The organism is Paenibacillus sp. CR_12, assembly GCF_041953985.1.
Classification (GTDB): domain Bacteria; phylum Bacillota; class Bacilli; order Paenibacillales; family Paenibacillaceae; genus Paenibacillus_AQ; species Paenibacillus_AQ lautus_A.
Window position 1 is genome coordinate 115,343 of record NZ_JAVFHO010000008.1, and the last position, 57,671, is coordinate 173,013.

Genomic DNA, 57,671 nt, shown 5'->3' on the forward strand with positions numbered 1-57,671 from the left:
TGAAAACCTTCAGGATCTGCTGTTTCTTCCATAAACGAAATATAACGTAATGGACGACATGATCATCAGTATCACCGAATAAACCAAGGTCAACGCTTTGGTATCCGCTAGCGCCTGCGCATCCGTGCTGTTCTTGATGACGATTCCTAACGGCTGGTACAAAGGATGATAGAGGAACACGGTAACGTCATAATCGGCCAAAATTCCGTTGAAATTCAAGGCAAGAACAGCTAGCGTCGACGGTAGAATGATCGGCAGCAAAACTTTTCTGAACGTATAGAACGGTTTGGCACCCAAATTCCTTGCAGCATCTTCCAGATTGCTGTCCAAGCTGAAGAAGGAGGCCTTGACCATTCGCAGGGTGAAAGGAATATGGATGATGACGTAGGCAATCAGAAGCATCCAGATCGTGCCAACCAATACCGTATTCCCGATCATCAGCTTCGGCGTGTTAAAGGTTACGATCAGTCCGATCGCAATCAGCGTCGACGGCAGAATCCACGGAATCAGCAATGCGTATTCCAGGGCAAGCGCCCACTTATTCTTATATTTATGCAATATCCTTGACGCGGCCAGCGCCAATGCGACGACAATGACCGAGGCTGCCGCGGCATATAGAATACTCACAAGATAAGGCTTGAATGCCGACATGGATGAAAACACTTGAATGTAATTATCCAACGTGAAGCTGTTTAAATTCAACGTGGCGGTAGAGATACTTGCCGCATCGGTGAACGAAAAGATGATGATCAGCACAACCGGAACGATGTAGAGGACAAACAGGCCGTAAGCCAGAATATGGGCGGCTATGTTACCGGATTTGCTGCGGATTTTTTGTTTGACCAGCTCCGATTTGACTTTGGAGACCGACATGAAGTTGCCTTTACGTTCGAACCGGATCATCACGGTCAACAACACCAGTGTGGCTACTCCGAGAATAAGCGCCAGCAGCGCAGCCAAATCTCTTGACGTCATGCTTTTCGAGAACGTCAGAATCATCGGCGTAATCGTCTGGAATTCCTTCCCCCCGAGAATAAGCGGCGCGGACGTCGCAGCCAGGCCGGTTAGAAAAGTCAGGATCGTCAACGCATAGATCGTAGGCTTCAGGACCGGAAGTACGACCCGCCTTAGGATATACCAAGTAGACGCCCCCATATTCCTCGCGGCTTCCACCGTTTGATAGTCGATTTTGCGAATCGCATTGCTCAGGAACAGGAAGTGGTTGGACGTGCAGGCGAACGTCATGACGAATAAAACCGCCCAGTAGCCATGAAACCATGTCGCATTAAAAGAAGGGAACCATTGAACCAGGAGCTTGGTCATAAACCCTTCTTCGCCATAAACGAATTTATAGCCCGACACCAGCACGACTCCGCTGTAAATCAAGGTCGTAAAATAACCCAACCGCAAAAATTTCGCGCCTTTGATATGGAAATATTCCGAAATCAAAACCAGCGTTATACCCACCACATTTACCGTAATGACAAGGGAAAAGGCGAGAATGAAGCTGTTATATAAACTTCTCATCGCGCGCTCGGAAGAAAACAGCTTCTCTGCCGCTTGGAGCGTAAATTTGCCGTCCTTAAAGAAAATTTCGCCGTAAATATTCAAGTTCGGATAAATCAGAAAGGCAATGACAAACCAGGCAATCAACCCGTATAAAAGGATCGAAAGAGGATTTACGGAAGCCAGCCGGGCGCTCAGGTTCCGGGCATTCATGCTTCCCCCTCCTTCATCGGGTATTGCAAAATATCGCGGACCGGGAGGTAGATGTCCACATCGTCGCCGACCTCATGATGGACGAGCCGGCTTTCGATTTCGATGGTCTTTAGCCGTCCGCCGCCGGCAATCTCCAATACGTACTTGCTGTATAAACCGTAAAATTCCCGGTCCGCGATCTTGCCTTTCAGTTCGACCGTATCGATTCCCTGCAGGGGCAGCAGGCTTACCTTCTCATTGCGGATATAGGCGATATTCCCTGGCTGAACAACATCGTTCAACCGGCTGTTCTCCACCATCCGCGGATCGATCCGATTAATATCTCCTATGAAATTACACACAAACTCCGTTTGCGATTGATTGTAAACTTCCAAGGGCGTTCCCACTTGCTCCAGAACCCCATGATTGAATACTCCAATCCGGTCGGACAGCGTTAACGCTTCTTCCTGGTCGTGCGTGACATAAATCGTTGTGATCCCGAATTTCTTCTGCAGTTGTTTCAGCTCATTGCGCAGCTGCACCCGCAGCTTGGCGTCCAAGTTGGATAAAGGTTCGTCCAGTACCAAGATGCTCGGCTTCAAAACCAGCGCCCTGGCAATCGCGACGCGCTGCTGCTGGCCTCCGGATAGTTCCGATACCTTCTTGAACAGCTGATCATCTTTCAAATCAACCTTCCGGGCAATGTCCTTTACCTTCTGGTCCACTTCCGCCTTGGAAAACTTCTTGACTCGCAAGCCGAAAGCAATATTCTCATACACATTCATCGTTGGAAACAGCGCATAGCTTTGAAATACCATTCCGATCTCTCTTTTTTCGATCGGCAAACGGGTAATGTCGGCGTCTTTCAGCAGGATCTGTCCGCTCGTAGGCATAATAAACCCGACCAGACTGCGGAGGGTCGTCGTCTTCCCACAACCCGAGGGACCGAGGAACGTGAAGAATTCCCCTTCCCGAATATGCAAATTAAGGTTTTTGACCGCATGAAATTCTCCGAATTTAATGTCAACGTTCTGGAATGTAATCATATTATTCTCTTCCTTTTTGTTGTACTTGAATGAACGGCTGCATATTGGCGTTCCCAATATGCAGCCGGCTTGACTCCATTCCGTTATTTATTGCATAATCTCCAACTCGATTTTCTCCGCCCACAGATCCATGTTTTCGGCAATAAAGGCCCAATCGAAATCTTGTGGTTTTAACGAAGTAAACAGCTCCTTGACGGACTCATTGGCTTGCTCAACCGCCTTCGTATTTGCCGGCATGGCATTGAACTCAGCCGCAAATTCCCCTTGGACTTCGCTGGATCCGAGCCATTCCACGAACCGCTCCGCCGTTGCCTGCTTCTTCGTTCCGTTCACGATCGCCGCATGCTCCACGACCATCGGTACGCCGATTTCCGGACTGACAATGCCTGCTTTCACGTTATATTGCTCTTCCTTCTGCTGCAGGGTTCCGGAGACGAGCGCTCCCAGCGGCGTTTTACCGCTGGCCAAATTGGCATAGAAGTCTTCGCCCTCGACTGCGCTGACACCGTTGTCATACAATTGCTGAATTTCATTCCAGCCCTCCTCGGATACGCCGAGATCGCCGTTCGGATCTTGGAAACGGGTCAGAATGCCCGCTACAACAAGGCGAGGCGTATTTTGTCCAAGGAGCGTAGGAGCTTCGTATTTCCCTTTATACGCATCGTTCTTATAAAGGTCCGTCCAGTCCTTTGGCGCAGTATCGGCCGTGAATTCGTTCGGGTTATAACCAAGCAGAATCGCTTGCTTCACAAGCCCATGATAGTAGCCTTCCGGATCGTTCAAGCCCTGCTCAACATCTCCGGCCCAGCTTGGTACAAACTTAGCCAGAGCGTCTTCTTTTTTCAAATTCTCATAGAGCATATTGTTCAAACCGTATACAACGTCCGCGATCGGGTTGTTCTTCTCGGCAATCAACCGGTTCGTCAGATCGGCGCCCCCCGCTCCGACAATTTCGATGTCAAAGCCGGCACCTTTCGCTTTCTCCACCAGCCATTCGCCGCGGCCATCCGAGTTCGCATTGGTGTACACGATCAGCTTTTCATTCTGGGCTGGTTCATTTGATGACGATTCCGACGGAGCCGGTGTCCCCTCCGAAGTGCCCGTGTTAGCATTGCCGGCATTGTTGCCGCCTCCGCAAGCCGAAACAATCACACACATAATGAGAAGTAGCGCCATTGAAAGTTTTCTCATGATTTCCTTAACTCTCCTTTGATCGTGTCATTTTGTTTGGTTTAAATGTTGATGATCAACCCGTCATATGCCGGCAAAATACCGACGGGGCTGAAGATGCGGACAAAATCCTCATGTAGCAGCTTGGAATTATGGCTAAAATGTGTGACGACGATTTGGCCTTCAGGCTTCAGGATATTTTCTTTTTGGAACTCGCGCTGGGCTTCCAGCACCGTTTCCACGCACATATGATTGCGGTCGCGGGAGTTCCCCGTATATCCATGCGTGCAGTCGAGGATGGCGCAATCCAGGCTTTTGCCCTTTAACCATGCCCATGTCGCATCCGGGAACCAGCCCGAATCATGCCCGTACAGCAGTTTTTTTCCTTCCTTTTCAATCACGTATAATAGACAGGTTTCCATCCGGTCATGATCGGCCAACAATGGCGTTACCTTTGCATCGCCCATAGCGAAGGTCTCATACGGGCGCAACAGATGAAATTGATACCTTTGTCCTTCAAAGCGACCGATGGCGGCACGCGTGTGGTGCATCACGGTACCATTCCCATAAATGTGCATCGGATGCTGGAGGCCGTGTGCAATCCCTTCCCTGCGGCATTCCAGATCAGCGGCATTGAAATGGTCCATATGCGAATGCGTGACCAACAGGTGCTCGATTGCTCCCAGATCGATATTGTCCCGCAGCGCCTGCATATAGGAATCCGGGGAATAGTCAAACTTAATGACATCGTCCAGGATGGCGGAAGTTCGTGTGCGGATATTTTTTCCCCCAAGCTCCCGCGCTTTGTTGCAATGCTCGCAGCGGCAAAATGCATTGGGGAAGCCCTCTGCGGCTGCGGTTCCTAGAAAGTGAATTTTCAAAGTCATGTCTCCTTGCCATGCAAACGATAGTGATCCATTTTACGTACAGGACTGAACGGATTGCCGTTCTACTATCGATGTTTGAATTTTAATGGTGATGGGATTCTCGTTGGAGTTGCCAACGCGCTTCATCAGCAAATCAACGGCCGATCGGGCAAGCTTCTCGGTATCTTGTCGAACCGTCGTAAGCGGTGTCGGAATATATGCCGCTAACTGGATATCGGAGAACCCGACGATGGACAGCTTTTCAGGAACCGGAATCCCCATTTGCAATGCGGTATGAATTGTCGAGATGGCGACATGGTCATCCCCGCACATGATGGCCGTCATCCGGGGGTTGTCCTGAATAAACCGCTCCTGTTCCGGATCAAGCTCATTAATGCGGCTGGTATCGCAAGTGACGCTTCGAAAATGAATGTTCTGGATCTTCACCGGAATTTTATGATCGAGCAGCGCTTGGATATAGCCTTGATACCGTTCCTTCCGGCTGGTGATATTGTCGATCGGGTTCGAAGTGTATCCGACCTCCCGGTGCCCCTTCTCGATCAAATACTTGGTCATTTGATAAGAGCCCATATAGTGGTCGTGATACACGCAATCGATCTCCACTTCATGGAAAATACGATCGATGATCACCAGCGGCAGTTTGCACAGCTTTAGTCGCAGCACCTGATCGCTGCAGGTCTTCCGCCCCTGAGGAAACAGAATGATGCCGGTGATCCCTCCTTCGGCCAGCCTTTCCAGACAAAGATCCTCATCGTCGCGGTCCTTCGTCATTTTTAAAATGAGGTCGCACCCGTGCTTTCGCACTTCAGCCTCGGCGGCGGCGATGATTCTGGAAGTGTAATCGGATAGATGAGGCATAATGAGCGCGATCTGTCCGAACGGCCTCTCCACGTTCGGTGCCGCCTCGGTGACCTGGGGTGAAGTTCCTCCATGGAGCATCAATCCATCTTGCGGCTGGGCAAGGAAGGTCCCTCTGCGGGGGAGGCGGTACACCAGTCCCTGCTCTGCCAGCTTTTGAAGCGCCAGCTTGCTCGTCATTCGACTCACGCCAAATAACTTGGCAAGCTCTCCTTCGGATGGAACAGGATCATGCGGCCGCAGCCGACGACTCTGAATAATCTCGATTACCTGATCAGCCACCCGGTGATATAATTGATTCTGTTTCATCAAACGTGCATCTTTCATCAAATTATCCCTCTAATCGTTGAGTCGACTCGTATCCGCAAGGGATCTAATTTGAAGTTAATTTATGTCACTGACATATTCAATGATATATATGTAAAAGTCTCGTAAATTCTATGTTAAATCGTAAATCCGATCTCCTGAACCCCATATTACATATCAGTGATTTATTCTGGCACAGGTTAAAAAAAGCGTCCCGCAAGCCTTGAAAAAAGACTTGTGGGACGCTTTTGCTTTACATTGCCGGATAAATCCTGCCCGGTCCAAATTTCCGATAAAAAACTAAAAGCCTTGATTTCTCTAGGTTTTTTCTTCGTATGAAGCCTAAGGGGATCGAACCCCTGATTATGACCCATCCTCTCCCGTTAGTTCAATGATGGTTCCTTGATTTGATTTATTACGGTCTTTGTATCAAATCCATTTCTAAGTATCAAAATGTATCCTACCCCACAAAAATGTTCCGTTCACACAAAAAAGTGCGTACTGTTCACCAATTAGCAAGGGTGATAACCTTACATATAGAACGATCGATCCATAATTGATTGAGCGACACACGGTCGTTAAAAAACATAGGTGAGGTGCTAAGAAATGAAGGAATATCAACTTATTTTGAAAGAGAAGAAAATCGTTTGGGGAGAAACCATAGATATCGAGCGGCTTATTGACAACAAACCAGTCAACTCCATCAGGCAGGGCGAAAACTCGAACATGGATTGGAATTTGCCTGCAGGCATATATCGAGCCAAAGAGATTGTTATCGAACTCGATAAAATGCTTGAGGCCATGCTGGTTCAGCTGGGCGAACCAGTGAATAGCGATCCGACAGTACTCTTAGATAGCCTATTAGCCAATTTGGCGATTTCCGGACGCTTGTCTTCTTTGCCCTTAAAATCATTGGAACTTGAAGATCATGCCGGTATAGAGATTAGATCTCAAGCGGTACGTATCGGAGAACAATTGGTAAGCTGGGCCAGAGAGATCAATGCTGAGAAAAGGACATTGGCTGAGCATGGGTCAGAAACGCTTAGTGAACTGGAATTTCGAAGCCACTGTTATGGTCATCCGCTGACCCCGGAAGCCACTGCTCAGGTTTGGGGACCATTCGGCGGACCAAGGATTATGCAGATTTATAATGAATACTTACACCAATTCGTTTTACTTCGGGATGCCTTATTGCCATTTGCCAATTGGGAAGAGGTTCCGTTTGAAGTCAAGGAATATAGGGAATTCAAAGGATTGCGTTTTCTGGAGCCATCCCGAGAAGTATTCTTAACGCAACTGTTCAAGAAAAAATTGACACACAAATCGATCATCCACTATGCACAAAGTGTGGTTAGCTCTGGGCTCAAAAAGGGCGGTTACGGTTTCCAATATCGTCTAGGCACCGTTTTGCCGGCTGGTTTGGGTGAGTCTCCCAGCACGGCATCCCGCTATCTCCTGAGATGGCATCCCGTACAAACGATACAGGTAGAAGATGCAGAAGGTTTGGCTGCAGTCTCCTTCGATTATGAATATGAAGATTATTATTCCGCGCCCCGTAAAGAGGCAGGGAAAGGAACACCAGCAAACGACGAATTACTTCCTGCATATGGGAAGGATCACAATGAACCATCGATTGCCCGGTTGCTGCCAAATACCAGTACAGATCGAACGACCCTACAGTTCAGTTTCGAGATGAAAGGCAACAAGTTTACAGTAGATCTTGGTCAGCTTTTTAGGGGGCAGCGCTTTTTGTATCGGCCACAAAGAAGCAGCGATGCCGGGAGCGAATTTATAAAACGAGAATACATCCACTGGCACCCTGCCGAAGACATTCTCTCGCACTCCGGATTGGTTACCAATTCAGATGGCATCCATTTCATTCCGACTGGCAAAAACGAACTTGTCCTATGGGCTTTACTAGGCAAACTCTATCCCGAAAATGTAGTTTTATTGGATAAAGGAGATCAGGAGGAACTGGAAGCGGCTTATGTTTCCGGCAAAGGCTTCGGTACGCAATTTCTAGTGCTATAAGTCATGAAATGACATCCACCGTCCATTTTGGATAGAAAGGAAGAATCCATATTGACCAGACAACAAAAGTTTTTGACAATGAATTTATTCTTATTGACCTTTATTCTGGGGACCAGTGAGTTTTTGATGGTCGGATTATTATCTGAAGTTGCCGCAGATATGAATATCGCCATATCGACTGCTGGCTTTCTGGTGACGGCTTTTGCGCTTACCTTTGCTATAGGTACCCCGGTCTTCACAGCATTATTCAGCCGATTTTCCAAATTCCCGCTCATCCTTGTCTTGCTCAGCATATTTGTTGTTGGGAATATCGTTACGGCTTTATCAGGATCATATGGCCTGCTTCTGGTGTCCAGAATAATCACGGCCGTAGTTACCGGCGTCTTGATTGCACTCGCGATGTCAGTGGCAAGTGAAGTCATGCCTCCGGAAAAAAGAGGGCCGGTGATCTCCATCATCTTTACTGGTTTCACTGTGGCTAGCGTCCTTGGCGTCCCCCTTGGCACTTTTATCGGACAATGGGGGGGATGGCATTTGGCCTACTGGTTTACCACATTGTTGGGAATCATTTCTTTGATAGCAAGCATCGCAACCATTCCTAGAGGACTAAAAGGAAAACACAGTTCACTCACAAAACAACTCAGATTGCTCGCTTATCCCAGAATTGTGCTTGCTTTCGCCATTATGATGTTAAGCATAGCAGCTACTTATAGCATCTATACGTATTTAGCTCCTTTGCTTCAGGATGTGCTTTTTGTTCCGGCCCGTTATATTAGTCTCATCTTTTTACTGTATGGCGTTGTGTCTATTTTCAGCACGCTAATCGGAGGAAAGCTGGCTGTCGGTGACGGGATGAAAAAAATTCGCTATGTGCTTCTGGCTCAAGCCGTCATCTTAGCGTCACTTTATTTCACTTCCGATTCTCTTGTTGGGGGACTCGTCAGCATCTCATTCATGGCTCTCGTTGTTTATCTTATGAACTCGACGATGCAGTTGTACTTCATTGATTATGCCGATGAGCATGTTCCGGAGGCAAGGGACTTAGCCTCGTCCTTAACCTCCGTTGCCAACAATGTTGGCATTGCGATCGGATCCGCTTTAGGTGGCTTTGTCACTACAAACATGAAGCTTATTGATCTTTCCTGGTCTGGTGGGATTGTGGCCGTACTCGCAGCAGTGTTGGCATGGGTCAACTATCGTTTGAAGCAAGGAACTGTCAGTACGACTAAAGAGAATAATGCACTGCATGAGCAATACGAAGGAAATATATAATTAAGACATATAAAAGCAGGAGGTAATCGGGAAAAGCACCTCCTGCTTTTCGAGTGTCAAGAGCAGCCCGATCAAGGCAAGATGAATGGTAAATGGATAGATTGTAGCTTTTTTATGCATTCTTGTGATTTGTGTACAATACTTCATCGGGAAAGCTTTCGATATAGTCGGTTCCAAAATCGCATAACATCGTGAGCATAGGGGCCAGTTGTTCGCCTAGCCGAGACAAGCAATATTCCACTTTTGGCGGTGAAGCTGGATAAACCTTGCGAATAATAAGTCCGTCGCTTTCTAGCATTCTTAGCTGCATCGTAACCATGCGTTGGGTTGCTTCAGGAAGTTCCCGTCGCAGCTCATTGTACCGTACTGGACCTTTTGCTAAGCGGTTTAAAATGGATATCTTCCATTTCCCACTGATTAAGCCGAGTACAATTTCCGAGGTACAGCGATATTCTTTGTCTCTAAAGTTTATCATCTGTCGACACATCCTTTTTAGAAAAGATTGTGTAAAAGCAAGTTGTCTCTCTTCAGCCAATTCGAATTACAGACTATTCATTCCATATATTATCATCAAACAGCTCAATTCTTGTCAAGGATTTCTGGATCGATTAGTATAAAATTAATAAAGGAGGTCATCTTATGCCGCGAACAGGACGTCCACGTACATTTAATCGTGACGAGGCGGTTGCCGCCGCCATGATTCTTTTCTGGGAATATGGTTTTGAATCCACTTCACTGGCTCAGTTAAAGGCAGCAATGGGAGATATATCATCTGCAAGTTTTTACGCAGCGTTTAAGTCAAAAGAAGAACTGTTCCGTGAAGTGATTGATCGCTACATATCGATGTATGGACATGCTTCGGAAACTTTCAAAAATACAAACATAACGTCGAGAGCAGCCATGGAAATGGGATTGCTAGAAGCAGCTCGGTTCCAGACAGAGAACACTCACCCTTTAGGTTGTCTGTTGGTTTTGTCCACAGTTAACTGTTCTCCTGAGCAACAACATATCCAAGACCTTCTGTCAAAGGAAAGAAAGAGAGTCCGGGGGTGGATCAAAGATTGTATAGAACGAGCCATAGCCAACGGGGAGTTGCCAGGATCCACGGATATCTCCATGGTGACTACGTTATTTGAAACCTTCTTACGAGGGATTTCTACACAAGCCCGAGACGGTGTTCCATACGAGGAAATTGCAGCTGCCATAACTCATTTGATGAGCGTATGGGATTCGTTATCTGTTGAACACGATATTCTGGAGGATTGATTGAGCATACAAATCACTCAATATGTGGCATCGATGCCCGTATTCAATTTATTGTTTTTTGGATTGGCCGTCGTTATTACTTGTTGAAGGAACAGCATAATCCTTTTTTATCACGGAACAAAGTGAAAGCGCTACAAGCGGAGAATCGATACAAATTTCTGTTGAGCAATAATGAGAATGCAAAAAACCAGACTCCTGGTTTTGGGAATCCGGTTTTTTGCATCACGAAATCAGAAAAGCTTTGTTACGCTAACGAGTCTATGGAGAACCCGATGAAACGGACAAATTATCATAGACAACCTGAATGCTGTCTCCGTCAGCCCGGGCTTCCGCGGACAAAACGACTTTCATGTTGGAACTCCAAGCGACGGGAACGCTCTTGTATTGAATGTCATCTATATATATATGCACATATGAACCGTCATGCACGAGTTTCATTTCATGATTGCCTAGGTTATTGTCAGCAAGGACAAGGGTGTCACTGCCTCCGTTCAAATTGTAAGCCCATACGCCTGTATCCTTGTTTTGACTGAACCGCAGGTATTCACTGCCGCTGACGTATAACCACAATCCGCTTCTTTGCCCTGTGCCGGTGCCCGAAAGCGAAATTCTGTCGACCTGAACAGTCAACGGCTCTGTAGCGGAGGCATGGAACGGAAGCACGCTTTCGACCGCCTTGCCTGACCAGTAGTTGATTCCTGTCGATCCGTTAAAGGTAAGGACACCGTTCGCTTCGGATGCCACAATCTGGGTTGGCAGGCTGGAGCGAAGTCCACGGTTGATGACCGACCATTTGGCGGAATCGATTTGGTTATCATTGAAATCGTCTTCCATGGCATTAGAGGTCGGCATGGCCGAAACTTCCTTGGAATCGGCTCCCTCGCCAGTGCTGCTGACGGCCGATACGACGTAATAATATGTCTGGCCGTTGGCTAAACCCGCATCAATATATTCGGTCGCGCTAACTTGACCGGCAATCGTCGAGTAAGGGCCTCCACGCGTCTGGCTTCTCTTCACATTATAGCCAGACGCCCCCATGGATGGCGACCAGTTCAGCTTTATGGAACCGTCGTCTCCCAAAGCGGATGCTCCGGTGACCTGGAATCTGATCACAGCAAAATCTTGCTCCCCATTGATCTTGGCTTTGACAAGCGCTTCGGGCATCGACGGGACGATAGCAGGCGCGGTATATACGCCCTGGTTGTCGATCACTCCATAAGTTGGACCTCCGGCAACGGACCACTCTATTCCAGTTGCAGCTCCATACGCGTTTCCTTCAAAAGTTATGGAAGCACCCGGAGCTGCTGAAACCTCATCAGGCGCGATTTCGATTTGAACCGGCTCCGGGACGCTCGTATATACTGCGACGCTGTTTGCCGGAATACTCGCATCGTTGAAACTGGTAGCAACCGAATTCCACAAAGTATCACTCGGGATGATCGTGGCGCTTGCCGTAGGCGTGATCGCGTCTGAAAAAAGATGTCTTCTGAACGTTTTTCCCACATGGTTTGAAAAATCGATGGACACGCTTTTACTTGAATGTAAGCTCTTGTTAACGACAAATACGGAGTATTCTCCATCCAGCCGTTTGAGTGAGGTCACGTGCAGATCCGGATCGTCCGTTTCGGTCAACAACACTTGAGAGTGAGCGCCGCCGAAACGTGTAAACAAGCTGAATGTATAGTACGTGTAACGGGGTACCGCGCTGTCCGGCAGCCATGGCCAGGTCCCATAGGCGGAGCTGTCCAGGAAGTTCAGAGGGTCGACCAGGAATTGATCCGCCAGGCGCCACATCAGCATGCCGGAATTTCCGCTGCGCATGCCGGAGACCATAAGATCCGCAAGCTCCACCGCATTCTGGTAAGTGGTCTTATCTCCGGGAGCTGCAAATTCCGTTGTCATCAGCGGTTTTCCCGTCGGCTCCACCAAGGCCAGCCGTTCCGTTGTCCATGAATCCATCGTATCGTATTCTTTGCCGTATGCATGACCTTCATAGATATCGAGGATATCGTTCATGTTCTGAACGGCATGCTGCATCCAATCCAGTCCCGAGGACTCATCGGGACCAAGGAGTTTGACTTCGGAACGGATGCCATCGGTAACGAGTCGATTATGAATCGCGCGATACATATCCTCATAATATTCCTTTTGATTGATTGAAGCCGGGGTTTCAAAATCCCCCAGGTTTGGCTCGTTATAACTCATCACATATTTAATGTTGTCATAGCCTTTATTTACGATAAGCTGCTGCAGCGTGGCCGAAACCCACTCCGCCCATTCATTCAAGTCCGTGGGTGCACTTGTTTCGGGCTTCTGAAGCCCGCTGAATCCCAGCCAATTCCTCACGTCCGCATTCATTTTCCATCCGGCCACCAAAATGACATCGATATCCTGCGCTTTCAAATAGTCCAGCACTCTGTAAACAGCCTGCATCTTGACGCTTTCCGTCTGCATTCCGGACCAATCGATTATGTTCGGATCATTGTTATCGTTAGCTGGCTCCATCCAGTCGATCTGATACCAAACACGCACGAGGTTCGGTTTTACTTTGGCAAGGCGTCGCTTCTCCATTTCCCACCAATGCTCATTAAAACCGGCTTCTACGCTTTCGGGCATAAAATGAAACGGATCGTATTCCGCACCGATGCCCAAAAAGTCCGAATTGACGACGGATGTGGTATCAATGTTAATAGTGGAGACGTTATCTTCGGCCTGTATCGAGGTCGGGGTCGTTAGAATTCCGGCAAAAATAAAGAAACTCAAAATTCCCCCCAACCATCTTCTCTCTTTGCTCATTCAGCCTTTCACCTCTTCCTCCAAATAATATGTCGTTCTGATTGCAGCAACGCCCGGTCGTTATTATTCCCTCCTCTCTAACTCAGTTGGACACAACTACAGTGTAAGGCTCCGGGCATAGGAAAGAACATTTCACATTATTGCGATCGTTGACCAATCTTATCTACTTTCGAAAAAGAAGCTCTAAATTAAACGAGATGCGCTAATATAAAGGGGGCTGAAGGCTTTGAGCTAAATAAGGTCATGCCAATGTTTAAACATTCTGGACTTAAACCGCAGTTATGGACCGAAAAATATCCTTACCGGTTTAGTTACATCGAATGCTTCAACATAATAAAACGAAACTAATCATCAGATAACCTGATGCCTTACAAGGAGGTTTTAGAATATGTTGGACCCGGATCTCACCGCACAGCTTCGTGCCATTGTCGGGGCTTCCCACTATCGGGATGATAAAGAAGCACTGATTGCCCACTCCTATGACGGTACCCCTATGCTGCAGGCGCTTCCGGACGGGGTGATCTATCCTGAAAGCACCGAGCAAGTTTCCGCCATTATGAAGGCCTTATCCTTCTATAAGGTGCCTCTCGTTTCCAGAGGTTCTGGCTCCAATCTATGCGGGGGAACCGTTCCGATACAAGGCGGTGTGGTTATGGTGATGCACAGGATGAATCGCTTGCTTGAGCTGGATATGGACAACCTAACAGCCACGGTTCAACCCGGCATGATTACCGCGGACTTTATCCATCATATCGAGTCCTTGGGTCTGTTCTACCCTCCCGATCCAAGCAGCATGCGCATTTCAACCATCGGCGGCAACATAGCTGAATGCTCCGGTGGGCTTCGTGGCTTGAAATACGGCACGACAAAAGACTACGTCATCGGATTGCATGCCGTACTGGCCAGTGGCGAAATCATCCGTACGGGAGGAAAGCTGATGAAGGATGTGGCAGGATACGATTTGACCAAACTGCTGATCGGATCCGAGGGTACGCTCGCCATCATAACGGAAGCGACTTTGAAGCTGATTCCCCCGCCGAAGAGTAAAATGACCATGCTTGTCATGTATCAAGATCTGTACGCAGCGGCCCGTACAGTATCCGCCATAATTGAATCGAAGATAATTCCGGCAACGCTGGAGTTTATGGATAATCCGACCATTCGCGTCGTCGATGATTTTGCCAAACTCGGTCTTCCTCTGGATATGGAAGCCATTCTGCTCATAGAGCAGGACGGCGATCCCGAGACCGTCGCCAGGGATATCGAGCAGATTCGCCAAATTTGCATTCGAGAGCAGGCTGACACTATTCAGGTTGCTGCTACTCGGGAAGAAGCAGAGCGGCTATTGACAGCGAGAAGGAGTGCATTTACAGCTCTCGCAAGACTTCGGCCGACTACGATTCTGGAGGATGCCACTGTTCCACGGTCCAAAATAGCCGACATGGTCCGCCGGATCAATGAGATTTCAACCAAATACAACGTCATGATTGCCACCTTCGGCCATGCCGGGGATGGAAACTTGCATCCTACGGCGACAACTGATGCCAGAGATGTGGAGGAAATTCACCGGGTTGAGCAGGCTTTCGAGGAAATTTTCGCGGCTGCCCTGGAGCTTGGCGGAACCATTACTGGTGAACATGGGGTTGGTGTAGTTAAGGCCCCCTTCCTGGAGTGGAAGATCGGCAACACTGGCATATCACTCATGAAAGGCATCAAGAAGGCTTTTGATCCTGACAATCTATTAAATCCAGGCAAGATGTTTGCTAAGGAAACCCGGAAAAGGGTGGTTATACAATATGAATAGACCTGACTCTAACTCCTTAGCCCGTACCTTGCTGGAGAAACTTGATTACGATCAATTAACCAACTGTATGCGCTGCGGGTTTTGCCTACCAGCCTGCCCTACGTTCAAGGAAACCGGTCTAGAGCCCGAATCTCCTCGGGGGCGCATCGCTCTTATGAAGGCTGTTGCCGACGGACTAATGGAGCCAGATGACATGTTCCGCGACCAGATGAACCACTGCCTGGGTTGTCGAGCCTGCGAACCTGTATGTCCTGCTGATGTTAAATATGGTCAACTGATCGAGCAGGCTAGAGACGCAATTGAGGATCATCCCGTGCATTCGCCTCCTGTTAAGGGAATACGCAAGCTCTTATTCAAGGGGATCTTCCCTCATCGCAACCGGTTGAAGTCGTTGGGCAGAACGATTAACTTTTACCAAACATCCGGTTTACGGCGTTTGGCGAGAGGAACCGGGATCATGCGACTCATTCCGAAACCTCTGCGTGATATGGAGCGCATTCTGCCGGATGCGACCGCACAGGGTGTCATCGAGCAACTCGGCTGCGTTCATCCTGCTAAAGGCACTCCGATTGCACGCGTGGCTTTATTCAGGGGCTGTATTATGGACGTGATATTTGCCGGTACCAATGTAAATACAGTCAAATTGCTCGCGGAAGCCGGATTTGAAGTTGTGATCCCTCCGGAACAAACCTGCTGCGGGGCTTTGCATGCCCACAGTGGAGAACTAGAGCTCGCAAGGAATCTAGCAAGAATCAACGTCAAGGTGTTCAAGGAATTAAACGTGGACTTCGTTGTATCCAATGCTGGCGGCTGCGGTGCCCTGCTCGTGGAGTATGATCATTTGCTGCACGAAGATGAGGTTTGGAAGGAACGAGCTGCCTGGTTCGCGAGTCGGGTCGTGGATATCAGCAAGCTGCTGGTGGAGCACGGTCGGATTCCAGCATTCGCCGATTCTGCTGCGACTGTAGCCGAGCCGATGATAGTCACCTATCAGGATTCGTGCCATTTGCGCAATGTCATGCGTAGCGGGTCAGTGCCAAGGCAGCTGATAAGCCAAGTGGCCAACGTCACCCTTCAGGAAATGAAGGAGGCGGACCGCTGCTGCGGCTCCGCTGGCATTTACAATTTGACGCAGCCCGAGATGGCGGGCAAAATCCTGGAGCACAAGATGGCCAACGTCAATGGTACCGGAGCCAGGTATCTGCTGACCAGCAATCCCGGCTGCCTGCTGCAGATGAAGCTGGGTGTGGAACTGCATGGACGCGGCGAACCAATGGAAGTAAAGCATGTGGTTGATTTTCTGTATGAACGATTGTCTTAACAAGAGGCATGATTCGCTGAAGTAACAGTCTTTTTATCAGGACGCACTCCTGTCGCATTTAGCGGCAAATCGACTCGATATATAAAACCGACACCCGGATTTCATGGTGTCGGTTTATTCATGTTATCTATTCTCTGCGCATCCAAACCTGAATTATGCAGCTCCCCTGTGAAACTCCCTTTCCACGATTTGTTGCTGTCACGATACTCCTGCGGGGTGAAACCGGTCCTTTTCCTAAAGAGTCTGGTAAAATAGGGAGCCGACTCCAGGCCCACCTGTGAAGCAATCTCGTGAATCTTCCGATCTGTCGTCTTCAGAAGCAGCTTGGCCTTGGCAATCCGGGTTTCGTTGATATACTCAAGAAGCCCCTGTCCTGTCATCTGTTTATATAGCCGGGAAAAATAAGGCGGACTTAAATAAACAAGCTCAGCCAGTCTGGTAAGAGACAGCTCTTCATGCAGGAACTGATGGATGTAATCATGCACCTTGGCAATCATGTCATGAGTCCTCTCGACTTGCTTCTGCCCATTGTAGTCGGCTATTACGGCCCCCAGTTTGCAAAAGTAATCGATCATTTCATTCCAGTCGGCGTGTTCGTCGGGACTCAACATTTTTTCGGCTTGGATCGAGATGGAATCAAGCTCTTCCAACAATCTTCGCTTATTCATGTAAGATAAGAAGAATGCGGACAGACGGGAGAACAGCTCAAGCCCGAACCATCTGCCTTCTCCGTCCGAGAAGAGAGGGACCTCAACCGTGAACAATTCCCGAAAGAGAGTCACAAATTCCTCCTTCCCCCCGTTATCCAAATAATTCTCCAGCAAATCAAATCTGTTAAGCCTTGATCGCAGCTGTTCCATTTCCAAAAACAAGCAGCTCGATCGTCTCCGCTCTTCACCCGTCGGTTCGGTAATGAGCATCTCGTCACCGGTCCCCATTCGGAATGTCAGCTGCAGCTTTAAAGCCTCAACTCGGCTGCCGACCAACTCCCAGGAGGAGGGAGCCGATGGTATGGCGATCGATAACGGGATTTTGAGTAAGCGTTTGCAAAACATCTGGATTTGTTCCGCGCATCCGTCAAGCAAACGTCCCAGGTTTTCCATAGAACCTTCTTTTGGCTGCATCAACCACACGATCCGTGTCCGGTCATACAGGAACGATAAGAAGCGCACATCCGGCGTAAAAAACTCTTCCGCAATATTGATAATGGAGAAAAACAGCAAGGTTCGGTCTGCCGGGGCGGAGAACTTCCCCCAGTCATCGACTCTGCCCAAAACGGCTAGTACGGGATGGTTCGGATCAAGGTCTATTCCAAGCTCTTCAAAACGCTTTTCCATCATGGAAGGCGAATCGGTTTCCCCTTCCATAAGCTGCAGCAAATAATCCCTTCTAAGCGAGGGAAGCGCCATAAACAACTGCTCTCGCGCACGTAGAAGAACCTGCTCCTCGCTAATCTCCGTTCTGATCTCCTGCATGGCCTTCTCAATGGCGTTGATGATCGCCCTGTCCCCTTCGGTCTTCAGCACATAATCCACTCCACCCTTACGCAAAGCCGATTGCACATATTCGAAATCGTTATATCCCGTTAAGAAAATCACCCTGCACCGCGGCCACTTCCCCAATATTTCGTCAGCCAGCTCCATGCCGTTCATTCCAGGCATGCGAATATCGGTCAACAACAGATCGACCCTTCCCTTGTCGGCCTTGACACGCGCTTCCCTACCCGAATAAGCCTTGGTAATCGTCAATTGTAAATCGGGTACTTCATCCAGCGCTTCCACCAAATAATCTACGGCATAAGGCTCGTCATCAACCACTAACAAATGCAACATTTCGGCCTGCCTCCTTATGATTGTTCCACCGGAATGACCAGCGTCACTGTTAACCCCGAGGGCTCAGCATTTTCAACCATGAGCTTTGCGGCTTCTCCATATTTCAACCTTAATCGGCGGTGCACATTGAGCATCCCCGTGACTTCGGCAGCCGGAAGTTCAAGCTTGAATAACTGCGACCATTTCTCAAGTTCTTCATGGGTAAGACCGTTCCCGTTATCCTGGACGATCACTTGCAGCAGCGGTGTTCCGTCAATGGAACGGGTTTCTTCCATCCGAATGACCAGCCGGCAGTTCTCCGTGCTGGAAGCAAACCCGTGCTGGTATGCGTTCTCGACAATCGGCTGCAGGATCAGTCGCGGAAGCGCCAGGTCGCGATAACGTTCCGGGACATCCTGCAGTAATACATGTATGCGGTCATGGAAGCGAATGGATTGAATTTCCGTGTAGACCTTTACATGGTGAAACTCCTCCTCCAGTCTGACTTCCTCTTTCCCATTTCTGGTGATGTACTGAAAATAATCCCCCAAATATTTGGTGAAGCGCGTAGAATTTTCATAATCCTCCGCTTTTGTCATCCGATAAAGCAAGTAGAAGCTATTATATAGAAAATGGGGGTTGATTTGCGATTGAAGCTGCTTAAGTTCAGATTTTTGCAGATGAATCTGCTGCTCGTAAACCTCATATATCAGTTTATTCAAATGGGCAGCCATATTATTGAAACGCTCATACAAATATTGAAACTCATCGCGGCTGTTGTGCTTGATTTCCACTTGCAGAATTCCCGCCTCCACTTTTCGGAAGGCTCCTACCAGCTTTCGAAGCGGTCTGTGTATGATTCGGTAGATCCAATAAGCAAACACGATCAAAGTGACAAGGGATATTCCCGAAATTAGGAAGAGATACACCCGGTACCTTTGGATTGGGCCCATGATCTCCTGCTCAGGTACGTATACAACCATGGAAGAATTCAATTTCGCGGATTCCATGGTTACCGTCAGATAATCTTTATTCTGCAGAGAAAGGGATACGTTATCGGCACTTGGCTTCGCATCCCCCGCTCCTTTACGGATGTGATCGTCCTGAAGGCGATCCTGCTCGCTTACAATCACTGCATCTTCGTGTATCAGAATGGCCCCGCCGCCCGCATGGCCGGGCAGCTGCTGCAAATAGCGCTGCAGAGCCGGGATCGAAATCTCCAGTTCCAGGATAAAGGCCGGGTTTTGCTTGTCCAGATTAAACGGAGTCGGGTAGTACTCCCGAATGTACATTCGGTTATCCGAATAAACGAACGGTGGAGCTGACCTAAATGCATCCTCTTTTAATTGATCGATCTGTACTTGATCCAGAGGGTCTACCAGCCGGTTGGATGACACGGTGCGGGAAACTGCCGGGATGTACGCTCTAGCAACAGAAATATACATGCTGGAAGCTTTGATCAGGCTTAGCCGAGTATGCAGCTTCTTCATTGCAGAAAGCCTTTCGTAGTTAGACATTCTTTCCGCCAGCATGGAGAGAGACTCTAAATCCTCATCATTCATAAACTCCCGCTGGAGAATCGCCATGCGCTCAAACTCGTTCTCCAACGACATCAAATAAAAGTTGGCCTGCTGCTTCAGCGAGTTTGTGATTTCGCTTTTTATCGTCTGTGCTCCTTTTTCATTAATAAAAGAACCCAGAACATAGAGAGGAGATATCACTACGAGGAATGCGACAACCAGTTTATTAAAGATGGAAAATCGCCTTCGTTGACCGATTGGCCTGCTCATAGTGGTTTCCCCCGCCTTCTCCGTAAAATCGGCAAGAAGTCAACCGCTTGCTCGCCTAATACCATTATTAACCCTTCACGCTTCCAAGCACAATTCCTTTTGTAAAGTGCCTCTGCAAGAAAGGGTACACAAGCAGAACCGGAACGGCACCTACGAACAATTGGGCAGCTTTGGCCGTGCGGTCTGATACCATCAGCAGCACCTCAAGATCAGTTGAACTGTTGATGATTGTATTCATCCCGACTACCACGGTATACAAATAACTCTGCATCGGATAATTGTCGGGAGAATTCATAAACAGAATTCCGTCAAACCATGAGTTCCAATGACCTACGATGGCAAACAGCGTTACGGTAGCGATGGAAGGAGCGGATAGGGGTACGAAGATACTCCACAGAATCCGCCAGTGTCCCGCGCCGTCAATCAGGGCAGCTTCTTCAAGCTCCTTGGGCAGGTTCCGGAAAAAATTGAGCAGGATCACCACGTTAAAAACCGGTACGGCGGCCGGAAGCACTAGAGCCCACATGGAATCCAGCATGCCGAGTGTGCGGATAGTCATGTACATCGGAATGATTCCCCCGCTGAATAGCATCGTAAACACAAAAATCCATACGTAGACGGTCCTTCCCTTCAAGGCAGTTGCGTCTTTGGACAGGGGATAGGCGACAAGAATCGTAAGCACCATATTAATCAGAACGCCGAGGCCTACACGCTGCAGCGAGATGCTCATGGATTTGAGGAATGCGGATTGCCCCAAAACAAAATCGTATGATTTAATGGTAAAGTCGATGGGCCACAAGAACACCTTGCCTGCGGCCACGCTGGCATCTGAACTTAACGATATCGCGAACAGATGAACCAGCGGGAGAACGCACAGCACGGCCAAGGTTGTCAAGAAGGCGTAGTTCAACCCCGTAAACAGGCGCCATGAAAAAGATTTTTTTCCTACCATAGTTTATGTCCCTCCTAAAATATTCGATAGTTTGCAAAGCGATAGGCCAAATAGTAGGATATCGATATTAATAGAAGCGAGACAAAGGATTTCAAAACACCGATGGCAGTCGCTAATCCGTATTGGGCTTCAATCATCCCGACCCTGTACACAAAGGTATCAATAATATCTCCGCTTTCATATACGATGGGGCTATAGAGGTTAAACACCTGGTCGAATCCGGCATTGAGCACGCTCCCAATGCTCAGCGTTGCCATCAATACAATGATCGGCCTCATGCCCGGCAGTGTAATGTGCCATATTTGTCTCCACCGGCTGGCACCGTCCACAATGGCTGCTTCATAAAGTGCAGGATTAATTCCCACGATGGCTGCCAGATAAACGATCGTGCTAAAACCGAATTCTTTCCATTCATTCGATATGACAAGGGTATAAGGAAACCAACGATTATCCCCAAGGAAAAAGATCGAGTCGAGTCCGATCCATTCTAAAAACATATTGACCACGCCTGTGCTTGGCGACAGAATGTCGATCAAAATACCGCTCAGGATAACCCAAGATAAAAAGTAAGGCAAGTAAATCATCGTTTGAAGAGAACGTTTGTACGCTTCCTTCCGGATTTCATTCAGCAAGATAGCGATCGTGACCGGGACGATCAGACCAACCACAATCTTCATACTGGCGATAAACAGGGTATTCCATATGATCTGGTAAAAATCGGGGAGATCGAGCATGTAACGAAAGTTATCGAGCCCTACCCATTTGGACTCAAATATTCCCTTGGCCGGAATGAAGTTTTGAAAAGCAATCGCCACGCCGAACATGGGGACATAACTAAAAATGATAATTGCGATTAACCCCGGAATAAGCATAAGATGAAGCGGCAGCTGGGTCCGCCATTTTTTGTGCTGCATGCGGCTGTCCTCCTATATAAAGATACGGGAAGGCGGAGATGCCGCCTTCCCGCCCTTCTATTGATTTTGACTGTACCACTCGTTCACTTCTTCCGTGATTCGGTCACCGCCAAGCTTTTTCCAATCCTCCACGAATTTATCGAAAGCGCTGATCGGCGATTGCCCCATTATGATTTTGGTAAATGCTTCATCCTGCATCTTTTTAAGGGATGACATTTTTTGTGACATGGTTGGAGTAGCCGCCCCCTGGAATTCGCTGTATATCCCTAAATTTTTATTGTTATAGTAATCGATGACGCTGTATGAGCCTTCCGGTCCAAACACAGCCGTAGCAAACCAGAGTTTCTTGTCGCCTTCTTCGTACTGGGTAAGCCTTTCAAAATGTACGCTCGCGGGGAAGCCGAGCATGCTGCCGTCACCCTTCTCCCTCGCTTCTTGTACCTGCTTATAGGCTTCGAGATTCACGTTCAGCGGGTCAATCTGAACCGGGTGGTATTTCCCCGGAAAGACGCCGTCGCTATCCGAAATAAAGGGATTGGGTTCTGGCGCGTAGTTCGTCTCGTAGTAATGCTTGAGATAAATATTGGCGATCTTGATCATAGCCTCCGGATTCTTCGTTCCTTTTTTTACAACATAAAAGTTCGTGGCGGTATCCTGAAGCTGCGGCACCGCCGGACTGTCGTCAACAGAGACGATCGGGTAAGGTCTCCATGTCGCATCCGGTTCATTGTCGATGTTTTTGCTGTGAATGTGGCCTCCATCCGATACAGTACCATAGGCCAGCCCCAACTTCCCTGCCGCAATCTCCTCCGCGAGCTTATCCCAAGGCTTAACAGCAAATTCCTGATCGATTATACCGTCGGCATACAGTTTGGCCAGTTGTTCCAGCGCTGCTTTCATCTCCGGTTGAATGGAACCGAATACAAGACTGCCGCTGGCGTCTTTAATCCAGAAATCCGGGTATGCTTTATAACCGTTAAAAAAACCTTTTACCGTACCATGCATCTGGAACAGCGTATTGTTCACGCCAAGCCCCCGCGTATCGGCCTTGCCGTTTCCGTCCGGGTCCTCTTTGGCAAAAGCAGTTGCTATGCGAACGACGTCATCGATGGTTTTTGGCTCCGGCAAGTTCAGTTTCTTCAGCCAGTCTGTCCGCACCCATAACATTTCACCGGTGCTGATCCCGCCGTTGACCTGCATTTTGGGGATCCCCACGAGTTTGCCCTCAACGGTTGCCGCCTTCAAGGCCACACCGTTATCCTGCTGCAGCAGGTCTTTCAGGTAGGGACTGCCGTACTGCTCCAATATCGTGGTCAAATCTTCAAGCTGTCCCGCATCGTTCAATCTCATCATCTCTTCCTTGTTGACCATCAGGAAGTCCGGGATGTCGCCGGAAGCAATCGAAACGTTCAGCTTCTGCCTGTACTGGGACTCATCTACCGTCCAGTTGTTCTTCACTTTAATCCCGTACTGCTCTTCGAATATGCGTGTCCAAATATTGTTGTCGATCGTATCACCGTTCTTATATTTGAATCCTTGGTTAATATCGCCGCGAACCGTAGTGACTTCGATCGGCGGATCGTATTTGCCCAGCGGATCGGCAGGTGCTGCCGGTGTCTGGTTATCTCCCGGCTGCTCTGCGGTATTTGTACCATCGCCGGAACTACTGCATGCGCTGAGTGCCAGAGCCGCGGTCAGCATAAGGATTAACGTCAATATGCCTGGCTTTCTATAGTTCATCATGACCCCTCATTTCTTCTCATAATGGCCTTGCACCTTGAATTATAATGCGAACAGAAAGCGCTTTGAAACGGGACATTTTTGCGGTCCTTGCCCAGAATTAATGGGAAAGCCAAAATCCATTCGCTAATCATGGGCGTACAGTTCCCGCCGGATGGCATGTTGTCCCGTAATGGCGTCCACTAGATATTCGGCTGTGCACTCTATATCTCCGTAGGTGTTGATGATCGTATCGATCGAAGCCTCATATTCTTTGTGTACAAAAGGATGATAGTGAGATATAAAAATGATCGGGGTTCCCATCTTGGTCCAGCCGCCCATCATATTGCGGGCCACTTCATCATGAAGCCGAACCACGTTGAGCCCATAGCTGAGCCGGCTTCCGATCGAGCAGAGAATTAGATCGAACTGCCCGTTTGTTGCTGCCTCGAACAGCCGATCTGGACCAGGATCCAGCCACTGCTCTACATTCGCTGTATGCTTCAAGAGTTCCCCCTTTAATCGGTCATACAGATCTTCATACCGGTCATAATTGTTCATAATAACCACATGCAAGACTCGGGTCTCGGGCCTCATGGCAAACGGGATGAGACTCTTGCGGTCTCTTACCAGCGTAATGCTCTCCCGGGCCACGTGATTCGCGATTCGCAGGTTGTGCTCCTTGTCTATGCTTGGAGTTTGCAGCTTCAGTTTGAGCCCCGACGCCTGTTCCTCAAACAACCCCATCTGTTCTTTCAAGGAAAGGATGCGGCAAGCCCGGTCACGAAGCGTCTCCAGCGTTAACATTCCGCTTTGCAGCCGCTTCTCCATTTCCGCGTAGAAACGGTCATTCACGCGGGGGAACAGCAGGACGTCGCATCCGTTCTCCAGCGCTTCCGCACATGCGTCGTAATAGTTCAAGTAACCCACCGCTCCCCCCATCTCAATAGCATCCGAAACAACAACTCCTTCGAATCCCATCTCCTTTCGCAGGAGGTCGATCAGCAGCCGCTTGGATACAGTGGCCGGGGGATATAAGCCATTCTCATCCGGCACGTCGAAGGCAGGCAGCGAAATATGGCCCGGCATGACGGCCATGGCGCCATCATCGATCAGCGCTTGGAATACGCGTCCCGGACCCTGACGCCATTCTTCCTTCCCCAACGGGTTGACTGGCGTGGTCAAATGATGATCCAGCGAGGAATGTCCGTCGCCAGGAAAATGCTTGATCGTTGCCATCATTCCGTGATCCTGAAGCCCATGAAGATAGGCTCCGGCCATTTTTATGACATGTTCGGGATCTTTGCCGGGGCTCCGCATGCTGACGACTGGACTATCCGGGTCGGCCGCCAGGTCCACGACTGGGGAAAATGTCCAGTTATATCCGATTTCCCCCGCTTCCTCGGCAGCGATCTTTCCGGTTTCGTAAGCCAGCTCCGGCGAATTGCACTGGCTTAGTCCCATCATGTATGGGAAACGGGCCGTTCCCTGAATCATGTTACCCGGCCCGCTTTCCAAATCGCTGACGATTAACGGCGGAATGGCACTCGCATTCTTGAAGCGGTCAATCACGGTCCGAAGCTCTGCTACCTCCATCGGATGGAAGAATATCGCTCCGAATTCTTCCTTTCGCTGCTCCTGCTGAATCCTTGCGTAAGCAGGACACACCACCTGATTAAGCAAACCCTGAAAGTCCAAGGAATCCGCAAGTTTCTGTGCACGCGCTGTTAGTTGTATCCGGTATTTCATGATCGTAACACGCTCCTCTCTCACCAGGAAATGTTAATCGTACCGCTGATCCCTTTCACAAAAACCTTGTCCCCCTGCCGGGTCCAGGGTACTTCCTCAAGCGTGGCATAGTCGTGTCGTATATCCAGGCATCCCTCTTCAATCGCCCATAAAGGTGGGTATATGGTCACTGCAGCCTTTTTGAGGCCGCCGACGGTAATCGTCCGGACCGGATCCACCTTTCTGGTGGATACCGGGCTGTTCTCACGGCACCATATTTGTCCCGGCTCGTCCTGGTCCACAAATACCCGGCATTCGTCATGGAAGGTCCGATCCAGTGCATAGGCTGCATCCGAACCGCCTGCCATGGTCGCTTGACCTATGATGACCGGAATGCCCTCCGGCGTCCGGAGTCGGAAGGAAACCGTGGAGTCCTTCTTACATCCGGTGTATATAAAGGCATTATCATGCCGCTTAACGAACATGAGCGCAGGTGTAGACGATTCTTCGTACTTGTCCTGCACAACGGTGTATCCGAAGTGCTGGAGCATGTACCGCAGGACAACGGAGCTGTCAAGCAGCGAAGCTTCCTGTCTTATAGGCAGATGGGTAATACCCGAATTTTCAAACGGCAGGGAGCCTCTCACCCAGCCGACGCGGCCGCCCCCCCAGGTCGGATGCTGTCTGCTTATCGCATACACCCGCACCTCGCCATCTTGATGAAGATCCACTGCCAAGGTGGTGAATGCATCGTTCGCATCCTTGAGTTGTTCCCGGAAACCTCCATCACCAATCTGTGCCTGATGGCGCAACTTCCTTGATCGGAACGGTTGGGAAACGGACAGTCCATCTTCCGAAAAATCAAAGTGGCCCACCTCAAAATCGCCTTCCAGCGCCTCGCCTGACTTTAAATTTAGGAGGTCCAGCAACGCGGAGTCGTTAACAGCACCGTAAAGCAGGAGCCGGCCGCCCGAGCGGACATAATTTGTAAAGTAATCAGCATTCGCGCCGGTCAGCCAAGAAGCCGACACGAGAAGGATCGTATCCTTCAGCTTCCCAGCCGCGTCTTGGTTCATCCTAAACAAGCTGTCTGTTCCGATCACCGTGTTCAGCGGCAATCCCTGATTGATGGCGTTGCGGATAAACCAATCATGAAAAAAGACGCTCCCGGAATGCTCGCTCGATCCCGCGACCCTATCATGCAGCTCCCGGAACGGATAAACCCATGTTAAGAGGCCGGGCTGATCCGGCGCCTGCGTTATTGCTCTTCGCAGATGCGAGATAATTTCCTGCGCATCCTCTTCGTTCAGCTCACCCTTCTCCGTATCAATCGTCAGAATCTCCACAATTCCGGGTCCCTCCAGGTTCCCCGCATGGTTCACCCTGGCTGCGGCCAGCGGACAGTAGATGTCATGTGGCTCGCGGTCATATAAATCCCGCCACGGATTTTGCCAGAACCACGGATCATTCGGATAGAAACGAAACGGATAAGTAACACCGGGGATTTCAGCGATTCTGGACAGGTAACCCGTCATTTCCAGTCCAAAGTCATAATTGAGGGCTCCCCACGGCGAATTGGGCGGCGGGAGCTCAATGTATCCTTTTTCATACAAGGGAAGCATCGGAATGTAATCTTTTGCCAGATCCATCCCCGTCCCGAAGTTCGTGCCCCGGATTTCGGTACGATAATTCGGGCACTCGCGTTTGAAATCGTCCCAGAAAGACATCACCTTTGTGGACAGCTCGTTGTAATCTGTCAAAGGCATTTGCGAGCCGTTATAATTGGCGCCCAAATACGTCCAGGGAAAATAGGACACCGCAAAACCGTTGGAAAACCAAATATAATCAAACCCCAGTGTCGGCAGAAAGCTGGCGCATTGACGCCCAAGGAATTCACCGAAAGGAGTACCTTCGGGAATCCCGTTCGGATAAGCCGCATACGCGGTACCGTCTCCGTGAAGTTTGGACCAGGTGCAAACGACAGTATAATCGGCTTTAAGCGAAATATACTGCCCTCCAATCTCTGCCCGGTTAATCTCCGGATGATCCCGATATTTAAAATCGGAATAAGCAAACTCGGGACCGGCATCAAACGTAGCCCCCACCTCCATGCTCACCCCGAATTGCTCTGCAGCCACCCGTTTGAAGCTGCTCACAATCCTTCCGAGATGACCGTAAGTCATACGGACAGGGTTATCCCTGTAGGGGCGAGCGATTCTTGGGTCGTCATCGCCCTGAATGTGGCTAAAACAATGCTCATTTGCGAAACCGATATACCTGGCCCATTCGAATTCAGTCTCCTCGTTCCCATTCCAGGTTAATATTTCACTGCCGTCGGCCACCCACAACAGCATCGAAGCCTTATCGGCCATGCCGATCAGCGGGAGCCATTGACGGATGGCCTCTGCGCACACCTCATCAATCGCCATCTGTTCCAAATTCGTAAACGGCTTGAGACTCATTTCGAGCGTGACCCGGTTCAGCCTTCGTTGACGTTCTCTGGATTGGCTCATCGTTTATATGCCCCCTGTACCACTTCAAGTTCAATGCCCAGCACATGGGCCACATTCTTGATCCTGGCATTCAGATGACCAACTCCGAGGGCAAAATGGTGAGTAGGTCCTGCCGCACACCAATTTTCCACGAATTCGGCGACACGGCATCCGAAACTGCAGCGCGTATTGGTATTGCCGGTTTGGGGAATCTCCCCCTGTACGGATTCACCCTCGGCTGCAATCATTTTGAATCGCCCGTCCGCCGTCTGCGATATGCCTAGCAGCGTCACCGGGCCGGTCTTTATGCTAAACTCCACCCCGATGCCCGATCCGCTCTTGCCGTGGAACACGTCCAATCCGCGGATAACTGGCTTTCCGTCGCTGATCCGAATATCGTGCGGTCCGTCGTGTCCGACAAGCACGATATCGTCCTCGAAGTCGCACGGATGCAGCTCGGCAAAAGAGCCGCCGCCGCCGAGTCGGTCCATGATCAGCATGGCCGCGCATGTTTTCAAGTCCGCCTCCCCTGCTAGGGGAATGCCCTTGGCGGTAAGCAGCGAATTGCCGAGCACCATATTCGAACTGATGCGCTCATATTCGTTGTTGTCCAATCCGCGGTAGTAATAGGCAAGTCCGGTCAGCCCGTATTCGGAAACCAGCTTATCAAGCCCAACAGCCACCTTGGCGGACCAATCGAGATCCTCTTGACGAATCGGTCTCGTAATCGGATCGATAAACGGATCAGCCAAGGTGAACAAGCTGTGGATTTCATCCAGCTTGTCATCCATTTCGGCAGGAGTCACCCCATTTACCAATTTGGCAAGATCGCACATTTCCAGCATTTGAATATGCGAACCGAAAGCGGCCGTAAAGGCGGTAGGGTCGGAGTTCATGTCATACATGCCCTCGTACGTGTGGCCCAGATAACCGATCCGGGCATACTTGAAGGCTCTGCGGGCATTGGCAACCTGGCACCACGCCGCAAGCTCCCGCTCTGCCCTTGCATCCTCGCCCAGTGTGCCGACAATCATGCCTGCAGCCGGCTTTCCTGCCCGCACAAGAACGCCGCTGATTTCGGGAAGGGAGCATATATTGTCGTTGGCCAGCTGCATATAAGTGGTTGTATGGCGATAGTCCAGCTTTTTTAAAGGCTGCAATGCTACCAGTACGGTAGGCACCGAAAGATTAAGAATCGCGGTTGCCGCCGAGGAGGAGGTCACATAAGTGCTTAAATTACAAAACAGAAAATCCACATCTGCAGCTTTCAAACGGGCCGCCGCCGCGAAGGATTGATCCACATTATCCACGAAACCTGCCGATACCACCTCGACATCCAGCTTCCGAAGCATATCCTCGAATTTCTTTCCGTTCCCTTGAAGTTCTTCCTTCAGTCCCGCGAATTGCCCCCAGTAAGGCTCATGCCCCACCGTTATTACACCCACTCGGGCTTTGGCACGTTGGATTAATCCACTCATATCGAACACCACCTGATTCGTTTGTTTTATGCTTATCGATTAAAAATGTCAGGCCAAGTTTATATAAAACAACCCGTTGGAAAAAAAACGCGATTCGCTTATAATGACCCTTAATCACTCATTTCGGGAAAAGGAGCTGATCTGATCCCATGATTGAACCCGTTGCAATCTATTTCGAGCACTGCGAGTCCCGATGGCATGTTCCTCCCGCTCCGGCAGAACATGATATCCTGCTGCTTCTGACTTCTGGTGAAATCGTTTACAGCATTGACGGGAGCACTCAGTTTTCGCTGGTAAAAGGCGACATGCTGTTCATTCCCGAAGGTACGTGCCGGTCAGCCGTCAACATCAGCGGACGACCACACGACATGTATGCCGCTCATTTCCGTTATAATGGAGACGGCGAGGGACTTCCGCTGCTGTCGAAGCCGCATAGTCTTAAGGCCAAATTGGTCAATGCTGACTATATGAGACACCGTTTCTCCCTGCTTACCCAGCACTGGCTTCGCAAGGCCCCCTATACACAGACCCTCTGCCATGGCATGATGCTGGAGATGCTGGCCATCCTTTACGAAGACGCCGGCAGTCGCTCCCTCCCGGCCAAGTCCCACAGCCTTGTCATGCAGCTGCAGCAGTACATTCTGGTGCATTACCGGGAGACGATATCCGTTCAGGATCTTGCAGCTCATGTCGAATTGACACCCAATTACATAAGCAGCCTGTTCCGGCAAGCGACGGGGATCACATTAACCGAATACATCCAGCAGATCCGCATCTCGGCCGCCTGCGACCTGTTGACAGGCTCGCAGATGAACGTCAGTGAAATTTCGGACTATCTTGGCTTTTGCGAGCCTTCCTATTTCAATAAAGTGTTTAAGAAAATTACCGGCATTCTGCCGTCCGCCTACATTAAGGAGAAGCCGCGCTTTTGGGTCAAACCATCGCAAAACGGCCTCCATGTCCCTCCCACCTGACAGCTAGTCAGAAATCCCAGGCACGCAGGGAATTAGACCTTATCGCTTTTTAAGAAAAGCACCCAGTCTTGCCCTCGCCCGCTGGACGGTGCCGTAAACGTGACGGTTCCCTGATTGTTGAACATGCCGATTCCGAACCATTCCCCCGTTGCCGGCCTATACCAGGATGCCATCACCTGGCTCCCGGCGATCCGCCCCATCACGACGCGGACATACAAGCCGCTCGGGCAATAGATCAGCGCGTACGTTTCGCCCCGGGTGGCCGCCATATAATTGGAACCCTTCCAATTGTCCGCGATCAGCTCCTGGTCGGGAACACGGTCTAGCGGACTGTCCAGGGATTCCATCAATGTCTTGAGATGCCGCATTTGCCTGGCTCCGGGGCGGTCGAGCGCCGTTTTCCAATCCATAATGAAAAATGAGCCCTGCCCCTTCATCTCAAACGAATCGTACATTCCGTCACTCATTGCCCACACAGACTGATGGCCGTACGTATGACCAAAAGCGCCGGCAAACACCGCATAATAAGCCGCTTTTCTCACGTCCGCGTCGTCAAAATACCCTCGCTCGCTTTGAAAACCGCGGGGAAAATCCTCGTAGCAAGGCTCTGCATCAAGTACCGGCTTGATCGGACTGCGCGTGTAGTCCTCCTCTATCAATCTGTAGTTGTCCCGCTCCCCGTCTCCGTGCCCGGACTGGACCATGTTAAAATCCAGCCAGTTCTCTTCATGTAGATGATACGAGGAGGACGCCGAGCCTTTCGGATGAAAAGTCATCAGGCATGTTCCTTCTCCCCCATCTTTCAACCCATTTGCGAGGCCTTCGATAATATCGAAATGACGACGATTCTGAAGCGGACGATCCCCTCCGAGCACCCAGATCACATTGTCGTCGTTCTTGTAGCGTTGACCGAGCCACGATCCGTAAACATAGGCATTGTCCTTTGTAAAAATCTCAGGACCCTTACCGGACAGCTGATTGAACTTATCCCCCCAAGTTGGCAGGAAGGCAACATACAGCCCAAGCGAAGATGCCGTCCGGATGACATGGTCGACATGATCCCAATAGGAATATCCTTCATCCGTGTCGGACAGTCCAGGATCAAAATGACCGTCTCCGTTACATTTGAGCGGCCTTCGCCCATAATGATTTCCGGTGCGTACACCATCAGGTTCGGCCAGGGCCGCTGCCTGGATCACATTGAATTTCTGTTCTGCTCTTGTCTTGAGGTACGCCTCAGCATCTGACCGGCTAAGCTTGTGAAATAAATTCCAAGCTGTATCACCCAGCCAAAAAAACGGTGAGCCGTCCGCACGGATCAAAAATCGCCCGTTATCGCTTATTCGAAGCTTCTGCACCCCTCCCGAATAATCCATAACACCCCTCCTGTTGAAACATCAGTGTGCTGAACCGGTTCATGCCTTTAAGCTTAATGCGCATCGATCCTCCGAGCCATGAACCCAGCTATGATTTCTGGAAAGATTCTACGATTCAAAGCCCGACGTTCAAAGTCGTTAATATCGGGCAACAAAATCAAAAACGTCTCATATCCCCCTCCTTGCTCCCCATCCTAAAATAAAGGCTAAGCTGTGTTTTCTTTCTATCCCACCCTGTAAGGAGGTTGTAAACATGAAGCTGCCAGTTCCTGCTTTGCCCCCGGCTTATATTTATCTGCCAACCGGATCGACTGCTGTCAGCAATCCAATGGACCTGTACGGGTATTCACGGTGCCGTGTGTACGTGAAGGCCGCCTCGGCCACTTCTACCATTGACGTAGTCGTAAAAGGAGCACCGAACGAAAACGGTACCTATACCGACGAACTTGGACCCGACGCCAGAAAGAGCGGAATCACGGGAGAAGCATCCTTCGTCCTACAGGACATATCCCGCTTTATTCGCGTGGAGGTCTCGAATTTCACGGGCAGTTGGACCGTATGGGTCGTGCCCATCCATACTTGAACAAGGAGGAGCTGCTAATGGCTAAATTAAAGGTGGAGGATGGGGCGATTGCCTATACCGGCAACTGGACCGTCCAGCATACGGCCAACGCCAGTCTGCACAGCAGACATGATTCGGATGGAACGCCTGCGGCCAACGCGTCGGCCTCCTGGAGCGGATACATCAGAGGGATTGACATATATGCCACGAAGGGGAACAGCTTCGGCCTAGCCGATGTATTGGTCGACGACGTGCCGCACGGAGAAATCGACTTCTACAGCGCCACTGCACAGCACGGCGCGCTAGTGTATTCCATAACCGGCCTAACAGAGGGCTACCACATCCTATCCATTCGAAAAAAGGGAATCAAAAACGCCGCATCCACAGCCTGTTATGTTGATATCGATTATCTTCTGCCCGATTTCGTTCATCCGAGAACGGATCATATTAGAAATATCGTCTGTATCGGGGACTCCATCACCTTCGGTGCCAATGTCGCCTCCCGGCCCGACTCGCTCTATGGACGCAGACTTCAGCAAATGCTCTCCATTCCGGTAAGCATACACGGTCTGTCCGGTGCTCCGATCCATACCATCACCCAAATTCTAGATGCCGTTGTCGCTCCGAGAATGCCCGATCTGATCCTATGGCTTGCGGGGATGAATAACACAAACCCCCGCACCGATTTGGAACGGGGATTTGATAAAATACGGGAACTGATGCCAGATGCCAATATCATAGGTTCGACGATCCAATACAACAGCTACTATACGAGTGAACAAAATATGGTAAAGGTAAACGAGGTGAAAACAGCTTGCCTGAACAAAGGGGTTCCATGCGCTGACCTGTATGCGGCTACCGCCGGCAATACGTACATCAATACACCTGAAGGAACGGTGCACCCGAATGGAGATGGACAAGGCCTGATCGCCAATTTATTCTACAATGAAATTATAAAGCTTCTTAGGAACGGATAGGTCAAACCTAGTCTGTCGTGCGTCATCATACAATAACGGTTATAAGGAGAACAGTATGGAGCCGAAAGTAATAGACTTAAAAGATTGGTTATTTAAAGCTTGTGATGAAGGGGAATGGCTGACTGCTCAGGTTCCCGGGTGTGTGCATACCGATCTTTTCCGAAGCGGCAAAATTCCCGACCCGTTTTACGGAACCCATGAACATGAACTACAGTGGATCGACAAGAAAGACTGGGAATATGAAACGGTCTTTTCAATATCGGAGGAACTAGGGGCGGAATCCCGGCTTGAGCTCGTCTTTGACGGTCTCGACACGTATGCCGATGTCTATGTAAACGGGGAATTGACCTTAACTGCAGACAATATGTTTCGGAGATGGAGGGTAGATATCAAAGAGCGTATCGTTTCCGGCGACAACCGTATCAGCGTCAGGTTTCGGTCACCGATTCTGGAAGACCTCCCCAAACTGGAAAGGCTTGGTTATACCCTCCCTGCCGCCAATGATCAATCGGTGCTCGGCGGACTCGAAGACAAAAAGGTCAGCGTATTTGCAAGAAAGGCGCCTTATCATTACGGTTGGGATTGGGGTCCACGGTTCGTCACGAGCGGTATATGGCGTCCTTGCCGGATTGAGGCCTGGTCAGGGGCAAGAATAAGCGATCTGTATATCCGCCAGGATGAGATCAGCCCTGAATCGGCCCAGCTTACCGCCATCGTAACCATTGAGTCCGTTGAGGCACTCGATGCCGAGTTGACGTTGACGTCTGAAGGATTGCATTGGGATACCGAGATGAGCTTAAACCCCGGCACTCAGATTATTGAACTGCCAGTATCCATTACAAATCCGAAGCTCTGGTGGTCTCGTGGACTCGGCGAGCCCAATTTATACACATTTCATGCATCACTGAAGCAAAAAGAGTCCATTGTGGCTTCGGCTTCGGTCCGTACCGGTTTGCGAAGTGTCAAGCTCATCCGGGATGCGGATGAAACCGGCACCTCGTTTTATTTTGAGCTTAACGGAATACCTGTATACGCCAAAGGTGCAAACCATATCCCTAATGACAGCTTCCTTCCCGAGGTGTCGGATGAACGCTATCGCCACGAGATTTCGTCTGCAGCCGAAGCCAATATGAATATGCTTCGCGGTTGGGGCGGCGGAATCTATGAAGCGGATATATTCTATGAATTATGTGATGAATATGGACTGATGGTATGGCAAGACTTCATGTTTGCTTGCAGTATGTATCCGGGAGATAAGCTATTTCTCGCCAATGTACAGCAGGAAGCGGAGGACAACTTAACTCGCTTGAGAAATCACCCGAGCATCGTGCTCTGGTGCGGCAACAATGAAATCGATTTGGCGTGGGCGCATTACAACGAGAATGCCGGATGGGGCTGGAAGCGACAGTATAGTGCAGAGCTCCGTGAGAAGATATGGGCCGATTATGAAGCGATTTTCCATAAGATTCTACCAGAGGCGGTAGCCCGCTTTGCGCCAGTCGCGGAGTATTGGCCCTCCTCTCCGCTGGTATCGCTCAGCCGGGACGAGAACCAGCATGCCAATCCCCGCCGGACCAGCGGCGATATTCACTACTGGGGCGTTTGGCACAATAAGGAACCTTTTGATAACTATAATGTATATGTCGGACGGTTCATGAGTGAATACGGCTTTCAGTCGTTTCCCGAACCTAAAACCGTCAAGACATATGCGGATGAAGAAAGTATGACACTCGAATCCAATATTATGCTGGCCCACCAGAAACACGGTTCCGGCAATCAATTGATCAAAAGCTACATGGATATGTACACGAAAGAGCCGCGCGATTTCGAATCGTTCCTATACATGAGCCAGCTCCAGCAAGCCGAGGCCATGAAAACGGCAATCGAAGCCCACCGCAGCCGCAAGCCCTACTGTATGGGCACTCTGTATTGGCAGATGAACGATTGTTGGCCTGTAGCTTCCTGGTCGGGCATCGATTATTTTGGTCGCTGGAAAGCCCTCCATTACCTGGTCAAGCGTAGTTTTCGAGATGTGAGCCTCGTCATTACACAGAAGGGAGACACGGTTTCCGTTCATCTGATCTCTGATGTTTCGTTACCGCTCCAAGGAACGCTCCATCTCCGACTATTTAACTTTACAGGTGACAAATTGCAGGAATTCTCGCTTCCGGTGCAAGCGGAAGCCCAAGCTTCCGTGATACTTTATCAATCTTCGAGCGTTGAACTGCTGGGAAATCACGATCCAGCAGCGGTCGTACTCCTAGCGGAGCTGGTGCAGGCGGGAGCAACAACGGACAGCAAGGAGCATTACTTCGTGAAAGATAAAGACTTGAAACTTTGTGCTCCAACAGTCACAGTGACGGAGGTTCCCGGTAAAGGCGGCACAACCTTTAACGTCGCATGCAATAGTTTTGCTCGTCAGGTATGGCTATCAACGGAAACAGAAGGAATTTTCAGCGATAATTTTTTCGATCTTATTCCGGGGCTTCCAAAAATGGTCTCCTTCTTGCAACGTTCTCCGGGAGAAGCGAGATTTCTTCCTTCTTCTCCAGAAACGCTTTCTGTACGATCCTTGGCAGACTGTGTTCAAACTGAAAGCATTAGGTGATCGATGTAGAGCAAAATCAAAATTTACTTAGACTTCTTATATAGGGCTGTCCCGCCAGTGGACTTTCTGGATAGGGCAGCTTTCAGCGGCGGCCTCGGGATAAGAACTGGTACCGATAGAACAAAAAAACCAGCTAATACTTGTCAAGCATTATAACTTGGTTAAATAATAGAATACTGATATACTTTTCTAAACAGCACAAATAACCTTCAGTGGCGTGAAGGTTATGGGAAAATATGGTTTTTAGGCTTTGTAGGGTTCGCTTTTACTTAGGATGGCACAAATGTGATGGAGAAGCTTGTTGGCGCAAGCGATCACGACCACCTTGTAGGGCTTGCCCTCTTTTCTTTTTTTGTCGTAGTAATCACTGATCCTGCGGTTTGCACGTCTGCGAATCCCGCACTGTACGGCAAGATAGAGTGCTCGCCGTAGTCTTTTTGAGCCTCGTTTCGTGATCCGGTTGCTTGTAGCCGTGAATTTTCCTGAGCTGTAGATCCCCGGATCTAATCCTGCTTAGGCTACAAGTTGCTTCGCATCCTTGAACTGACTTGCATCACCAAGCTCTGCCACGATGGCTGCCGCAAGTTTGTTCCCTACACCCGGGATACTTTTGATCAATTCCACTTCAGGCAACTCCCCAGCCAGTTCTTCCATCTGCTTTTCCAAATGATTTAACTGCTTATCGAATTCCAACAGCAGGGAGACCATGCTAGTCAACGCTATGCTCTGGGATTGACTCTTCTCTTGTGTTTTCCAGCCCAACACGAGTTCTTTCAACCGTTTTGTTTTCTCCGTAATCCATCCTTTGGAGTGGGATTTACCTACACATTCAAGGATCAGATCCCCCACATCTTCGACCTTGTTCTCCAAACATCGCTCTAGCACTTTTAATGATGTGGTCGCATACAGATTATGAAATAATCCGATGAAGTCCGGAAACACCTGCTCAAGCAAAGCTCTGCTGTTTAACTTGGCCTGTACGTACATCGCGGTTACAAACTCATGTTACCTCGTTAAGTGTTGAAGCTCGGTGTAGGTTTCCTCCCACTCTCGATGCGCTTTAACGTCCCCTCGGTAGTACATCTCCGCCAAATGCCATGCATCTGCTACATCTGTTTTCACCTTGCGAAGTTGCGTGCCTTTCGATCGTTTGGCTTGCAGAGGGTTGACGATGTAATGAGTCCATCCACTGCGTTTAAGATACCCTACCAGACTTCGATGATAATGTCCGGTCGCCTCAAGGACAACAACGGGCTCGACGCCACTTTTATGTTTGAGTGTTCCTAACAGTTCCCCTAGCTGTTCAAAACCTTCCGGCCCATGATGAAGCTTCTCCATCCTCCCGAAGGGTTTTTCGCGACCGATAAAGGCCTGGATAACGCTAACCCCTTTGGCCACGTCTATTCCTACTACTGGCTGCATAATAACCTCCTTGATTCGATACCGGCATTCCCACATGGTCTCCAACCCCATAGCTTCGCTTGTGATGCGAGGTCTAAAGCCTCTACCAGCTCAAACATAGTCGTTGGACGGTAGTGAGTGAACCGTTTTTTTGACGGGATCTGCGTCCCTAAGCCACCTTCGTTCTCCCGGCTACCACCATCGTATAATGCCTACAAAAATAGGCCAACCAGAAATCTGGTTGACCTAATAATACGAAGCCACTAGATTGGTATTATCCCCTTTTAGTAGACAAGAGAAAAAAGACATCTGTTAAGATGGACTTAATCTTGCCTAACATGAAGGGGATTTTTTCATGGCAAAAAAGGACAAACTTACCAGCGGTACTCCTTGGAATTAAAATTGGAGGCGGCCCGGCTGGTCAACGAAGAACATATGAGTATACGTAAAGTAGCGAAACGATTGGGTATTCAAAATAAATCTCAAGTACAAGTATGGGCGGCGAGAACGAAACGTGGAATGAGCCTAGAACCTGCTGCATCCAAACGGGGACGCCCCAGAACGAAGTTTTCCAGTATGGAAGAAGAGATGGCCTACTTGCGAGAGGAGATTGAATATTTAAAAAAGCAGTATCCAAATCTACACAAGGACTGACGAGTAAAGCTGCTAGATTTCAGTTCATAGAGGACTTGCGAGTACACCATCGTCTTGTTTGGCTCTTGAAGTTAGCCGCGGTTTCCCGTTCAGGCTATTACAAGTGGAGAAAAAGCTTGCAAGCGGCAAAAGAACGTAGACAAAAGCAGTATGAATTGGAATCGCATCTGCTTGCCATCCATCGCATTCATCCCTACTTTGGTTATCTTCGAATGACGGTAGCTTTACCGGAGGGAAGGCATTAGGGTCAACCACAAAAAGGTGTACCGATTAATGAAACAATTAGGAATCTGTTCGGTCATTCGAAAGAAGCGTCGATTCTTTGGAAAACAAGCTTCTATGGTGAATCCGAATCGGCTTCAGCGCCAGTCTAAGGCGGATACACCACGAACGAAACGGGTCACAGATATTACCTATATTCGTGCTGGAGAACAATTTGTGTACCTGTCTGTCATTCAGGATTTATACAATAACGAGATTGTAACTTGGCATCTTTCGGAACGAAATGACCTCGCTTTGGTTCATGAAACGCTGAATAGGCTCCGTCAGCACGTGGATGTGAGTGGCGTAATCCTACACTCGGATCAAGGATTTCAATATACGTCAGAACCATTTAACCGTAAACTGAAACAACTCGGCATGCTAGGCAGTCACTCTAGACGAATGACTGTATCGAGTCTTTCTTCTCTCATTTAAAGACCGAGAAAATATACTTGAACGAGGCAACAAACAAAGCGGAGGTTGAACAGCAAGTGAATGAATACATTCTGTTCTATAACCAGAACCGATTCCAGAAAAAATTAAACGACCGTTCCCCGGTAGAATACCGGGAAACGGTCGCAGCTTAAATCATGGTTTTTTTGTACTGTCTACTTGACAGGATTATGACCAGATTAGCGATTTTCTATAGGACCATGTTCTTGTCCCCCGACAGGGCAAGAATAGACTAATTGTATTATCAACTCGACACTCTACACCGCCAGCGCGCAAGTTCTTCACCTCCTTCGGAGCGCGAACGCTAACCACCAGATTCTCGGCCAGTACGATTCCTAACAAAGCATTCTACCACTATGGACTCTAATTTTCATATTTCAACTAAAATTTTCATCATTTTACCTCCAATATTGGATATGTTGTTAACCCTATCGTTGTAACTATGTCGATTACAACTTGCGCATAAAAAAGCCCGCATCGAGCTTTAATTACCTACCTTCTTTCAACTTTATGTCAATAAAATCAACGATTTGCTGAAGTGTGGAAATTTGAATCATAACGTGTTCACGTTGACTTCTTAATTGATCCACCAGTTCAGGATAATTGACGGAACCGGAGTCGACTGAGGCCGCCAAAAATGGCCGCATAGCCTCGAGCGACATTCCGGTTTTTTTGAGGCATGTTATTTGCTTAATTCTATAGATGTCCTCTTTTCGATAGAAGCGATGCCTGTTTTCCTTCCGTTCTGCCTGAGGCAGCAGCATGATCTTTTCGTAATAGCGAATCGTGTCCTCAGAAATACCGGTTTGCTCGGCGACTTGCTTGATCGTAAAAGTTTGTTCTTCCATTATGTCCCCTCCCGAAATTGCCGTTTTGAGCATTATACATCTTGGAGCAGACTCCAAGTCAATCTTATTCCCATCACTAATCCTTGGGGCGATTTTTTGTTTTCGCGCTTGACTTGGATTCGACTCCAACTTTTATTATGGGATCTGACAGGGAGAAAACTCCCGGCAAAAATCTATCTAAAGAAGGGCAGGAACATTAATGATGGAACTAAAGATTACCGCACCCTCTCCAGTCGTCTCGGTGAAGCCGATAGTGCTTTCAGCCCCGGGCCGTGGCGAGAATCTGCAAGTGAGAGTCTCCGCGCCGACGACCGGTCGTAACTTACCTATTATTGTTTTCTCACACGGCTCTGGCTCATCGTTGGAGGGTTACGGCCCCTTGGTCGACTTCTGGGCTGCACACGGCTTTGTGGTCATTCAGCCTACCCATCTCGACTCAAGGACATTGGGTCTCCCCCAGGACGATCCCCGCACACCACGGATATGGCGTTCCCGAGTAGAAGACATGAAGCGCATCCTTGATCAGCTTGATTTCCTGGAATCTGCCGTTCCCGGCCTCAGCGGGCGCCTTGACCGAAGCCGCATCGCCACAGCCGGACACTCCTTCGGCGGCCAAACGGCGGGTAACCTGTTAGGTTTGCGAGTCCTCAACCCCGAGACCAAGAAGGAAGAGGACCTATCCGACTCGCGCATCAAAGCAGGCGTGCTATTCGCCACCGCTGGGCAAGGTGGGGACAGCCTGACACCGTTCGCGGCCGAGAAGATGCCGCATCTGAACGTGAGCTTCGAGCACATGACCAAGCCCACCCTCGTGGTCGTCGGGGATCAGGACGACACTCCTAACAAGTATCAACTGACCGTTCGAGGGCCGGATTGGATGACCGACCCCTACTTCCTCAGCCCGGGAGCCGAGAGCCTGCTCACCCTTTTTGGCGCAGAACACTCGCTTGGAGGAATCGCTGGTTACGAGGTTAAGGAAACAACAGACGATAACCCAGAACGAGTTGCCCTGATCCAGAAGGTTACATGGGCTTACCTTCGACATGTACTCAATATTGAGCAATCCAGCTGGTCGGCAGTGAAAAAGACTTTGTCTGACACGGCAAATTCAATTGGTCGAATTGAATCCAAATAAAGCTCTAGAAAAAGAGAGTAAGCTCCCCCGCCGGCCCAATGCCTGTAAAAGAGCTTACTCTCTTTTTCTGATCAGCACGTTAATGTCACATATATTGAGCTATGCTGTCCAATTGTTTAACGAGGTTGCCCGATCTATTCCGCGGCAACCTCGTTGTGTTTTAATGAAATTAACGTTTCCCGGCATGGATATGGTCACACCGTATTGAGGCATCTGTCCGGAGGTCATGACGGCTTCCTCACTCGCGATTGAAGATAATACAGCTGTTCCAACCCAACCGGCGCGTTGCACTTCCGGAACTCAGCCATTAACTTGAACATTCCCTCCAAGATATTCAAGGCTATATATATCGGAGATTTTTTCCAGCACACGCTGCGCATGTTCTGTAAATTTCAAGTCCGCAATCCGATCTTTGAACAGAAACACGCCGGTCTCATTGCTGTTTTTGCCGAGAGCTCCCTCATATAATAGGTTGGCTCCATGAGTAGGCGGAGAGGAAAAAAACTTCATAAACAGTTCAAACCCTGCGGTCAGTCCGGAATCTTTTCCTTTTCTTAGCGTATTGTTAATGCCTGGGTCAACGCTGCGGATCTTGATGCCTTCCTTGGCAAGCTGCGGTGCGACGGCTTGGGTCCACAACGAAAGAGCCAGCTTTGAAGTCGCATAGGGTCCATACATTTTGCGGAAGGTTTTGGGATGCTCCAATTTTTCGATCGTAAACTCCTTCGTAAATCTAAACACCTGCGACGAAGTGTTAATCACGGTTTTTAAGCTGCCGTTCTTCAACAGCTCCTTCAATTCCATCAGAACAATAAAAGGAACGACCGTCAACAATTCATAATGCAATTCGCGGCCTTGTTTCGAATAGCGCAGCTCACTTAAGCCTCCTCCGGCGTTGTTAAACAAAATATCGATCCGCTGTTCCTTGCTTTTGATTTCTTCCAAAGAGTGCCTCAAGCTGTCATAATCGGTGAGATCCTTCACTTTATAGGCTCGGAGCCGTCCGTCCTTGAGATGATTTTGAAGGAATCTATCGTCCGCCGGAAAATCCGACCGGTTCAAAGCAACCACCTGCCAGTTCTCCGACAGCATTTTCCGGGTCAACGCCAATCCGATCCCGTTACTTGCGCCTGTAATCAGTGCAATATGTTCTCGTTGGTTCTTACTCAATGCATGTCCTCCTTCATTCAGAATTTCATCGGTTATATGTGCTCATCAGTCGGAGTCGGGCAGGAGGATCAGTTTGCCGTGGGCACTCCCGCTCTGGCTGATTTGAACAGCTGAACGCCATTCATCGAGTTGGAAAGTCTTCGCGACCGGAATCGTGAACTTGCCGTCCGCTGCGTACCCGGCAAAGTCGCCGACAACGTCATAACGTGCGGTATGTAGTTCTCCATAGCTGGTGCGAACGCCAAGTTCAGCGGCTGCGGCGAAATCGCTGACGGTTAGGACATGCTGGGGATGCCCGTTGACGATTTCGACCAGATCTTTCAATGAACCGCTGTTTGGCGCCGTATCCAGGGCGAGGTCAACCGGCTGTTTCGCCAGTTCGGTCACTCGTTCGACCATTCCATCACCGTACGAGGTCACCAACGCTCCCATTGAGCGGAGCTTGTCGGCGTAGGTGGGCCCAGCGGTTGCGATCACACGGGCACCGCGCATGAGGGCAATTTGAACGGCGGCGAACCCTACCGTGGTGCCGGCTCCGTGCACGAGTACGGTCTGACCCGATTTCACCCCAAGAGTATCAATGCCACGGTAAGCGGTTTCGACTGCCATTGGCAACGCTGCAGCTTGAACAAAGTCGAGTCCGGCCGGCATTCGGAACCAGTAGTACATAATCGCTTGATCCGACGCACCGGCGCTCGATCCATTCATGAAATCTGCCCCACCCAGAACGGAATCGCCGATGGCAACATCGGTTACGCCCTCTCCGATTGCGTCTACAATACCGGCCACGTCCAGCCCGATTCCGCGAGGCAAGGGCAATTGAGCGGCAAAATGGCCTTGGCACGTCACCCAGTCAACCGGATTTAAGCCGCAAGCGCGTACTCTCACGCGAATGCGTCCCGGCCCTGGCTCTGGGATCGCCACCTCATCCAAGCATAAGACATCCGTTGGTTCTCCGTATTCGTGGAACCGGATGGTCCGCATGGTATTCTCCATTGTGATCTCCCCTCCATTTTGCTCTGATAAATTCGCGTTCTGTGATTTCGAACGGTCTTCCAAGGAAAACAACGAACTCCTAAACTATAAAATTCACTAGAAGCCAGGGGGGCATGAGGAGAACCTATGCCCCATAGTCAGGTGTGCGAACAGAGGAGCTTAGATCTGGGAGCCGCCTCCATCGACAGGGAACTCAGCCCCGGTGGTATAGGTGGCCTCAAATGCTAGAAATGCAACAGCCTTGGCTACCTCGACTGGATCGCCTAAACGCAGCATTGGAATCTGCTGTCTCATCTGTGCCTTTGTCTGTTCGGCAGCTTCTTCAGGCATTGACTTTTCCATGATGCCTGTGTCAATAACGCCGGGACTGACTGCGTTGACGCGAATATTTCGAGGTAATAACTCGCGCGCCAGACCTCGAGTCATGGAGCGCAGCGCTGCCTTACTAGCTGCGTAAGCACTGAGCATTGGGAGACCCACTACGTTCACGATTGAGGTGGTAAGGACTACCCCGCTACCTGAGCCTAACAGCGGAACGAGTTTCTGCACGGTAAAGTACGGTCCTTTGGCATTGATTGTAAGTATCTCGTCGTACTTTTCTTCTGTCATTGCTTCGAAAGGGACAAACCCCGTGACACCGGCGTTAACGAACAGGGCATCTACGGTTCCAAATTCAGCCTCCACTCGATCGGCTAATGCGGCGATATCCTTCAATGAGGCGGCATCGCTTAAGACCGCGATCGCGTGGCTTCCGAGTTGTTCACGAGCCGCATCCAGCGTCGCCTGAGTACGTCCGGTAATCAGAACGTGTGCGCCTTCATCCACTAGCAATTTCGCCGTCGCAAGGCCGATTCCGCTGCTGCCTCCCGTGATCACGACCTTTTTTCCAGAAAATTTGCCCTTACTGAATGATTCCATTTAAATCGTCCTCCCTTTGATAATCCGTAATCGGATGATTAGGTACAGGAGCGATTATACATCAGTGAATTTAATAAGTAAACAAAATTAATTAAATTAGTTCATTTAATTAATTTCATACATAAAGGGCAGCAAATTTGTTATAATAGGTTTTATAGGCATCAAAGGGAGGGTCTTATCCGTGAGAAAAGCTGTGAGTGTAGATACATATGTGGAAAAAATAAAACCCATTATAAGAAAAACAAAATTCAGCCAACTGAAAGTCGACGATCTCGCAAAATATATGGATATCAGCAAAGTGACGCTCTATAAGCATTTTTCCTCCAAAGACGACATCATCGAACAAGTCGTGGATTATTACATTGATTATTCGAAGAAGGCTGACACCGTTGTGAAAGACGATTCCGTCTCTTTTTTGGATCGTTTTCAATTAACATTTTTACAATCTTTGATGTGTGCCGCGTATATCTCTGATTTGTTCTTGCAAGATCTGAAGGAATTTTATCCACACCATTTTGAGAATCTGTCCGTTGCCCTGCAAAATCGGAATAAAAGCTTACAAACTTTTTTTGAATCCGGTATGGAGCAACAGGTTTTCAACAGATTGAATGCCGTGTTGTTTATGGTTCAAGATGACGCTGTTCTGCGACGCTTTATCGAGCCGTCATTTTCGATTCAGTATGATATCACTGTGAAACAAGCGATTATGGATTTCTACTACATGAAGCAGTATCAATTGCTCAAACCTGAATATCTGAAGATGATTGACGACTCCGATATGGAAAGGAAGATCGTTCATATTTTGCAAGCCATTTCGTAAGTGAAGGGCCATATCCGTTTCTGTTGTGTTTCGCTGAACGTGGGATAGGTCGAAGGACGTCAAGAAAAAAGGAATCCCCCTTGAGGAATCCCTTTCTATAAAAATTATAATGTTCGACTTTACATCCTCTTTTAGTTAGAAGCTGGGCCAGCACCTTCTGTTGGAGGTGTTTTTTGCATTTTTTCCTTTGCTTTCTCGATTTCTTCCTTCTTCAGAGGTGCGCCGAACCATTACGCAAACGAATGACGATAGCGTAGGATTGAGAAAACTTAAAACTATAGATGTAATGGGAGGAACTGATTTGAGGACGGATATAAGTAATTGGATGCCAATAACTGTGCCGGAAATAAAGAAAGTTTTTTCTGACATGCCGCTTCATTGGTGTATCGCTGGAGGTTGGGCTTTAGATTTGCATCTATGTAAGCAAACAAGGGAACATAGCGATATAGATGTTATTATCACTCGAGATGAGCAATTAATCGCTTATCAGAATTTAAAACGTGATTGGATGTTATACAAGGCTCAGGATGGTATTTTGGGAAGATGGAGAGTATTTGAACTCTACCGAAGACATTTGGGTTAGTAAGAGTAGTGAAACGCCTTGGGCATTTCAAATTATGATAATTGATACCGAAGAGAATTTTTGGACTTATAAGAGAGATAAATCAGTCAGAAGACCACTTGATCAAATTTGTTTGAAAACTGTTGAAGGCATACCTTATTTAAGACCTGAAATCCAACTTCTCCATAAAGCAGGTAGTTCGCAAGTACGGGAAAAGGATTATAATGATTTCCAAACGATGCTTCCGTCACTTCTACCACAAGAAAAAGCATGGCTGAAATCTTCTCTAAACCGGCAATTTCCAGAAGGTCATGCCTAACTCAAATTTCTTTAATATATAGCGTAAATGCTTGTTGCTGCTCCTAACTAACGGGAAACGATAGTTCAACAGCACAGCGGCAGTCTAATACTTTATTTTCTCGTTCAGGACTGCCGTCGGTTTAAATAATGGGGTCAGTCTAAAACGGAAATGCAAGGCGACACGGCGCCGCCCATCGCCCCTTCCATAACCTTCAATAGCGAGTAGATCACTGACAAGTCATCGACAGGAACTTTATATTCCGATTTTAGATATGTTATATTGAATGACTTTCAACCAAATTTTCCGAAGAGCCAGAAAATAAAAGCGCGTGAGGAATAAACAAAGGGGACAACCTTTTTAGCTCGCCCATCCTATTAATGAACTGCTATCCTTAAGCCTTTCAATTTCACTCCCGCTCAAGCCCTTGTCCATCCACGCGATGGCTCTCGATTAACTGCATAACCCACGTTTCATCAAATCGAAGCTTTTCCAGCCGATGCCGGAAAAAGATCTGAATATATTTCTGCTCCCCGCCGGGAATCCGTTCGTCTTTGCTCGCATATTCCAACCGTTCTTCCTCGTGACGGATTTCATAACGCAGGTAATCTTTGTATTGATGCAAAATTAAAAACTGCAATTCCTTGCTGATCAGTTCAAAATTTTTCAGTTTCGTATAAAAATGCAGCTCGTAATCCGGCGAATATGGAATCGGTTCTTCCATCAACCGAAAAAAACGTATTCTGCCTTCGTCCGTAAGTTTGTAAGTCTTTATTTTTTTTCCTCTTCCTTGTTTGGCACCCTCCGGTTGCTCATCGGGAACCTGTTCGATCAGCCCGTCCGCAAGCATGCCGTGGATCAGCGGATAAATCGCCCCCCAGCTGACTTTTCGCGTAGGACCAACGATCCCATTCAAAATTTGATGCAGCAAATAGCCGTGCATCGGGTTATTCATCAATTCGCCGAGTATGAACAATTCGTACAAACGAAAGGCCCCCCCTTGTAGGTTTTACTGCTTTTAAGCAAACAACAGTATAACATACGGCTGCCTGAAAAAACAGAAAAGCCGCAGGTCGCGGCTTTTCCTGGCCGCATCCGTTTGCGGCCGGTTCCGGTATTTCGCTTTGTCACCCTGCCGTTACGCCGAATGCTGCTGCGCCATCACTTGGCGGTGCTTCGGCAGGAATGATACGGCGAGCAGGTTCGCAATCGCGATCCCCAACATGAGCAGAAAAACGGCATGCATTCCGGCAGTCAGCTCCGTTTTGGAGCCGATTATGGTTACATACTGGTTGTAAATCGTGCCGAATACCGCGATGCCGACCGTTTGGCCCAGCGCACGGGCCAGCATGCTGGAAGCGTTGGCGACGCCGCGTTTTTCCCAGCCGACGACCGATTGCACGACAACGGTGGAGGGCGTCGCAACGAACCCCATTCCCAGTCCGATTAGCACGAGGATACCGATCCAAAATACGTAGGGCGAGTTCATCTGCAGCGCAATCAGCCAGAGGGAGCCTGCCATGACCAGCGAAGAGCCGAATACGATCGATGCCTTCACCCCGACCCGGTACATGAGTCGGCCGGCGATGTTGGAGGCGAGCGGCCAGGCCAGCGACATCGGCATAGCGATCAGGCCCGAGCTTGTCGCGGAATTGCCGAGCACGGATTGAATCCAGATCGGCGAGTACACCGTCAACCCCGTCGTAATGCTGAACGTCAGAAATCCGCTGATATTGGTGACGTTCAATACGCGGATGCGGAAAATCGATAACGGGATCATCGGTTCCTCCGCCCGTTTTTCAATCCAGAGGAACAACATAAAACATACGGCCGATGCCGCGAACAGCCCCACGATCACCGGGGAATCCCAGGAAAGCCGGGACCCGCCGCTCAGCAGTGCATACAACAGCGCGGAGAAAGTAATGGTAAACATAATCGCGCCGAGGTAATCGATTTTTTTCGCCTGACGTTCGATCGGCTGGTGCAAAAATAAGACCACCAGCAGCAGGGCGATGATGCCGATCGGCACGTTGATGAAGAAGATCCATCGCCAGGAAACTTGATCGACGAAGTAACCTCCGATTAGCGGGCCGAGAAGGCCAGCCACGGACCAAACGGACGAAAAGACACCCATCATTTTGCCGCGCTGCTTACCCGAGAACAAATCGCCGATGACGGTAAAGCACACGGGCGCAAGCGCCCCGGCGCCAAATCCTTGCAAAGCCCGGAACCAAATGAGCCCCGTCATCGATTGCGCGGCTCCGCACAAGATGGAACCGAGCACGAATAAACTGATGCCCGCGGCGAACACGGGTTTGCGCCCGAATAAATCGGCTAGCTTGCCGAAAATGGGGGTTGCCACGCAGGTGGTCAACGTATAAACCGCAAACACCCAACTGAACAGCGTCTCGCCGTGCAAATCCTTGATCATATGCGGGGTAGCGGTGGCGACGACGGTCGCATCCAACGCGCCAATAAACATCGCCGCCAGCAGGCCGGCGACAACCATGTTGACCTTGGTTTTCGAGGCCATGCGAAAAACGCCTCCTTACATTTTTTTATGCCGCCCTTTGGCTTAACGATTGCAAACCAAGTAAAGAGTATTGCCTTGAGGATCGTTGAAATGCACGACATTAGCCTCCTTGCCTTCCACGGAATCGTGGAATTGAACGCCGCTGGTTCTCAGCGTTTCGATGGCTGACTCCATGTCCTCCACCTCAAACCCTATGGTCATGCTGCCCGATTTTTCCGGAAGGGAACCTTGTTCTCCGGCAAGATGCAGGAGACCGATCGTCAATCCAGGTGCCGCGATTTGCGCAAAATGCCCGTCACCGTGCTGCAGCTCCAATCCCAAGGTTTCGGTATAAAATTTCACTGCCTCTTTCATATCCGCTACCATCACAGTCACATTGCCGCTTTTGAACATCTTATATTTCCTCCTTATTCGATTGATCGATTTTATTATATCAAAATAATATAATAAGTAAATATATTTTATTGATATATTTTTCGGGAAAATGGTGAGGAGCTACGTAAAAAAGAGAACGCCCTCAAAGGGCGCTCTGTCTATCCGGGCAGCCTTGCGTCGCCCTCGATCCTGCCGCACGTGATGTGCCTTTCTCAAAGATGGGAGAAGTATGCTAGACTAAAACAGCCTTAGCCCGATGGGAAGCTCGAGCTAAGGCTGTTTAGACATTTTGTTTTATTCCACTGTCTACTTGACGATATCACTAAAGGGCGGCCTTCAATCTTGACGTTATTGCATCATTACTGTCTTTGGAATGCAACCTTTAGGCCTAGTCCGATATAAATTGCTCCGACGAATTTGCCACTTAGGCGGCTTAACCGGCTTATCCATGTCCTCCCTTTAACCAGTTTTCCGAGCGCAGAGATACCTAGTACAATTGAGGTTGTATACAATGCACTTAAAATCACAAAGACAACACCAAGGATCAAAAACTGCGTGGTGACTTGACCTCGTTCGTGATGAACAAATTGAGGCAAAAAAGCCAGAAAAAACAGCGCTGTCTTTGGATTAAGAACTTCTGCAACAGTTGCCGAAAAGAATGACTTTAAAGCTCCTGCCGTTTTAACCTTTGGAAGTTGTGGATCTGATGGCTTACTCATCATTTCTCGAATTCCTAAATATAGTAAGTATACCGCTCCTGCATATTTAACAATATTGAAAGCTAGAGCAGAGGTCATCAGTATAGTGGAAAGCCCGACAGTAGCAAGTATGGTGTGAAGAAAATCTCCGATTGCGATGCCAAGCCCTGCCATAATGCCTCCTTTTCGCCCGTTTTGAACGGTACGAGTAATGGTAAGAAGAACGGCAGGTCCTGGAATTAAAAATAGAAGAATGACAACGATAACATACCCCAGTAAAGTTGAAAAATCCGGCATCAGGCTTCCCCCTTCAAAAGCATTCAAGATGATATATTGTTGTTACGGTTTTGCAGCCATTGTTCAAATTCAGCGGGTGTGCTCACTTTATGATCTAATACAGCCGTATAGATATCAAAGCTTTTTACCTGTTTACCATACTCGGCTCTCGATGCCCAGACAGTTTTGATCCGCAGGATAGAGAGAACCGCCTCTTCATGAAGACGACCGGGCAACGTACGAATATGCCGCAGATCAGGTTGTTTCTCAGGATCATCAACGAACCAAATATCCAGTGACCACTGGCTCCCGCTTCTAGATAAGTAATCCAATCCAATAAAGTACCCGTCCGGGTAAGCCGGATCGGTGTTCCAACTACCGGTATCGTTCATAAATTTCATCTGCCGAATCTTGGGATTCAATATCAATAGCGAAGCAACCGCAAAGCCAAAGATGACTTTCAACATAAATAATGGAAGAAAGAATTATTCAATTCATTACTTTACCACTCCATTAAAATCTTATGCAATAGCCTTGTTGTAAACGCGAGTTGACCAAATCAATGTGATAATCGTAATAACCGCAATGACAATAAATCCTACGAAAACTGATTGGTTTATAATTGATCCTTCCGCTAATTTTTTGGATGCTTCTACTCCATAATATAGCGGATTGACATGGGCGAGTACTTGTAACCACTTTGGTCCAAATGACATTGGTAATAAAATTCCGGAAAGTAAGGTTAACGGTAATTGTAAACTTGTTACTACGGCAGCAACCCCACCCACATCTTGGAAAAGTAAACCCAGACTTCCAGACCATGCTGAAACCATCATCGTAAGAACCGAGAGCAATAATAATTGTAATAGAATACCAACACAGTGCATTTCATAACCAAATAAACTTGAGATTGCTAAAACGATAATTGCTGGAATAAGGAACGCTACGACATCTTTTAACACCCCTCCCATTAACATAGCGAACCGACTGGCTGGGGTTACACGTAAACGTTCAATAATCCCACTTTTTAGGTCAAAAACCATTGACCATCCAGCCCCCATTCCAGAACTAAATGCCAAGAGAACTAAAATGCCCGGCACAAACATATCTAAAACCTGAGCGGTAGTCATAGCAGGATGGGTAATGTTTTTCAATAATGGACTAAATAATAAGATATATAACAAGGGAGTCATCAAACCTGAGATTACCCAAACCATTTGGCGAGCTGACTCTTTTAATTTACGAACAAAGAAAATATTCGTTTCCCGTACAACCTGCATCATTGTTCTTCTTCCTTTCCGCCGTCACGTAATTCTTTACCTGTTAATGTTAAAAAGACATCATTTAAGGAAGGCATGGATAACGATAAATTGGCTAATTCAATCTGATGTTCTTTTGTGAAGTTAATAATATCCGTAATTAATTCTTCACCTATGTCAGTATAAATGGAAAATTTCATATTTGCTTCGGTCACTTTATCAAGTTCTAATTGTTTAATAAATAGTTTCATTTTTTCGCTGTCCTGCAGATGTTTCATTTCCATTGAAACAACTTCACTCGAAATCTTTTTCTTTAATTCTGTAGGTGTTCCTTCAGCGATAATATTGCCGTGGTCTATGATAGTTAAACGGTCACATAACGCGTCCGCTTCTTCTAAATAGTGAGTCGTTAGGAAAATGGTCATTCCATTGTCACGTAATTTTTTAATGTGCTGCCATAAATTAGCGCGGTTTTGTGGATCAAGTCCTGTTGTTGGTTCATCAAGAAATAAAACTTTGGGTTCATGTAAAATTCCTTGAGCAATCTCTACACGGCGTTTTTGCCCACCAGACAATGTACGAACAAAGCGCGGAAGTAATTCATGAAAATCTAGCAATTTACTCAATTGTTCCATTCTCTGCACTGTAACATCATTTGATAGCCCATATAATTTTCCTGTTAGCTCCAGATTTTCCCGTACTGTGGCGTTTGGATCCGCACCACCTAGCTGACTAACATAACCTATATTTGCACGGACTTTTTTGGCTTCGGTTAACACATTATATCCAGCTATATAAGCTGTTCCGCTACTAATGGGCAACAATGTTGTCAGTATTCTTTGTGTAGTGGTTTTACCTGCTCCGCTCGGTCCAAGAAAACCAAAAATTTCTCCTTGATCGACTGTAAAGCTGATATTATCAACAGCAGTAATTTTTTCCTTTTTGCTCACATAAGTCTTACTTAAACTTTCAACACTTATTAATTTGAACATAATGTTTATCCCCTTCTTTCTTTGTTTTTCAGCTTCTTTTAAAACCCAAGCTTTACGATAGCATCAAGCCTATTCCGGACTATTACCCGTTTCACTTCCTATCGCGAAAGGAGTGTATACATTTTCATAAGCCACATGCATCGTCATCCCTCTTAACGCATGATCCAAATTGTGGCAGTGATCCATCCATAATCCGGGATTATTTGCCAGGAAAGCAACTTCAATCTTCTCGCCGGGTTCAATATTTACTGTATCTAAGACAAGTGGGCTTCCACTAATAGGTTTTCCATTTTTACTAATGACTTGGACATGGTGTCCATGAAGGTGCATCGGGTGATCGGCAAAACTCCGGTTTACAAATGTTGTCTTCACCAGATTCCCCTCCTTGACCATAAGGGTCGGGGTATCAGGGAACGTTTTTCCGTTAATAACCCACTGTTGTCCTGCCTCACCGTTATAGACACCAAAATAGGTCTGATCAAGAATCAGTGTAAACGTTCTGTCGAACTCGGTGGAGGTATTGAATGGAGCCTGTGCCGGTGAACCATATTTCGTGATATCTAAAATCTCTCCTTCATCGAGCACATTTCGTTCCCCATGTCCGTCTGGGCTATACACGATTCCTATTGGTTCGCCTTCCATTAGCATTCCCAGCGTAACGGCGGTGTCAGGCATGATGAATTCGATATCGTAACGTCCCCCTCCTCCGATTCGTAATAAACTAGTCGTCAGAGTACCTGGCTCATTCATCTCATACCCATCGATGGCTACAACCTTGAAAGGCACGCCGTTCAAGGAAAACGTACGAGTTAAATTACCCGCATTTACGAGACGGAGACGTACCGGTGTTCCCGGATTAACCATTTTCCTTTGGAATGTATCTGCCGTATCCAGGGCTGGAATATGCCTGCCGTCCGGAGTGATCCAATCATGAGCCACAATCGTCGTATCCATCGTTTTTGTTTTATGTTGACTGGATGGATGTATGATAAATGCCCCGAATAACCCCTTTTGCACTTGGATAGAGGACTGCTGGTGGGAATGGTACCAATGGGTTCCCACCTCTTTTACAACAAATCGATAGGTATACGACTCTCCAGGCATTACGGCATCCTGCGTCATCCCGGCAACTCCATCCTCACCATTAGGGACATCAACTCCGTGCCAATGAATGGTAACTCCATTATCGATATTTTTATTCACCAATTTTACTTCCACCAAATCCCCTTCATTGGCGACAAGCTCCGGGCCTGGGCTCTGACCGTTAAACGTCCATGCTTCAATGGTTTCACCGGAAGCAAGACGAATCTTCTTTGTCTCTGCGTAGAGGATGTATTTTTTGTCAGGAATGTCTGTTTGAGGTCCTTTCAACCCCACAACACTAACCGGCTTATTGTCTGAATTGGAATCATGACCGTCATGGTGGGGATTTTTATTTTTATCTAAGCTGGAATCTCCACCCCCAAAATCGGCAGTATGGTGATGGACCATATTCATTCTGACAGGAAATTCACTCATCTTTTGAGAAACGACTAATCCTGTTATGGCTACTACAAACACCAAAACGAAATATACAGCTCCTCTTACGATTCTTATGCTATATCGTGGAAGCCGATTTTCCAGAAGCCTTATCCTTCTTCCATGGTAAAGCCATAGCAGACCTGCTGAAATGATCAGTAACCCACCATAAATCAAAAGATCTTTTGTATTAGGAATTGCAGGAATGTCTATCGTTACTAAAAAAAAGGCAAGTACTGCTCCCACAGTCATGACATGTACAGACACAATAAAGAACAGTAAAGACTTTTTATTGGTTCCCCTCGATAAGTTAGACAGCGCAAAGATCAACACAATTGCCGCTGGCAAGCTTAACAGAGGCAATAGGTTCAAGACCCGGTCCATGATAAATAGCCATCCGTAATTTACGAAAATGATCATGATGTCCAGTGCCCAAACCATGATGAGGGCGGTACCGATGTAGACGCCAGCTTTGGCTGTTTTTAGCCATAATCGGAAGCTCGATTCACTCTCTCCAACATATTTGAGGTGATTCGCGGCATAGCCAGTAGCCCCTGAGACACCCACTAATAACAGTAATAACAAAAATTCCACTCCCATAAGGAATTCGAACACGACGGTTCCCTCTTTTCCCGAAATTTATCTTAATTATTAAGATATATTTCATGATATCAATCAGTCGTTACCTTTACCTCGGTCTTAAGGCTGATTAAGAGTTCTTAAACTTTTAGTTCTGACTGCCCCAACGTATATCGCTCAGTGAATGGATCCTCTATGCTATACTTTATGTATCGAGATAAATTAAAGGGGAATGTATTATGCGACCGACACAATCAGACCTTCATCTGTCACTTTTAGAAGCTTCCAAGCAGTTATCCACTCAAACTATCATGTTTCATCAGGCGATAGCTGGGCATCTTGGCCTTAACATTACAGATCATAAGTGCTTAGATTTGATTCTAAGCAGAGGAAGAGCCACTGCAGGACATCTAGCAGAGTGGACGGGACTAACCACAGGTGCTATTACAAGCGTGCTAAATCGCTTAGAAAGAGCGGGCTATATCCGCCGGACGAAGGACCCTAACGATCTCAGAGTGGTCTATGCCGAGCCGCTCTATTCGCAATTGCATACGATTAAAAAAGCATTCACTCCGTTAAACGATGCCATGCTTGAACTCTACTCAAAGTACAGTCAAGAGGAGTTACAGACCATACTCGATTACTTGATTCTCTCCTGTCAATCTCTTCGAAAGCTTACCGACGACCTTCGTAAACCAACTATAGAGAATCAGTAAAGCCGATGTCGTTAGTCCAACCCCATTTATCTTAATCATTAAGATAAATGGGGTGATGAGGTATTTCTATTAGAAATTTAGAACTAATTTTAGTCCTAGACTTAGCATGCTATGCTGAAGCCTAAACCACTCTTGCACTGCAGCAGACCGTATGGATGTTAACCCTCAAGGACAGCTTTTAAGCCAGCAGCTGTTTGCCGCTGCTCTTTCTTCATCGATTGACGCATGAAAAATTCAGCTACCTTCGGAACGTTGTCAACTTGAATTGAGAAATGAACACGGCAAGATTGATCTGAGATCGGCTCAATACGATAGCTTTCGCGAAACGATTGTTTTTCATCAGGAACTGTCTCCATCGTTAACAATTGATCCTGAACAAGCTCGGTCACGATCATGTTTTTTTCGCTCTTGAAGCCTGAGTATTTTCCACTTTCAAAATACTTGGTCCCCAACTGAGCAGGTCCTTCAGGAGTAACTCGAGTCTCCATAATGCCTTTAATCCAGGAAGGTCTCCCCTTTAAATCAACGAGGCGTGAAAAAACGATAGATGCGGGATAATCATAGATTTCGGTATATTCAAATTTAAGCATAATTATTATTCCTTTCGTTTTTGATGTAGTTGATTTAACGAAAAAGGATTGTCGACAGAGCATTGGTTAACATTTTTTCCATTTCCCCCTTATTCTCCCCAGTACCCGGTTTTCGCCATCCGATATACCCGTCTGGCCGCACGAGAACAGCCCCTGTGGAAGTTATACCGTATGCATCAAGAAAATCGTTCCCAGGATTGTTGAAATCAGCATTATGCCCATCAACCTGATAAATATCTATCGGGAAACGTAGCGTATCTTTAACATGTTTAGCAGCCTCCACCCAGTTTTTTCTGTCTGATCCAACAAGTAACACAAATCGAGAACCAAACAGATCGATGGAGGAAAGCCGCTGACCGTTACGTTCCAAAACGACGTGCGCAGCGCGGCTTCCTGGCTGACCCGTCCACGACTCTGGCTGTTGTACAAGGGGGAGGTTCTGCCCGTCTCCATCCGGTATGAATGCGCCGTCTGGATAGCGATAACCCATATTGACATGTAGGGTGTTTACCGTAATTCCATCCGTTCCTTCATGTTCGCGCTGCTGGGAGAGCATGACGACCTGTTCCACGGTGTAATCCGCTATAGGCCGGCGCTCCATGTCGTAAGTGGCAAGCAAGTCCTCGCCAGCTTCACCGCGCAACACGGCAGCCAGCTTCCAAGCGAGGTTGTGTGCCTCGGCAATGCCGGTATTGCCTCCCAAGCCGCCGCTGGGAGGTTGAACTCGTGCGGCATCACCAACGATAAATATACGGTCTTGCTGGAAGCGATCAGCTACGCGAGCAGCCATTTCCCAGGTTAATACCTTCTTGAACTTGACTGGAATGTCAGGGATTCCGATAGCTGCCCTTACTAATGCAATACATCGCTCTTCTGGGTAATCGTCAATCGTTTCTTCCTCCGGATCATAGATCACATCCAATCGGTATACATGAGGCCGTCTGTTTGTGCCGGGATACAAGACAAGGCTTCCGCTTGCGTCTTCATTAGCGAAGAAACACATATGTGCATTCTGGTTCTTGAAGAGATCATGGATGTCCGCCTCGAAAATGACGCTGATCAGATGAAAAAGTGTCCCCTCTCCATGCTGCCCGATTCCTAAAGCTGCACGGATACCACTTTTGCCTCCGTCGGCTCCAACCATATACTCGGATCGAATTTGGCGTGTTTTGCCGTTGGTGCGATCCCGAATGGTCGCCGAGATACCATGCTCATCTGCTTCGAATCCGATCATTTCCGTGTTGTATCGAAGATCGGCACCTGCTTGTTCAGCCTTCATCCGAAGCACAGGCTCAAGTAAATCTTGTGCAATGCCGTTTCCTTCAACAGGACTGGCATCCGTAAAATATGCGCTCATATCTTCCATCAGATTCTCGAATACTTCCCCGGCCAGACTCTCGACAAACATGATACCGAATTCCCGTGGAAAAGGTGGTTCTTCATGGCGTATCTCCTCTTCAACTCCGGCAGAGCGAAAGATTTCCATCGTGCGGGCAGTCAAGCTTGAGACGCGCGGATGGATGGCCGTGCCCGGATGGCGTTCGACGACTATTGACTTTATCCCTTGTTTAGCCAGAAACAGGGAAAGGGATAGACCTACGAGACTCCCCCCCACAATAAGCACAGGTACCGTTTCGTCAATCGTTGTGGAATTTAACGGATTCATTATGACCATGTCCTTTCGTTATTCAATTTCTTTTTCATCTAATCGGTTATCGATTGACTCATTTCTCTTGCGCAGCTCCTCCATGCTCCATGTCAGCCTTCGGGCTTCAATATCAACAATGACGGATTGGATCCATCCGATTTCAGCTTCAAGCACAGCTTGTTGATACTCGCTTTCCAACAAAAACAGCCTCGGCAGTCTTAGCGTAGCTCCTTTCTGAAACTGATCTTTGAGCCGAGCAAGTGTGTTCTCTAGCGCTTTGACCCGTTGTTTGAACAGGAGAGCCACATCTTCGGGCGTGAGCAGCGCCAGAAAAGAAACAGCAGCGGGAAATTCCAAAAACTCCTGTGCCGGTGTAGAAATCATTTCACGAATCCAAGTATAGGCAGCTTCATGGCCCAGATCCGTAATTTCATAAACAACCAAGTCCGGTCTCCCTTCGTTCTTTTTCTTACCGTGAATGGCAATGGCCTTGTCTCGATGTAACCGTTCAATCGTTTGGTAAATACTTGCTCGATGGCGAACGTTAATGACCTCGTCCTTCTCCCTTTCTTTAATTAACTGTTGCATACGATACGGATGCATAGGCTCCTCAATAAGGAAACAAAGGATGGCTAAAGCGACAGGTGATTTTTTGATATTGGTTATCATAGTCATAATATAACTAGTAATAATATAACGTGTCAACAGAAGAATCGTTAAAAAAAGGCGCCCATTAAGTTGATCGATTGTAAAACCATGAAAATCATAGTATATCCCGTGCTACATTTTCGGACCTCTTGGGACTTAGGCCCGGGAGCCAACAAAAAACAGGTAAATCCCTTACGCCAACATATCGCGTTACTGGTATGGTGCAGGGAAAGTGAAATTTTATCTCGACGGCTACCAAGAATGCGGGACTGGTGCGGAGGTTTTCTTCAGTGGTGCTCGGAGCTTCGTGAGATACGCTAACGATAACCCGGTACATGAACAAACCTACTCCACTCCCTTTATGGGTTTCCCACACTTCCAAGTAACAGACAATACGAGACCGCATATTTACAATGGAGCTACTTGTCCGATGCGCGGCTTCTATCGTTGGCATATTCTTGACTCCATATTGTTTGAAGAGGATTAC

At 48.3% G+C, this 57,671-nt stretch carries 45 protein-coding genes and 3 pseudogenes (1 of these 48 cut by a window edge); 16 read left to right on the forward strand and 32 right to left on the reverse strand.

The annotated features are described in order from the left end of the window. Nucleotides 1-9 precede the first annotated feature (9 nt). From RB297_RS24270 to RB297_RS24290, 5 genes are all read right to left on the reverse strand, one after another. Nucleotides 10-1,719 (reverse strand): ABC transporter permease, encoded by a 1,710-nt coding sequence (locus tag RB297_RS24270; protein ID WP_375121675.1) that lies wholly within the window; start codon nucleotides 1,717-1,719, stop codon nucleotides 10-12. Beyond that, nucleotides 1,716-2,744, reverse strand: coding sequence for an ABC transporter ATP-binding protein (locus RB297_RS24275; RefSeq protein WP_009593289.1), 1,029 nt, complete (start codon nucleotides 2,742-2,744; stop codon nucleotides 1,716-1,718). Before RB297_RS24275 ends, RB297_RS24270 begins: the two co-directional genes overlap by 4 nt. Nucleotides 2,745-2,831: 87 nt before the next feature. After that, a complete protein-coding gene (locus RB297_RS24280; RefSeq protein WP_192570874.1) occupies nucleotides 2,832-3,935 on the reverse strand; it encodes an extracellular solute-binding protein in 1,104 nt (367 codons plus the stop codon). Between the two features lie 41 nt (nucleotides 3,936-3,976). Then, on the reverse strand, nucleotides 3,977-4,795 hold the full coding sequence (locus tag RB297_RS24285; protein ID WP_192570873.1) for an MBL fold metallo-hydrolase: 819 nt from the start codon (nucleotides 4,793-4,795) through the stop codon (nucleotides 3,977-3,979). A 39-nt stretch (nucleotides 4,796-4,834) separates the two neighbouring features. Next, nucleotides 4,835-5,986, reverse strand: a complete 1,152-nt coding sequence (locus tag RB297_RS24290) for a GntR family transcriptional regulator (protein WP_375121676.1) — start codon at nucleotides 5,984-5,986, stop codon at nucleotides 4,835-4,837. A gap of 585 nt (nucleotides 5,987-6,571) precedes the next feature. Here RB297_RS24290 and RB297_RS24295 point away from each other — a divergent pair. Then, nucleotides 6,572-7,996: a hypothetical protein gene (locus RB297_RS24295; protein WP_375121677.1), complete on the forward strand. Its 1,425-nt coding sequence runs from the start codon at nucleotides 6,572-6,574 to the stop codon at nucleotides 7,994-7,996. Nucleotides 7,997-8,047: 51 nt separating this feature from the next. Beyond that, entirely contained in the window at nucleotides 8,048-9,268 is a 1,221-nt protein-coding gene (locus RB297_RS24300; RefSeq protein WP_096776247.1) for an MFS transporter, read from the forward strand. 112 nt (nucleotides 9,269-9,380) lie between these two features. Here RB297_RS24300 and RB297_RS24305 read toward each other — a convergent pair whose 3' ends face one another. Further along, nucleotides 9,381-9,743: a winged helix-turn-helix transcriptional regulator gene (locus RB297_RS24305; protein WP_036659734.1), complete on the reverse strand. Its 363-nt coding sequence runs from the start codon at nucleotides 9,741-9,743 to the stop codon at nucleotides 9,381-9,383. A gap of 164 nt (nucleotides 9,744-9,907) precedes the next feature. Here RB297_RS24305 and RB297_RS24310 point away from each other — a divergent pair, with 164 nt between their 5' ends. Continuing rightward, a complete protein-coding gene (locus RB297_RS24310) occupies nucleotides 9,908-10,534 on the forward strand; it encodes a TetR/AcrR family transcriptional regulator (RefSeq protein WP_096776248.1) in 627 nt (208 codons plus the stop codon). Between the two features lie 258 nt (nucleotides 10,535-10,792). On the opposite strand, the gene RB297_RS24315 is transcribed toward RB297_RS24310, so the two are convergent. Continuing rightward, complete coding sequence (locus RB297_RS24315; RefSeq protein WP_375121678.1) at nucleotides 10,793-13,330, reverse strand: glycosyl hydrolase; 2,538 nt, start codon at nucleotides 13,328-13,330, stop codon at nucleotides 10,793-10,795. Nucleotides 13,331-13,718: 388 nt separating this feature from the next. Here RB297_RS24315 and RB297_RS24320 point away from each other — a divergent pair, with 388 nt between their 5' ends. After that, nucleotides 13,719-15,134 carry an FAD-binding oxidoreductase gene (locus tag RB297_RS24320; RefSeq protein WP_096776250.1) on the forward strand — a complete coding sequence of 472 codons (1,416 nt, stop codon included), beginning with the start codon at nucleotides 13,719-13,721 and terminating at the stop codon, nucleotides 15,132-15,134. Then, nucleotides 15,127-16,455: a (Fe-S)-binding protein gene (locus tag RB297_RS24325; RefSeq protein ID WP_375121679.1), complete on the forward strand. Its 1,329-nt coding sequence runs from the start codon at nucleotides 15,127-15,129 to the stop codon at nucleotides 16,453-16,455. Before RB297_RS24320 ends, RB297_RS24325 begins: the two co-directional genes overlap by 8 nt. Before the next feature lie 101 nt (nucleotides 16,456-16,556). On the opposite strand, the gene RB297_RS24330 is transcribed toward RB297_RS24325, so the two are convergent. From RB297_RS24330 to RB297_RS24365, 8 genes are all read right to left on the reverse strand, one after another. Continuing rightward, complete coding sequence (locus RB297_RS24330) at nucleotides 16,557-18,287, reverse strand: response regulator (RefSeq protein ID WP_096776252.1); 1,731 nt, start codon at nucleotides 18,285-18,287, stop codon at nucleotides 16,557-16,559. A gap of 14 nt (nucleotides 18,288-18,301) precedes the next feature. Then, nucleotides 18,302-20,056: a sensor histidine kinase gene (locus RB297_RS24335; protein ID WP_375121680.1), complete on the reverse strand. Its 1,755-nt coding sequence runs from the start codon at nucleotides 20,054-20,056 to the stop codon at nucleotides 18,302-18,304. 67 nt (nucleotides 20,057-20,123) lie between these two features. Beyond that, the gene (locus RB297_RS24340; RefSeq protein ID WP_096776254.1) at nucleotides 20,124-21,008 is read right to left on the reverse strand and encodes a carbohydrate ABC transporter permease; all 885 of its coding nucleotides are present in this window, start codon (nucleotides 21,006-21,008) and stop codon (nucleotides 20,124-20,126) included. Between the two features lie 14 nt (nucleotides 21,009-21,022). After that, nucleotides 21,023-21,922: an ABC transporter permease gene (locus RB297_RS24345; protein WP_096776255.1), complete on the reverse strand. Its 900-nt coding sequence runs from the start codon at nucleotides 21,920-21,922 to the stop codon at nucleotides 21,023-21,025. 57 nt (nucleotides 21,923-21,979) lie between these two features. Next, on the reverse strand, nucleotides 21,980-23,665 hold the full coding sequence (locus RB297_RS24350) for an extracellular solute-binding protein (protein ID WP_096776256.1): 1,686 nt from the start codon (nucleotides 23,663-23,665) through the stop codon (nucleotides 21,980-21,982). Nucleotides 23,666-23,788: 123 nt separating this feature from the next. Continuing rightward, on the reverse strand, nucleotides 23,789-25,390 hold the full coding sequence (locus RB297_RS24355) for a glycoside hydrolase family 3 protein (RefSeq protein WP_096776257.1): 1,602 nt from the start codon (nucleotides 25,388-25,390) through the stop codon (nucleotides 23,789-23,791). A gap of 20 nt (nucleotides 25,391-25,410) precedes the next feature. After that, nucleotides 25,411-27,882: a hypothetical protein gene (locus tag RB297_RS24360; protein WP_375121681.1), complete on the reverse strand. Its 2,472-nt coding sequence runs from the start codon at nucleotides 27,880-27,882 to the stop codon at nucleotides 25,411-25,413. Further along, complete coding sequence (locus tag RB297_RS24365) at nucleotides 27,879-29,339, reverse strand: L-arabinose isomerase family protein (protein ID WP_375121682.1); 1,461 nt, start codon at nucleotides 29,337-29,339, stop codon at nucleotides 27,879-27,881. The genes RB297_RS24360 and RB297_RS24365 overlap by 4 nt, the downstream gene beginning before the upstream one ends. Nucleotides 29,340-29,488: 149 nt before the next feature. On the opposite strand from RB297_RS24365, the gene RB297_RS24370 reads away from it, so the two are divergent. Beyond that, the gene (locus RB297_RS24370) at nucleotides 29,489-30,313 is read left to right on the forward strand and encodes a helix-turn-helix domain-containing protein (protein ID WP_119846869.1); all 825 of its coding nucleotides are present in this window, start codon (nucleotides 29,489-29,491) and stop codon (nucleotides 30,311-30,313) included. 32 nt (nucleotides 30,314-30,345) lie between these two features. Here the strand turns inward: RB297_RS24370 and RB297_RS24375 are convergent, their stop codons facing one another. Then, the gene (locus RB297_RS24375; RefSeq protein ID WP_096776261.1) at nucleotides 30,346-31,689 is read right to left on the reverse strand and encodes a glycoside hydrolase family 140 protein; all 1,344 of its coding nucleotides are present in this window, start codon (nucleotides 31,687-31,689) and stop codon (nucleotides 30,346-30,348) included. A gap of 253 nt (nucleotides 31,690-31,942) precedes the next feature. Between RB297_RS24375 and RB297_RS24380 the strand changes: the two genes are divergently transcribed. Genes RB297_RS24380 through RB297_RS24390 form a run of 3 tightly spaced genes read left to right on the forward strand, consistent with a single transcriptional unit; the run spans nucleotide 31,943 to nucleotide 35,836 of the window. Continuing rightward, nucleotides 31,943-32,272, forward strand: a complete 330-nt coding sequence (locus RB297_RS24380; protein WP_096776262.1) for a hypothetical protein — start codon at nucleotides 31,943-31,945, stop codon at nucleotides 32,270-32,272. Nucleotides 32,273-32,289: 17 nt separating this feature from the next. Further along, on the forward strand, nucleotides 32,290-33,228 hold the full coding sequence (locus RB297_RS24385) for an SGNH/GDSL hydrolase family protein (protein WP_375121683.1): 939 nt from the start codon (nucleotides 32,290-32,292) through the stop codon (nucleotides 33,226-33,228). 55 nt (nucleotides 33,229-33,283) lie between these two features. Further along, a complete protein-coding gene (locus tag RB297_RS24390; protein ID WP_375121684.1) occupies nucleotides 33,284-35,836 on the forward strand; it encodes a beta-mannosidase in 2,553 nt (850 codons plus the stop codon). A gap of 243 nt (nucleotides 35,837-36,079) precedes the next feature. Here RB297_RS24390 and RB297_RS31065 read toward each other — a convergent pair. Continuing rightward, nucleotides 36,080-37,258: pseudogene (locus tag RB297_RS31065) on the reverse strand (IS110 family RNA-guided transposase). A gap of 369 nt (nucleotides 37,259-37,627) precedes the next feature. Between RB297_RS31065 and RB297_RS24405 the strand changes: the two are divergent. Next, a pseudogene (locus tag RB297_RS24405) lies at nucleotides 37,628-38,739 on the forward strand (IS3 family transposase). 357 nt (nucleotides 38,740-39,096) lie between these two features. Here RB297_RS24405 and RB297_RS24410 read toward each other — a convergent pair. Further along, a pseudogene (locus RB297_RS24410) lies at nucleotides 39,097-39,456 on the reverse strand (MerR family transcriptional regulator); the annotation flags it as partial. A 199-nt stretch (nucleotides 39,457-39,655) separates the two neighbouring features. Between RB297_RS24410 and RB297_RS24415 the strand changes: the two are divergent. Then, nucleotides 39,656-40,588: an alpha/beta hydrolase family protein gene (locus RB297_RS24415; RefSeq protein ID WP_375121764.1), complete on the forward strand. Its 933-nt coding sequence runs from the start codon at nucleotides 39,656-39,658 to the stop codon at nucleotides 40,586-40,588. A gap of 300 nt (nucleotides 40,589-40,888) precedes the next feature. Here RB297_RS24415 and RB297_RS24420 read toward each other — a convergent pair whose 3' ends face one another. The 3 genes from RB297_RS24420 to RB297_RS24430 form a co-directional block, all read right to left on the reverse strand. Further along, nucleotides 40,889-41,758, reverse strand: a complete 870-nt coding sequence (locus RB297_RS24420) for an SDR family NAD(P)-dependent oxidoreductase (RefSeq protein WP_375121686.1) — start codon at nucleotides 41,756-41,758, stop codon at nucleotides 40,889-40,891. A gap of 45 nt (nucleotides 41,759-41,803) precedes the next feature. After that, nucleotides 41,804-42,754 (reverse strand): NADP-dependent oxidoreductase, encoded by a 951-nt coding sequence (locus RB297_RS24425; protein WP_375121687.1) that lies wholly within the window; start codon nucleotides 42,752-42,754, stop codon nucleotides 41,804-41,806. 159 nt (nucleotides 42,755-42,913) lie between these two features. Continuing rightward, nucleotides 42,914-43,672: an SDR family oxidoreductase gene (locus RB297_RS24430; RefSeq protein ID WP_375121688.1), complete on the reverse strand. Its 759-nt coding sequence runs from the start codon at nucleotides 43,670-43,672 to the stop codon at nucleotides 42,914-42,916. Between the two features lie 181 nt (nucleotides 43,673-43,853). Between RB297_RS24430 and RB297_RS24435 the strand changes: the two genes are divergently transcribed. From RB297_RS24435 to RB297_RS24445, 3 genes are all read left to right on the forward strand, one after another. After that, entirely contained in the window at nucleotides 43,854-44,492 is a 639-nt protein-coding gene (locus RB297_RS24435; protein ID WP_036659741.1) for a TetR/AcrR family transcriptional regulator, read from the forward strand. A gap of 259 nt (nucleotides 44,493-44,751) precedes the next feature. Continuing rightward, nucleotides 44,752-45,075, forward strand: coding sequence for a nucleotidyltransferase domain-containing protein (locus tag RB297_RS24440; RefSeq protein WP_375121689.1), 324 nt, complete (start codon nucleotides 44,752-44,754; stop codon nucleotides 45,073-45,075). Then, nucleotides 45,047-45,373 carry a hypothetical protein gene (locus tag RB297_RS24445; protein ID WP_369682847.1) on the forward strand — a complete coding sequence of 109 codons (327 nt, stop codon included), beginning with the start codon at nucleotides 45,047-45,049 and terminating at the stop codon, nucleotides 45,371-45,373. The genes RB297_RS24440 and RB297_RS24445 overlap by 29 nt, the downstream gene beginning before the upstream one ends. A 388-nt stretch (nucleotides 45,374-45,761) precedes the next feature. Here the strand turns inward: RB297_RS24445 and RB297_RS24450 are convergent, their stop codons facing one another. The 8 genes from RB297_RS24450 to RB297_RS24485 all read right to left on the reverse strand — a co-directional run bounded on the left by RB297_RS24450 (nucleotide 45,762) and on the right by RB297_RS24485 (nucleotide 53,588). After that, nucleotides 45,762-46,337, reverse strand: coding sequence for a PadR family transcriptional regulator (locus RB297_RS24450; protein WP_096776271.1), 576 nt, complete (start codon nucleotides 46,335-46,337; stop codon nucleotides 45,762-45,764). Nucleotides 46,338-46,490: 153 nt separating this feature from the next. Continuing rightward, a complete protein-coding gene (locus RB297_RS24455; protein WP_375121690.1) occupies nucleotides 46,491-47,885 on the reverse strand; it encodes an MDR family MFS transporter in 1,395 nt (464 codons plus the stop codon). Nucleotides 47,886-47,927: 42 nt separating this feature from the next. Continuing rightward, entirely contained in the window at nucleotides 47,928-48,278 is a 351-nt protein-coding gene (locus tag RB297_RS24460; RefSeq protein WP_096776273.1) for a VOC family protein, read from the reverse strand. Between the two features lie 341 nt (nucleotides 48,279-48,619). Further along, nucleotides 48,620-49,255 (reverse strand): LysE family translocator, encoded by a 636-nt coding sequence (locus RB297_RS24465; RefSeq protein ID WP_096776274.1) that lies wholly within the window; start codon nucleotides 49,253-49,255, stop codon nucleotides 48,620-48,622. 23 nt (nucleotides 49,256-49,278) lie between these two features. Continuing rightward, nucleotides 49,279-49,626 (reverse strand): hypothetical protein, encoded by a 348-nt coding sequence (locus RB297_RS24470; RefSeq protein ID WP_255250630.1) that lies wholly within the window; start codon nucleotides 49,624-49,626, stop codon nucleotides 49,279-49,281. Between the two features lie 129 nt (nucleotides 49,627-49,755). Further along, nucleotides 49,756-50,517 carry an ABC transporter permease gene (locus RB297_RS24475; protein WP_244235411.1) on the reverse strand — a complete coding sequence of 254 codons (762 nt, stop codon included), beginning with the start codon at nucleotides 50,515-50,517 and terminating at the stop codon, nucleotides 49,756-49,758. Further along, entirely contained in the window at nucleotides 50,514-51,485 is a 972-nt protein-coding gene (locus RB297_RS24480; RefSeq protein ID WP_375121691.1) for an ATP-binding cassette domain-containing protein, read from the reverse strand. The genes RB297_RS24475 and RB297_RS24480 overlap by 4 nt, the downstream gene beginning before the upstream one ends. Before the next feature lie 69 nt (nucleotides 51,486-51,554). Continuing rightward, nucleotides 51,555-53,588 (reverse strand): multicopper oxidase family protein, encoded by a 2,034-nt coding sequence (locus RB297_RS24485; protein ID WP_375121692.1) that lies wholly within the window; start codon nucleotides 53,586-53,588, stop codon nucleotides 51,555-51,557. A gap of 233 nt (nucleotides 53,589-53,821) precedes the next feature. Here RB297_RS24485 and RB297_RS24490 point away from each other — a divergent pair, with 233 nt between their 5' ends. Next, nucleotides 53,822-54,298 (forward strand): MarR family winged helix-turn-helix transcriptional regulator, encoded by a 477-nt coding sequence (locus tag RB297_RS24490; RefSeq protein WP_096776278.1) that lies wholly within the window; start codon nucleotides 53,822-53,824, stop codon nucleotides 54,296-54,298. Nucleotides 54,299-54,456: 158 nt separating this feature from the next. On the opposite strand, the gene RB297_RS24495 is transcribed toward RB297_RS24490, so the two are convergent. From RB297_RS24495 to RB297_RS24505, 3 genes are read right to left on the reverse strand one after another with little or no spacing between them, the layout of a single operon-like run. Then, nucleotides 54,457-54,888 (reverse strand): SRPBCC family protein, encoded by a 432-nt coding sequence (locus tag RB297_RS24495; RefSeq protein WP_162939091.1) that lies wholly within the window; start codon nucleotides 54,886-54,888, stop codon nucleotides 54,457-54,459. 34 nt (nucleotides 54,889-54,922) lie between these two features. Next, the gene (locus RB297_RS24500; protein ID WP_176502523.1) at nucleotides 54,923-56,554 is read right to left on the reverse strand and encodes an FAD-dependent monooxygenase; all 1,632 of its coding nucleotides are present in this window, start codon (nucleotides 56,552-56,554) and stop codon (nucleotides 54,923-54,925) included. An 18-nt stretch (nucleotides 56,555-56,572) separates the two neighbouring features. Then, nucleotides 56,573-57,211, reverse strand: a complete 639-nt coding sequence (locus RB297_RS24505; protein WP_096776692.1) for a PadR family transcriptional regulator — start codon at nucleotides 57,209-57,211, stop codon at nucleotides 56,573-56,575. 175 nt (nucleotides 57,212-57,386) lie between these two features. Between RB297_RS24505 and RB297_RS24510 the strand changes: the two genes are divergently transcribed. After that, nucleotides 57,387-57,671, forward strand: the 5' portion of a protein-coding gene (locus RB297_RS24510) for a DUF2961 domain-containing protein (RefSeq protein WP_375121765.1). 48 nt of this gene lie beyond the right edge of the window; the window shows 285 of its 333 coding nt (coding positions 1-285); the start codon lies at nucleotides 57,387-57,389; its stop codon lies beyond the right edge, outside the window.

Coding starts and splice junctions, on each gene's coding strand:
- RB297_RS24495 (WP_162939091.1), bottom strand. CDS start 54,888: ATGCTTAAATTTGAATATACCGAAATCTATGATTATCCCGCATCTATC.
- RB297_RS24390 (WP_375121684.1), top strand. CDS start 33,284: ATGGAGCCGAAAGTAATAGACTTAAAAGATTGGTTATTTAAAGCTTGT.
- RB297_RS24330 (WP_096776252.1), bottom strand. CDS start 18,287: ATGTTGCATTTGTTAGTGGTTGATGACGAGCCTTATGCCGTAGATTAT.
- RB297_RS24380 (WP_096776262.1), top strand. CDS start 31,943: ATGAAGCTGCCAGTTCCTGCTTTGCCCCCGGCTTATATTTATCTGCCA.
- RB297_RS24500 (WP_176502523.1), bottom strand. CDS start 56,554: ATGAATCCGTTAAATTCCACAACGATTGACGAAACGGTACCTGTGCTT.
- RB297_RS24505 (WP_096776692.1), bottom strand. CDS start 57,211: ATGACTATGATAACCAATATCAAAAAATCACCTGTCGCTTTAGCCATC.
- RB297_RS24315 (WP_375121678.1), bottom strand. CDS start 13,330: ATGAGCAAAGAGAGAAGATGGTTGGGGGGAATTTTGAGTTTCTTTATT.
- RB297_RS24375 (WP_096776261.1), bottom strand. CDS start 31,689: ATGGATTATTCGGGAGGGGTGCAGAAGCTTCGAATAAGCGATAACGGG.
- RB297_RS24275 (WP_009593289.1), bottom strand. CDS start 2,744: ATGATTACATTCCAGAACGTTGACATTAAATTCGGAGAATTTCATGCG.
- RB297_RS24460 (WP_096776273.1), bottom strand. CDS start 48,278: ATGTTCAAAAGCGGCAATGTGACTGTGATGGTAGCGGATATGAAAGAG.
- RB297_RS24320 (WP_096776250.1), top strand. CDS start 13,719: ATGTTGGACCCGGATCTCACCGCACAGCTTCGTGCCATTGTCGGGGCT.
- RB297_RS24280 (WP_192570874.1), bottom strand. CDS start 3,935: ATGAGAAAACTTTCAATGGCGCTACTTCTCATTATGTGTGTGATTGTT.
- RB297_RS24455 (WP_375121690.1), bottom strand. CDS start 47,885: ATGGCCTCGAAAACCAAGGTCAACATGGTTGTCGCCGGCCTGCTGGCG.
- RB297_RS24385 (WP_375121683.1), top strand. CDS start 32,290: ATGGCTAAATTAAAGGTGGAGGATGGGGCGATTGCCTATACCGGCAAC.
- RB297_RS24340 (WP_096776254.1), bottom strand. CDS start 21,008: ATGGTAGGAAAAAAATCTTTTTCATGGCGCCTGTTTACGGGGTTGAAC.
- RB297_RS24355 (WP_096776257.1), bottom strand. CDS start 25,390: ATGAAATACCGGATACAACTAACAGCGCGTGCACAGAAACTTGCGGAT.
- RB297_RS24350 (WP_096776256.1), bottom strand. CDS start 23,665: ATGATGAACTATAGAAAGCCAGGCATATTGACGTTAATCCTTATGCTG.
- RB297_RS24345 (WP_096776255.1), bottom strand. CDS start 21,922: ATGCAGCACAAAAAATGGCGGACCCAGCTGCCGCTTCATCTTATGCTT.
- RB297_RS24480 (WP_375121691.1), bottom strand. CDS start 51,485: ATGTTCAAATTAATAAGTGTTGAAAGTTTAAGTAAGACTTATGTGAGC.
- RB297_RS24290 (WP_375121676.1), bottom strand. CDS start 5,986: ATGAAAGATGCACGTTTGATGAAACAGAATCAATTATATCACCGGGTG.
- RB297_RS24325 (WP_375121679.1), top strand. CDS start 15,127: ATGAATAGACCTGACTCTAACTCCTTAGCCCGTACCTTGCTGGAGAAA.
- RB297_RS24370 (WP_119846869.1), top strand. CDS start 29,489: ATGATTGAACCCGTTGCAATCTATTTCGAGCACTGCGAGTCCCGATGG.
- RB297_RS24475 (WP_244235411.1), bottom strand. CDS start 50,517: ATGATGCAGGTTGTACGGGAAACGAATATTTTCTTTGTTCGTAAATTA.
- RB297_RS24470 (WP_255250630.1), bottom strand. CDS start 49,626: ATGAACGATACCGGTAGTTGGAACACCGATCCGGCTTACCCGGACGGG.
- RB297_RS24430 (WP_375121688.1), bottom strand. CDS start 43,672: ATGGAATCATTCAGTAAGGGCAAATTTTCTGGAAAAAAGGTCGTGATC.
- RB297_RS24295 (WP_375121677.1), top strand. CDS start 6,572: ATGAAGGAATATCAACTTATTTTGAAAGAGAAGAAAATCGTTTGGGGA.
- RB297_RS24335 (WP_375121680.1), bottom strand. CDS start 20,056: ATGAGCAGGCCAATCGGTCAACGAAGGCGATTTTCCATCTTTAATAAA.
- RB297_RS24465 (WP_096776274.1), bottom strand. CDS start 49,255: ATGCCGGATTTTTCAACTTTACTGGGGTATGTTATCGTTGTCATTCTT.
- RB297_RS24490 (WP_096776278.1), top strand. CDS start 53,822: ATGCGACCGACACAATCAGACCTTCATCTGTCACTTTTAGAAGCTTCC.
- RB297_RS24310 (WP_096776248.1), top strand. CDS start 9,908: ATGCCGCGAACAGGACGTCCACGTACATTTAATCGTGACGAGGCGGTT.
- RB297_RS24270 (WP_375121675.1), bottom strand. CDS start 1,719: ATGAATGCCCGGAACCTGAGCGCCCGGCTGGCTTCCGTAAATCCTCTT.
- RB297_RS24365 (WP_375121682.1), bottom strand. CDS start 29,339: ATGAGTGGATTAATCCAACGTGCCAAAGCCCGAGTGGGTGTAATAACG.
- RB297_RS24360 (WP_375121681.1), bottom strand. CDS start 27,882: ATGAGCCAATCCAGAGAACGTCAACGAAGGCTGAACCGGGTCACGCTC.
- RB297_RS24425 (WP_375121687.1), bottom strand. CDS start 42,754: ATGGAGAATACCATGCGGACCATCCGGTTCCACGAATACGGAGAACCA.
- RB297_RS24305 (WP_036659734.1), bottom strand. CDS start 9,743: ATGATAAACTTTAGAGACAAAGAATATCGCTGTACCTCGGAAATTGTA.
- RB297_RS24415 (WP_375121764.1), top strand. CDS start 39,656: ATGGAACTAAAGATTACCGCACCCTCTCCAGTCGTCTCGGTGAAGCCG.